General features: G+C 44.2%; 53 protein-coding genes (2 of these 53 cut by a window edge). 37 read left to right on the top strand and 16 right to left on the bottom strand.

The window, feature by feature from the left end; genetic code table 11:
• Both ELS82_RS00505 and ELS82_RS00500 read left to right on the top strand, forming a co-directional pair.
• Nucleotides 1–591, top strand: partial view of a 2OG-Fe dioxygenase family protein gene (locus ELS82_RS00505; RefSeq protein WP_134833725.1) — the 3' portion only. Its footprint begins 66 nt before the window's first position; 591 of the gene's 657 nt are visible here — the last part of the coding sequence; the start codon falls outside the window, past its left edge; it ends in the stop codon at nucleotides 589–591.
• Nucleotides 575–1,810, top strand: coding sequence for a cysteine desulfurase-like protein (locus tag ELS82_RS00500; protein WP_134833724.1), 1,236 nt, complete (start codon nucleotides 575–577; stop codon nucleotides 1,808–1,810). The genes ELS82_RS00505 and ELS82_RS00500 overlap by 17 nt, the downstream gene beginning before the upstream one ends.
• 37 nt (nucleotides 1,811–1,847) lie before the next feature.
• On the opposite strand, the gene ELS82_RS00495 is transcribed toward ELS82_RS00500, so the two are convergent.
• A complete protein-coding gene (locus ELS82_RS00495; protein ID WP_134833723.1) occupies nucleotides 1,848–2,672 on the bottom strand; it encodes a DUF2797 domain-containing protein in 825 nt (274 codons plus the stop codon).
• 305 nt (nucleotides 2,673–2,977) lie between these two features.
• Here ELS82_RS00495 and ELS82_RS00490 point away from each other — a divergent pair, with 305 nt between their 5' ends.
• The gene (locus tag ELS82_RS00490) at nucleotides 2,978–4,249 is read left to right on the top strand and encodes a GGDEF domain-containing protein (protein ID WP_134833914.1); all 1,272 of its coding nucleotides are present in this window, start codon (nucleotides 2,978–2,980) and stop codon (nucleotides 4,247–4,249) included.
• Here ELS82_RS00490 and ELS82_RS00485 read toward each other — a convergent pair.
• Together ELS82_RS00485 and ELS82_RS00480 are read right to left on the bottom strand one after the other, a co-directional pair.
• Nucleotides 4,239–5,027 carry a SanA/YdcF family protein gene (locus tag ELS82_RS00485; RefSeq protein ID WP_208733115.1) on the bottom strand — a complete coding sequence of 263 codons (789 nt, stop codon included), beginning with the start codon at nucleotides 5,025–5,027 and terminating at the stop codon, nucleotides 4,239–4,241. The two genes, ELS82_RS00490 and ELS82_RS00485, sit on opposite strands and share 11 nt — an antisense overlap.
• Nucleotides 5,000–5,320: a DUF3392 domain-containing protein gene (locus tag ELS82_RS00480; protein WP_134833721.1), complete on the bottom strand. Its 321-nt coding sequence runs from the start codon at nucleotides 5,318–5,320 to the stop codon at nucleotides 5,000–5,002. The genes ELS82_RS00485 and ELS82_RS00480 overlap by 28 nt, the downstream gene beginning before the upstream one ends.
• 310 nt (nucleotides 5,321–5,630) lie before the next feature.
• Between ELS82_RS00480 and ELS82_RS00475 the strand changes: the two genes are divergently transcribed.
• Both ELS82_RS00475 and ELS82_RS00470 read left to right on the top strand, forming a co-directional pair.
• Entirely contained in the window at nucleotides 5,631–6,473 is an 843-nt protein-coding gene (locus ELS82_RS00475) for a CIA30 family protein (protein ID WP_134833720.1), read from the top strand.
• A 34-nt stretch (nucleotides 6,474–6,507) separates the two neighbouring features.
• Entirely contained in the window at nucleotides 6,508–6,957 is a 450-nt protein-coding gene (locus ELS82_RS00470) for a GGDEF domain-containing protein (RefSeq protein ID WP_134833719.1), read from the top strand.
• Between the two features lie 76 nt (nucleotides 6,958–7,033).
• On the opposite strand, the gene ELS82_RS00465 is transcribed toward ELS82_RS00470, so the two are convergent.
• On the bottom strand, nucleotides 7,034–8,722 hold the full coding sequence (locus ELS82_RS00465; protein WP_134833718.1) for an NAD-dependent malic enzyme: 1,689 nt from the start codon (nucleotides 8,720–8,722) through the stop codon (nucleotides 7,034–7,036).
• Between the two features lie 157 nt (nucleotides 8,723–8,879).
• Here ELS82_RS00465 and ELS82_RS00460 point away from each other — a divergent pair, with 157 nt between their 5' ends.
• From ELS82_RS00460 to ELS82_RS00450, 3 genes are all read left to right on the top strand, one after another.
• On the top strand, nucleotides 8,880–11,225 hold the full coding sequence (locus ELS82_RS00460) for a helicase-related protein (RefSeq protein ID WP_134833717.1): 2,346 nt from the start codon (nucleotides 8,880–8,882) through the stop codon (nucleotides 11,223–11,225).
• 213 nt (nucleotides 11,226–11,438) lie between these two features.
• Complete coding sequence (locus tag ELS82_RS00455; RefSeq protein WP_004414353.1) at nucleotides 11,439–11,816, top strand: hypothetical protein; 378 nt, start codon at nucleotides 11,439–11,441, stop codon at nucleotides 11,814–11,816.
• Between the two features lie 211 nt (nucleotides 11,817–12,027).
• Nucleotides 12,028–12,681 carry an outer membrane beta-barrel protein gene (locus ELS82_RS00450; protein ID WP_134833716.1) on the top strand — a complete coding sequence of 218 codons (654 nt, stop codon included), beginning with the start codon at nucleotides 12,028–12,030 and terminating at the stop codon, nucleotides 12,679–12,681.
• 70 nt (nucleotides 12,682–12,751) lie between these two features.
• On the opposite strand, the gene ELS82_RS00445 is transcribed toward ELS82_RS00450, so the two are convergent.
• From ELS82_RS00445 to ELS82_RS00435, 3 genes are all read right to left on the bottom strand, one after another.
• Complete coding sequence (locus ELS82_RS00445) at nucleotides 12,752–13,942, bottom strand: amino acid aminotransferase (protein WP_134833715.1); 1,191 nt, start codon at nucleotides 13,940–13,942, stop codon at nucleotides 12,752–12,754.
• 208 nt (nucleotides 13,943–14,150) lie between these two features.
• Complete coding sequence (locus tag ELS82_RS00440) at nucleotides 14,151–15,662, bottom strand: HD-GYP domain-containing protein (protein ID WP_167489187.1); 1,512 nt, start codon at nucleotides 15,660–15,662, stop codon at nucleotides 14,151–14,153.
• Nucleotides 15,663–15,893: 231 nt separating this feature from the next.
• A complete protein-coding gene (locus ELS82_RS00435) occupies nucleotides 15,894–16,193 on the bottom strand; it encodes a hypothetical protein (RefSeq protein WP_134833713.1) in 300 nt (99 codons plus the stop codon).
• Nucleotides 16,194–16,379: 186 nt separating this feature from the next.
• Between ELS82_RS00435 and ELS82_RS00430 the strand changes: the two genes are divergently transcribed.
• Entirely contained in the window at nucleotides 16,380–17,771 is a 1,392-nt protein-coding gene (locus ELS82_RS00430) for an aminotransferase-like domain-containing protein (RefSeq protein WP_134833712.1), read from the top strand.
• An 89-nt stretch (nucleotides 17,772–17,860) separates the two neighbouring features.
• The gene (locus ELS82_RS00425; protein ID WP_134833711.1) at nucleotides 17,861–18,070 is read left to right on the top strand and encodes a hypothetical protein; all 210 of its coding nucleotides are present in this window, start codon (nucleotides 17,861–17,863) and stop codon (nucleotides 18,068–18,070) included.
• 33 nt (nucleotides 18,071–18,103) lie between these two features.
• On the opposite strand, the gene ELS82_RS00420 is transcribed toward ELS82_RS00425, so the two are convergent.
• On the bottom strand, nucleotides 18,104–18,295 hold the full coding sequence (locus tag ELS82_RS00420; RefSeq protein ID WP_134833710.1) for a hypothetical protein: 192 nt from the start codon (nucleotides 18,293–18,295) through the stop codon (nucleotides 18,104–18,106).
• A 289-nt stretch (nucleotides 18,296–18,584) separates the two neighbouring features.
• Between ELS82_RS00420 and ELS82_RS00415 the strand changes: the two genes are divergently transcribed.
• Nucleotides 18,585–19,436, top strand: a complete 852-nt coding sequence (locus ELS82_RS00415) for an SMP-30/gluconolactonase/LRE family protein (RefSeq protein ID WP_134833709.1) — start codon at nucleotides 18,585–18,587, stop codon at nucleotides 19,434–19,436.
• Nucleotides 19,437–19,611: 175 nt separating this feature from the next.
• On the top strand, nucleotides 19,612–21,459 hold the full coding sequence (locus ELS82_RS00410; RefSeq protein WP_134833708.1) for a M3 family metallopeptidase: 1,848 nt from the start codon (nucleotides 19,612–19,614) through the stop codon (nucleotides 21,457–21,459).
• Between the two features lie 92 nt (nucleotides 21,460–21,551).
• Here ELS82_RS00410 and asnS read toward each other — a convergent pair whose 3' ends face one another.
• Together asnS and ELS82_RS00400 are read right to left on the bottom strand one after the other, a co-directional pair.
• Nucleotides 21,552–22,952, bottom strand: coding sequence for an asparagine--tRNA ligase (gene asnS / locus ELS82_RS00405; protein WP_134833913.1), 1,401 nt, complete (start codon nucleotides 22,950–22,952; stop codon nucleotides 21,552–21,554).
• Between the two features lie 178 nt (nucleotides 22,953–23,130).
• Nucleotides 23,131–24,744: a methyl-accepting chemotaxis protein gene (locus ELS82_RS00400; protein ID WP_134833707.1), complete on the bottom strand. Its 1,614-nt coding sequence runs from the start codon at nucleotides 24,742–24,744 to the stop codon at nucleotides 23,131–23,133.
• Nucleotides 24,745–25,034: 290 nt separating this feature from the next.
• On the opposite strand from ELS82_RS00400, the gene queD reads away from it, so the two are divergent.
• The 3 genes from queD to ELS82_RS00385 all read left to right on the top strand — a co-directional run bounded on the left by queD (nucleotide 25,035) and on the right by ELS82_RS00385 (nucleotide 27,943).
• Nucleotides 25,035–25,400 carry a 6-carboxytetrahydropterin synthase QueD gene (queD, locus tag ELS82_RS00395; RefSeq protein ID WP_053438104.1) on the top strand — a complete coding sequence of 122 codons (366 nt, stop codon included), beginning with the start codon at nucleotides 25,035–25,037 and terminating at the stop codon, nucleotides 25,398–25,400.
• A 102-nt stretch (nucleotides 25,401–25,502) separates the two neighbouring features.
• Nucleotides 25,503–26,147, top strand: coding sequence for a hypothetical protein (locus ELS82_RS00390; protein WP_134833706.1), 645 nt, complete (start codon nucleotides 25,503–25,505; stop codon nucleotides 26,145–26,147).
• Nucleotides 26,148–26,788: 641 nt separating this feature from the next.
• The gene (locus ELS82_RS00385; RefSeq protein ID WP_134833705.1) at nucleotides 26,789–27,943 is read left to right on the top strand and encodes an amino acid permease; all 1,155 of its coding nucleotides are present in this window, start codon (nucleotides 26,789–26,791) and stop codon (nucleotides 27,941–27,943) included.
• Between the two features lie 81 nt (nucleotides 27,944–28,024).
• Here ELS82_RS00385 and tpdA read toward each other — a convergent pair whose 3' ends face one another.
• The 4 genes from tpdA to ELS82_RS00365 form a co-directional block, all read right to left on the bottom strand.
• Entirely contained in the window at nucleotides 28,025–29,740 is a 1,716-nt protein-coding gene (gene tpdA / locus ELS82_RS00380; protein WP_134833704.1) for a cyclic di-GMP phosphodiesterase TpdA, read from the bottom strand.
• Between the two features lie 220 nt (nucleotides 29,741–29,960).
• Nucleotides 29,961–31,322 (bottom strand): L-serine ammonia-lyase, encoded by a 1,362-nt coding sequence (locus ELS82_RS00375; protein WP_053438100.1) that lies wholly within the window; start codon nucleotides 31,320–31,322, stop codon nucleotides 29,961–29,963.
• A 97-nt stretch (nucleotides 31,323–31,419) separates the two neighbouring features.
• The gene (locus tag ELS82_RS00370) at nucleotides 31,420–32,673 is read right to left on the bottom strand and encodes an aromatic amino acid transport family protein (RefSeq protein WP_134833703.1); all 1,254 of its coding nucleotides are present in this window, start codon (nucleotides 32,671–32,673) and stop codon (nucleotides 31,420–31,422) included.
• Nucleotides 32,674–32,963: 290 nt separating this feature from the next.
• Complete coding sequence (locus ELS82_RS00365; protein WP_134833702.1) at nucleotides 32,964–33,572, bottom strand: CoA pyrophosphatase; 609 nt, start codon at nucleotides 33,570–33,572, stop codon at nucleotides 32,964–32,966.
• A gap of 84 nt (nucleotides 33,573–33,656) precedes the next feature.
• Here ELS82_RS00365 and ELS82_RS00360 point away from each other — a divergent pair, with 84 nt between their 5' ends.
• Nucleotides 33,657–34,199 carry a heme NO-binding domain-containing protein gene (locus ELS82_RS00360; RefSeq protein ID WP_134833701.1) on the top strand — a complete coding sequence of 181 codons (543 nt, stop codon included), beginning with the start codon at nucleotides 33,657–33,659 and terminating at the stop codon, nucleotides 34,197–34,199.
• Between the two features lie 5 nt (nucleotides 34,200–34,204).
• Entirely contained in the window at nucleotides 34,205–35,902 is a 1,698-nt protein-coding gene (locus ELS82_RS00355) for an ATP-binding protein (RefSeq protein WP_134833700.1), read from the top strand.
• Nucleotides 35,903–35,933: 31 nt separating this feature from the next.
• Here the strand turns inward: ELS82_RS00355 and pabB are convergent, their stop codons facing one another.
• On the bottom strand, nucleotides 35,934–37,301 hold the full coding sequence (pabB, locus tag ELS82_RS00350; RefSeq protein ID WP_134833912.1) for an aminodeoxychorismate synthase component 1: 1,368 nt from the start codon (nucleotides 37,299–37,301) through the stop codon (nucleotides 35,934–35,936).
• 169 nt (nucleotides 37,302–37,470) lie between these two features.
• On the opposite strand from pabB, the gene ELS82_RS00345 reads away from it, so the two are divergent.
• From ELS82_RS00345 to ELS82_RS00265, 18 genes are all read left to right on the top strand, one after another.
• Entirely contained in the window at nucleotides 37,471–38,994 is a 1,524-nt protein-coding gene (locus ELS82_RS00345) for a fumarate hydratase (RefSeq protein WP_134833699.1), read from the top strand.
• A gap of 112 nt (nucleotides 38,995–39,106) precedes the next feature.
• The gene (locus tag ELS82_RS00340; RefSeq protein ID WP_053438093.1) at nucleotides 39,107–39,292 is read left to right on the top strand and encodes a hypothetical protein; all 186 of its coding nucleotides are present in this window, start codon (nucleotides 39,107–39,109) and stop codon (nucleotides 39,290–39,292) included.
• Nucleotides 39,293–39,409: 117 nt separating this feature from the next.
• Nucleotides 39,410–40,786 (top strand): YcjX family GTP-binding protein, encoded by a 1,377-nt coding sequence (locus ELS82_RS00335; protein WP_134833698.1) that lies wholly within the window; start codon nucleotides 39,410–39,412, stop codon nucleotides 40,784–40,786.
• Nucleotides 40,783–41,829, top strand: a complete 1,047-nt coding sequence (locus ELS82_RS00330; RefSeq protein WP_134833697.1) for a YcjF family protein — start codon at nucleotides 40,783–40,785, stop codon at nucleotides 41,827–41,829. The genes ELS82_RS00335 and ELS82_RS00330 overlap by 4 nt, the downstream gene beginning before the upstream one ends.
• 100 nt (nucleotides 41,830–41,929) lie before the next feature.
• Nucleotides 41,930–43,474: a transcriptional regulator TyrR gene (gene tyrR, locus ELS82_RS00325; protein ID WP_134833696.1), complete on the top strand. Its 1,545-nt coding sequence runs from the start codon at nucleotides 41,930–41,932 to the stop codon at nucleotides 43,472–43,474.
• Between the two features lies 1 nt (nucleotide 43,475).
• The gene (rimJ, locus tag ELS82_RS00320; protein WP_134833695.1) at nucleotides 43,476–44,054 is read left to right on the top strand and encodes a ribosomal protein S5-alanine N-acetyltransferase; all 579 of its coding nucleotides are present in this window, start codon (nucleotides 43,476–43,478) and stop codon (nucleotides 44,052–44,054) included.
• Between the two features lies 1 nt (nucleotide 44,055).
• On the top strand, nucleotides 44,056–44,643 hold the full coding sequence (locus ELS82_RS00315) for an HD domain-containing protein (RefSeq protein ID WP_134833694.1): 588 nt from the start codon (nucleotides 44,056–44,058) through the stop codon (nucleotides 44,641–44,643).
• Nucleotides 44,644–44,662: 19 nt separating this feature from the next.
• Nucleotides 44,663–45,136, top strand: a complete 474-nt coding sequence (locus tag ELS82_RS00310) for a DUF2947 domain-containing protein (protein WP_134833693.1) — start codon at nucleotides 44,663–44,665, stop codon at nucleotides 45,134–45,136.
• A gap of 170 nt (nucleotides 45,137–45,306) precedes the next feature.
• Nucleotides 45,307–46,278: a GGDEF domain-containing protein gene (locus ELS82_RS00305; RefSeq protein ID WP_134833692.1), complete on the top strand. Its 972-nt coding sequence runs from the start codon at nucleotides 45,307–45,309 to the stop codon at nucleotides 46,276–46,278.
• Between the two features lie 178 nt (nucleotides 46,279–46,456).
• A complete protein-coding gene (locus tag ELS82_RS26235) occupies nucleotides 46,457–46,630 on the top strand; it encodes a hypothetical protein (protein WP_004414321.1) in 174 nt (57 codons plus the stop codon).
• A 204-nt stretch (nucleotides 46,631–46,834) separates the two neighbouring features.
• Entirely contained in the window at nucleotides 46,835–47,431 is a 597-nt protein-coding gene (locus tag ELS82_RS00300) for a GTP cyclohydrolase II (RefSeq protein WP_134833911.1), read from the top strand.
• Nucleotides 47,432–47,598: 167 nt separating this feature from the next.
• A complete protein-coding gene (locus ELS82_RS00295; protein WP_134833691.1) occupies nucleotides 47,599–48,861 on the top strand; it encodes an imelysin family protein in 1,263 nt (420 codons plus the stop codon).
• A gap of 121 nt (nucleotides 48,862–48,982) precedes the next feature.
• Entirely contained in the window at nucleotides 48,983–50,377 is a 1,395-nt protein-coding gene (locus tag ELS82_RS00290) for a di-heme oxidoreductase family protein (protein WP_134833690.1), read from the top strand.
• 8 nt (nucleotides 50,378–50,385) lie between these two features.
• Nucleotides 50,386–51,417 carry an imelysin family protein gene (locus ELS82_RS00285; RefSeq protein ID WP_134833910.1) on the top strand — a complete coding sequence of 344 codons (1,032 nt, stop codon included), beginning with the start codon at nucleotides 50,386–50,388 and terminating at the stop codon, nucleotides 51,415–51,417.
• On the top strand, nucleotides 51,407–52,483 hold the full coding sequence (locus ELS82_RS00280) for a DUF1513 domain-containing protein (protein ID WP_134833689.1): 1,077 nt from the start codon (nucleotides 51,407–51,409) through the stop codon (nucleotides 52,481–52,483). The genes ELS82_RS00285 and ELS82_RS00280 overlap by 11 nt, the downstream gene beginning before the upstream one ends.
• Before the next feature lie 105 nt (nucleotides 52,484–52,588).
• Nucleotides 52,589–54,142, top strand: a complete 1,554-nt coding sequence (locus tag ELS82_RS00275) for a L,D-transpeptidase family protein (protein WP_134833688.1) — start codon at nucleotides 52,589–52,591, stop codon at nucleotides 54,140–54,142.
• A 215-nt stretch (nucleotides 54,143–54,357) separates the two neighbouring features.
• Nucleotides 54,358–54,900: a peptidoglycan L,D-endopeptidase MepK gene (gene mepK / locus ELS82_RS00270; protein WP_134833687.1), complete on the top strand. Its 543-nt coding sequence runs from the start codon at nucleotides 54,358–54,360 to the stop codon at nucleotides 54,898–54,900.
• A gap of 89 nt (nucleotides 54,901–54,989) precedes the next feature.
• Nucleotides 54,990–55,646 carry an MBL fold metallo-hydrolase gene (locus tag ELS82_RS00265; protein WP_134833686.1) on the top strand — a complete coding sequence of 219 codons (657 nt, stop codon included), beginning with the start codon at nucleotides 54,990–54,992 and terminating at the stop codon, nucleotides 55,644–55,646.
• Between the two features lie 46 nt (nucleotides 55,647–55,692).
• Here ELS82_RS00265 and ELS82_RS00260 read toward each other — a convergent pair whose 3' ends face one another.
• Nucleotides 55,693–56,361: a DUF2982 domain-containing protein gene (locus ELS82_RS00260; protein ID WP_134833685.1), complete on the bottom strand. Its 669-nt coding sequence runs from the start codon at nucleotides 56,359–56,361 to the stop codon at nucleotides 55,693–55,695.
• A 221-nt stretch (nucleotides 56,362–56,582) separates the two neighbouring features.
• Between ELS82_RS00260 and ELS82_RS00255 the strand changes: the two genes are divergently transcribed.
• The gene (locus tag ELS82_RS00255; protein ID WP_053438077.1) at nucleotides 56,583–56,957 is read left to right on the top strand and encodes a hypothetical protein; all 375 of its coding nucleotides are present in this window, start codon (nucleotides 56,583–56,585) and stop codon (nucleotides 56,955–56,957) included.
• Between the two features lie 392 nt (nucleotides 56,958–57,349).
• On the top strand, nucleotides 57,350–57,671 hold the beginning of the coding sequence (locus ELS82_RS00250; protein ID WP_134833684.1) for a TRAP transporter substrate-binding protein. Its footprint extends 767 nt past the window's final position; only the first 322 of its 1,089 coding nucleotides appear in the window; the start codon lies at nucleotides 57,350–57,352; its stop codon lies off the right edge, out of view.

Here is a 57,671-nt window from a genome sequence, read left to right as displayed (position 1 = left end):
GCCCCTTCTTTTATGCACCTGCCGCATACAGAGCACGCAGATGGGAAATTTCGCCTCAGACGTTATTCAGTGGTTGCACTTCAAGATGGTCAGGTCGTCGACTTGAATAAGAACGAGTTTATGCAAACGGACGATATAAACCGCTTCCAAGGAAATGTAGTTCGCCAATTTGAAGGTATTGAAGCATCTATCCTCGAAAGTGACGGAATGCGAGAAATGTGTTCTATGTTCGCTGCATCGAACCAGTTGCAAAATGGCCAAGAAATAGAAATTCACCAAATCCGCATTTCTGCGATTTACGATGAAACGCAAGTGGCGCCAGAAGGTGTTCACCAAGATGGCTTTGAACATATCGCGTTGGTCGGTATGGGGCGCCACAATATCGAAGGAGGAGACATCATGCTGTACAACAGTTTTAATGAAGCTCCATTCTTCCGCAAAGTATTATTAAGCGGTGAAGTCGCGATGCTTGCAGATAATAAGCTTTGGCACAATGCCCAGCCAATTCGTTCCGTAATTGAAGGCAAAGAAGGCCATATGGATGTTTTTGTTTTAACTGCAAAGGGCGCTGTTAATGAGCTTCACTCCTAACCTATCAAGAGCGCAGTTTAGCGCGTTAAGCCAAACGCATAATGATTTGCCGGTTATTTTTCTCGATGGGCCGGGTGGGTCGCAAGTACCTAAATCAGTATTAGAGGCGATGCAGGCGTACTTAGGCTTCTTCAACTCAAACTTAGGTGGTCACTATTTTTCGAGTCGAAACACAACGGATTTAATGCAGCAAGCGCGTGAGCATGCTCAAGCACTGGTCAATGCTGAATCGGCTGACAACATGGTGTTTGGCGCCAACATGACCTCTTTGACCTTCCAATTGAGCCGTGCGATTAGCCGAGGTTGGGAATCTGGAGATGAAGTAATCGTTACAGCGCTCGATCATTACTCGAACGTATCGAGTTGGCAACAAGCGGCGGATGATAAAGGGGCCGTTGTACACCAGGCTCGTGTTAACGAAGCGAATTATGGCCTAGATATTGAACATCTTCTGTCACTGATTAACGATAAGACTAAGTTGGTCGCTTTGACTTTTGCTTCTAATACCACGGGATCAATTGTTGATGTTAAACGTGTGGTAGAAGCAGCGCATGCTGTTGGCGCGATGGTGTATGTAGATGCTGTCCATTATGCACCGCACCACCTTGTTGATGTGCAAGCTTTGGGTTGTGATTTCTTAGCCTGTTCAGCGTATAAGTTTTTTGGTCCTCACGTCGGTATCGCCTATGTCGCGCCGAAATGGCTACACGCTCTTCACCCATACAAAGTTGAACCTGCTACCAATCAAGGGCCGGGTCGATTCGAAACGGGGACACAGAGTTTTGAAGGGCTTGCAGGTGTCATCGCTGCGGTGAAATATTTGTCACAATGGGGCAAGAGTGCTGACTCACTAAGAAAGCGTCTGGTTGAGTCGTACAAACAATTTAATCAGCACGAATCTGCAATCAGTGAACGATTCTTATCGCGTTTATCTGAACTAAGCGGCGTTACCTTATGGGGAGAGCTGCAAGCTGACTGCGAACTGAGAACGCCAACGTTTGCTTTAACGTTTGATAACCATTCACCAATCGAGATTGCCAAAAAGTTAGGCGAGCGAAATATCTGTGTTTGGAATGGGCATTTCTACGCGCTAGGTTTGGTGCGCCAACTTGGCTTAGAAGAAAGTGGTGGTGTTGTTCGCGTAGGGTTTATGCACTACAACACATTAGAAGAAGTGGATATCTTCTTTGATGAATTGAAAATTATCTTGGACCAATAAAGCTAAACAAAAAGACCTCCAATTGGAGGTCTTTTTACTAGGTAGAGACTTCAACCTCGTAGGAAGTAAACTTCCTGATGTTAATCACACCCGTATCAAAAATCATGTACTGACCTTTGATGCCTTGTAAAACGCCCGTGACTTCAGGGTTCTTATCAAAGTTGTGTGAAGTAATCTTAGTTGGGTGTTGATTGACCGGGTAACTGATTGGTGTAATCGCTTCGCTCAGGATTTCAATTGCATCATCACCAAATTGCTGTTTGATTTCAGCAATCTTATCTTCAACAAGAGGAAGTAGTTCTGCAAAACGAGCTTCCAATTCCATTGGCTCGCCATCGCCTTTTAACAGGGTGCGCCAGTTGGTTTTATCAGCGATATGCTTAGCAAGCTCAACTTCGATTAGGCCAGAGATAAAACGGGTTTTAACCTTAAAAATCGGTAGACCTTGGGTTGCGCCTTGATCGATCCAACGAGTTGGAATCTGGGTATGTCGCGTAATACCGACTTTAAGGCTAGAAGTATTTGAGAGATACACAAAGTGATCCACCATACAATTCTCTTCGCCCCATTGCGGCTCGCGGCATGTGCCTTGATCGTAGTGGCAAGTCTCTGGCTTCATGATGCACATATCGCAGCTTGCTAGCTTCTTCATGCAAACAAAACAGTGACCTTGAGAGTAACTTTTCTTCGTTTTTTTGCCACATGCGCTACAAAAAATGTTGCCAGTGTGAGTGAGTGTTAAACGCTGTCCAATGAATGGGGCTAGGTCGACGAGTTCATCACCAACCGGTAATCGATAGTGGACGGTATTTTCGAGAGAGGCGCGCATTTTACTTAGCGTACCTTTTGCTAATAAAGACATGACATTGCTCTTGCAGTATGGGCTTAACCCTATTGTATTTTAGCCAAACAGTGTAGCAGGTTTTGTATCGTTACTCAGGTATTCCGTTAAATCCTCGTACATTGTTCAGAAGCGGTTAATAATTCGACTATTATTGAATATAAGCTACCTCTTTATGAGTGAATTCATGTTTTTATTGATTTCTCAACAATAAAAACAAGGTAAAATTGGAACCAAGGTTGCATAATACGCGCTGAATGAATTCTGTTTAGATATTGGTTTCTTGTGGGTGCTGAGTGAAGTTAATACACAAAATCATCTTTGGTATGGGCCTAGGGACCATCTTGTTAGTGCAGCTGTATTGGATGCACGGAAGTAGTCTTATTTATAAAATCTCACCGAGCAAACTGACTTATTTGTCGACCAACGATCAGTCCCAAGGTGGCATTTCTACATCGAAACTCACGATTGATGGAGAGCAAGCGACACTGGAGTGTGAACTGGCTAAATCGCCAAGTTACAGCTGGCCTTATTGCGGTATTTCAATCAACTTAGGTACATCCGATCATCAAGGTGTCAACTTAGAGAAGTTTCACACTATTCGAATGAATATCGATTTTGAGCAACTCGACAGTGATGCAGATCCAAGCCTGCGCTTTTACCTGCGCAATTACAATGAAGCTTATTCGACCAAGGACAACGAATATACCCAGAAGTACAATGGGGTAGAGTTTAAACCCGGAACTGGCCAAGGTGTTATCGAGATACCGATTGCCAACCTACAGGTGATGACGTGGTGGTTGGCAGACAATAACATTTCAATTGATCATTCAGCTCCAGAATACACCAATACGACTAAATTCGAATTGGCAACGGGCTCAGGCCACCATGATGGGCGCTACCGGATGGTAATCAACAGCATTGAGTTTGTTGGTCATTACATATCTGGTGAAAAGTTAATGCTTGGTCTGCTGGTATTTTGGGTCTCTTTGGCGCTTATCTACAGCATTGTCGAAATTCGTCGCAGCCATCAACTGATTTTACAGGCTCATTTTAGACAAGATCACCTTAAAAAGCTCAATCGTAGCTTGAAAGAACAGAACGTCCACTTTGCCGAGTTAGCCAACCGTGATGCCTTAACTGGAGCAATGAACCGTCACTCAATTCGTGAATGGTTAGATGTGAACTTTGAAAAAGAGGCCAATACAGCCAAGCTTTTGTCAGTGCTCTATCTTGATATCGACCACTTTAAACATGTTAACGATGAGTATGGTCATGGTATGGGTGATGACATCTTACGAGAGTTCACCATGGTCGTGCTGTCTGCTTTGAGCCCGAGCGAACGCCTTGTTCGATGGGGTGGTGAAGAGTTCGTCGTATTCTGTCCTGGAGTCCCGTTATCTGATGCTACTGAGCTGGCAGAGCGAATCCGTCATAAAGTAGAAGCGCACATTTGGGTACATGGAGATGCATTAACCACCAGTATCGGTGTGGCGAGTCTAGGTAATGAAAGAACCAATGAGATGCTTACTCGTGCTGATGAGGCTTTGTATTTAGCGAAGCGCAAAGGCCGAAACCGAGTCACGGTCAGTGAGTAAGCTCAGGCACTTGTTCGGTTTCTTCTAAAGAGAGCTCCAATTCTGTATCTGCGCTATCATTGTCAGCACTGAGAATGGGCTCTTTTGGACCTAAGAATTTTGGCTTAGCGTTTATTACGTAGATATCCAGTACTGCTTTAGCCCTAGCGAATATTTCTCGTACTCGTACTTTCCAACCTGAGTGGCGAGAAGGACCTGGCACGGCAAAGCAACTCGCATTAATGTTGTGTGACTTGGCAATGAATAAGGCGCGTTCACAGTGAAATTTCTGAGAAATGATAAGGAAGTTATCGGTGTCGAAAATTTCCTTTGCGCGTACAACGGAATCTAACGTTCGGAAACCAGCATAATCCAGAAAAATTTTCTCCTCTGGGACTTCTGCTTTCAATAGGTCCCGTTTCATTGTCCAAGGCTCGTTGTATGAGCGATGGGCATTGTCACCACTTAATAAGAAGTGAGCTACTTTTCCTTCCTTGTACAGTTCTACCGCAGCATCCATACGGTGTGAATAGTATTCGTTGAGGATCTTACCTAGGTATTTACTCGTTCCTAGCACGACAGCCACGTCAAACTTATCTATTTGTTCAACATTGGTAAATAGCTGCTCTCGAGCTTGGTACGAAACCCATCGGTCGATGGCAAACAGTGATGCCGCCAGCACGAGTGCAAATACCGGCAGCCAACTCACAAGCTTGATAACTTGCGTCCAACTGAGCCATGTTGATTGTTTTCGGTGGAATAGTCTTCGCACTAGATTTGCCGATTCCTTTGAGCCCATAGGCCTATTACTACAAAAGTGATTACAACGCCGCTAAACATAATACCCGACTCGAAAGAGCGGAGTGTCCGGGATAGGTAAGGTGTTGCTTTTACTATGATTAAGCCGTATCCAAACGCATTAATCAATATGAAAGCGAATGTCCGAATCACAAAGTTATAAGGCCTTAACACTTTTCTCAATAGTGCATTAATTTCGCCACCTGCGACAACGAGCGCGCATGCAATCAGGGCGGTCGAAATTTCATTCAGGTATGGGACAAGGTAATTCCCTAGTAAGTTCAAATATTCCATGAATTTCGTGAAGTGATTCCTCGTGAGGGTAGGATACCACGAACTGATAAGAGCGAGTGAGCTTAGCACTTATTGATATCTTGTATGAATTTTCTGATAAATCCATTAATCACTACTTATTATTAATCGTCTTTTGACGATAAAGTCGACTGTGTGCAACTTGTTTCGAAATGTTATATTGTTCTGACAAAATGTTGCTATTTTTAGGTTTATTTGACATTAAGCTTACAAAACTCACTTACCCCCTTTGAAACTGTGTTACTGATAAATGTAATTAATACTAAAAAAATAAAAAGCAGTGGGAAGTATAATGAGTGGTGACATAAAATTCGTTGGGTGTATGGCTTTATTAACCTGTTTATCTTTATTCATATATTTAGAGATGGATGGCAGAAAAAGATTAGAATTATTTCCAGGTCAATTTCCTATATCGGTGGAAGATGATTCAATATGGGGTGGGGCTTCCTCCTCATCATTGAATATTGTTGATGGTACAGCTTCAATTAATTGTGAAATTAGAAAAAGTGCGTATGAGTGGCCGTACTGTGCCATGGGGATTGACATTGCAAGCATTAAGAGTGCAGGTGTCGATCTTAGTGAGTATGAATACATTCGCTTAAATATCGGTGGTGTTGGTGACACAACCAATTGGTTTGCGCGCTTGTTCATTAAGAGCTTTGGTGAAAGCAATCCTAGTATAAATACTTCATTTTTACACAAGTACAATGGTATTGAGTTTAATGCACGCAATCAGGTTGTCGATATTCCAATTGATAAACTTGAAGTAATGAACTGGTGGCTGATTAATAATCGCATGCCCATTGAGCACTCAGAACCTGAACTCGATGAAGTTTCAGTTCTTCAAGTTGCAACGGCTTCTCAAATAAAAGAAGGCAACTACCATTTTTATATTCGACAGGTTGAATTGGTTGGTCACCATATAAGCAAAGTCACATTTGTCTCTATTTTGTTGTTGGTTTGGCTTATTTACGGGCTATATGCCATTGCCTATGAAATCATCATTAACAGAAGGAAGATCAAACAATACCAAAGTCGACAAGAGTGGTTATTAAATAAAAATGAAGCGCTTAAAGAGCAAAATCAAATATTTGCTGACATGGCACACCGAGATCCACTGACAGGGTTTTTTTAACCGCAAAGGGATACGTTTCTGGTTGCAAACTCAAATGCAATTACTGAAGTGGGAAAGCCGACAACTGAGTGTGTTGTATATCGATATCGATGGTTTTAAGCAGTTTAACGATCAACATGGCCACCAGTTAGGTGATGACCTTCTTCGACAGTTTGCGGTCACTTTACAAGAGTTGATTGAGCCTTGCGATCATGTTGTGAGATGGGGCGGCGAAGAGTTCCTGATATTTTGTCCAGAATTGGATGTCACCCAAGGCTGCGAGTTAGCAGAACTTATTCGACAGCGGACGATGAATTCAGAATGGTTTAATAACGTAAAACTCACCTGCAGTATCGGTGTTGCTAAGATAGGAAGAGACGGGTATCAGAACGCGATAATTAAAGCTGATGAAGCACTCTTCTCAGCGAAATCGAAAGGTGGCAATCGCGTCGAACTGGCTGAAAATAAAGCCATCACAATGACTGAGTTAGAAGTGTTTGTTTAATTCGTCTAACTCAAACTAAACACTGACAAACAAAAAAGCCCAGCATCTCTGCTGGGCTGTTTGATACTTACAGCAATTAGAAAGCGGTACGCTTGTACTTGCGGTAAACCGGCTGCCAGAATGAAGCGTCAATCGCCTCTTCCAATGCTTCGTCGGTGATTTCTAGTGCCACACCTTGCTCAATCGCCTTCTTAGCAACAGCAAATGCAATCTTCTTAGAAACAGAGTGAATCGCTTCGAGAGGTGGAAGTAGTGCACCTTGACCATTGATTGCTAGAGGAGAACACGTTGCAAGAGCTCGGCTTGATTCCATTAGCATTTCGTCAGTAACACGTTTCGCTTGTACAGCAAGTACACCTAAACCAATACCAGGGAAGATGTAGCTGTTGTTACATTGAGCGATAGGGTAAGTCTTACCTTCATGCACCACTGGGTCGAATGGGCTACCTGTCGCAACAAGTGCTTCGCCGTTCGTCCAACGAACAATGTCATTAGGTGTCGCTTCAACACGGCTAGTTGGGTTCGATAGTGGGAAGACAATCGGACGAGCACAATGTGCGTGCATCTCTTTGATGACTTCTTCGCTAAATAGACCTGGTGCGCCAGATACGCCAACCAATACTGTTGGTTTAGCATTGCGCATTACATCCAGTAGTGAGTAACCGTTACCTTCTGATTCCCACTTAGCAGTGTTCTTATGTTTCTGAACAAGGCGCTGTTGGAAATCGAGCAAGTTAGGCATACCTTCTTGCAGTAAGCCCCAACGGTCAACCATGAATACTTGAGAACGAGCTTGTTTGTCACTGATACCTTCCGATACCATTTGCGCGATGATCGCTTCTGCAATACCACAACCAGCAGAACCCGCACCTAAGAAGGTAACGCGTTGGTCAGACAGTTTGCTGCCCGCTGCTTGACATGCTGCAAGTAAAGAACCAACAGTCACTGCGGCTGTACCTTGAATATCATCGTTAAAGCAACAAACGCGATCTTTATAACGCTCAAGTAGAGGCATCGCGTTTTTCTGAGCAAAATCTTCGAACTGAATTAGTGCATCAGGCCAGCGACGCTGAACGGCTTGCATAAACTCTTCAACGAATGCGTCATATTCTGCGCCTGTGATACGCGGATGGCGCCAGCCCATGTACATAGGGTCAGCTAGACGTTGCGGGTTATTAGTACCGACATCTAACACGATCGGAAGTGTGTAAGCTGGACTGATACCACCACAAGCGGTGTAAAGCGCCAGCTTACCAATCGGAATACCCATACCACCGATACCTTGGTCGCCTAGACCTAAGATACGTTCACCGTCAGTGACAACGATTACTTTTACGTTGTGGTTTGAGGCATTGTTAAGAATGTCATCAATGCGGTCTCGGTTAGCGTAAGAGACAAACAGACCACGGCCACGACGGTAGATGTTCGAGAAGTTTTCACATGCCGCACCAACGGTTGGTGTATAGATGATTGGCATCATCTCAGAGATGTGGTTTTGTACCAGACGGTAGAATAGAGTTTCGTTAGTGTCTTGAATGTTGCGTAGGTAGATGTGCTTATCCATATCGCTTTCGAAATTACGATATTGTTGGTAAGCGCGTTCCACTTGTTCCTGAATTGTTTCAGTATTTTCTGGAAGCAGACCTTCTAGGTTAAATGAGCTTCTCTCTTCAGCTGAAAAAGCACTGCCTTTATTAAGGAGTGGGGTGCTGAGAAGCGCAGGGCCTGCATATTGGATATATAGAGGGCGTTTATCGTTATTCATCACATGCCTATAGTAAGGTTTAGGGTCGACAGACCTTTGGGAACAGGAACATAAAAATGATAGGGATTCGTTGTCGTATTGTAAACTGAATATTCCTGCATTCTGGCACAGTTTACGTATATAATTTCGTGCTTTATCCCAACAGGTAGCTTAGTCCATGTCTTGCTTGCCAATCGATAGCCTCAAATCTCAATTCTTAGCGCAAATCTCGTCGCATCACCTGATTGTGGAAGCTGAAACAGGCTCGGGAAAATCGACCCGTTTACCACTGTGGGCAGCAGAGAAAGGGCGGGTGTTGGTGATAGAACCTCGGAGAATTGCCTGTACGTCGTTGGCACAGTTTCTAGCTGAAGAGAGTCAGCAACCACTCGGTAAGCAAGTCGGCTATGCGATCAAGCTTGAAACGCGTTACGACGAAGAGACTCAAGTGGTGTTTGTGACCCCCGGTGTTGCATTGCGTTGGTTCTCTGAAGACAAGCTTGCTAATTTCGATACCATTATTGTTGATGAGTTTCATGAAAGGCGCTGGGATACCGACTTACTGGTGGCACTGCTCAATGATTGGCAGCAGCACCGACTGGTTGTCACCTCTGCAACCATTGAAGGCGATAAGTTGGCGACTTATGTTGGCGCAAAGCGACTGCAAGCGAGCGGACGAAATTATGATGTCGCGATCGGCTATCGCGGTGGTGACTCTAGGCAATTGCCGGACGCGAGAAACCTAGACGAAAAAGTCAAACAAGAGGTACTTGCTCTATCTGATATGGAGGGGGATATTCTCATCTTCCTTCCTGGGCGTAAGGAAATCGCTCAATGTATGAGTAAGCTATCTAATCTTGAGGGTATTGTCGCTGTTCCTTTACATGCATCGGTGACAGATGAGCAGCGACAGCTCGCATTGAATACTCAACCTTACAAAAAAGTGGTTCTTGCAACTAATGTCGCTGAAACGTCTTTGACGATCCCAAATATCGTCGCGGTGATTGATTCCGGTTTAGAGCGCAGAACTGAACAAAGAAATGGTCGTACGGCTTTAAGTTTAAAGCACATTTCTAAAGCGAGCGCGAAGCAGAGAGCAGGGCGCGCGGGTCGCCTAATGGATGGTGTTTGCATCCGTTTGTATGGTGAACACGCGGCTTTGGCTGCGACTACGCCTCCAGAATTACATCGAGAAACGCTCACTGAAGCGATGTTAGCGTCTTCAAGTTGTGGCAAAGCGATGACGAAGTTAACTTTCTTAGAGCCTTTGCCTGAGAAATCCGTCATACAGGCGATAGAGGTGCTGCGTAAGATGGAGGCGATTGACGAAGCTGGCATCGCGACTGAGCATGGCAAACGTCTCTATCCATTACCAATTGATGCGCTATATGCGGATCTCGTCACTCGCATCGATAAAAAGGCGCTTAAGGAAGCCATGGTCGATATGACCGCTGTGCTTGCAACTCCGGCAAGCCTTTATCGTTATTCGAACAGCGAAGAGCAACAAGAGAAGCTTGCTCAAGAAGAGCCCTTCGGTTGTGATGCCCAATTGGCGATTGCTTTGATTCGTGGGGAGTCCTTCTCTGGCATCAATGTCGATAATGATGTGTTAAAAGAAGCGCAGGCATTAGCCAAGCAGATGAGAGAGGCATTCGAACTACCTGAGCTTTGTGTTGCTTCACGTTACAGCCACTGTGAACTGGTCGACGCAATCGCAGTACTCCATCCTGAGTTGGTTTTTGTTAGACGAGTCAAGCGTCGGGAAGCCTTCGCCAATGGTCTTTTGGAAGTCACTCTCGGGCGAGATAGCCGCTTACTTGATAAAGTGGAAGCGGCATTGGTGCTTGATACCCATAGCTTACCAGGCCGAGGAGTTAAACAAACACTCAATCTAGCCACGTTTACCATGCCAATAGCACAAGCCAAACTCGCTGGATTGGGCATAGGTGAGTGGGAGCAAGCAGAGACACAGCTTATTGATGACGTGCCTCATGTTGTGATGCACTTGGTCTACGCGGGTAAAGTTATCGCGACTAAAACAGAGATGGCGAAAGGGGAGCTAGCAATTAAACCCATGATTGAAGCGGTAAAAGCGAACACAATCATGCCGGGATTTGCCAAGTTAAGAACTGAGCAGATTGAACACTGGAAAATCTATACTGCACTTGGATTAAACAGTGAAAGCTCGGAGTCCACTCAGCTTACGTTTGACTCATGGTTTCACGAACAGCTTGCCACGCTAGAGCTGGCTGATATTGAAGAGCTGCAGTTGTTTAACGCCGAGGATTTCGTTTTTGATGGTATACCTTACTGGGAATATGAAGACTTTGCGCAAACTTACCCGTTTGAATTAATGCTGGGCGACTTAAATCTTGACGTTGAGTATCACGTTAACAAGAAACTGGTCTGTGTCGTGTATCGGGATGGGCTGCGTAAAACCTATCCAAAACGTTGGGAGCTCCCAAGGTGGAATGGCTGGCGAGTGCAATACAAAAAGGCCAGTAAAGTCGTCGACATCAAGTAGTGCATTTTGATGTATATTATTCGGTAATAAAAATATTAAACTTCGGAAACTGCATGGCGTTTTGTTGTGTTGATTTTGTTACAAAGTGTGTTTTTATATAGCTTTTCTAGCTCTTTTTTGGGTATAAAAGATGATTGTTTTATATCCTATTGCTATAACAAAGCTTATGAAGGATATTGAATACACTGTGTTGCCGACATTACGGGGGATGATATGGAACATCTAGGCAAGACAAGTGTTGTATTCGACTATACTTCTTTTCTCGGTGCTTCTTGTAGTAAGAAATGGACATTCTTAGAGGCAATGAGTACGTTTGCTCCGATCTTTAGTTTAGCTTGGAAGAATACGATAAAAGAAACTATCTCGGTTGAAGACCGCTTGTGGGATCAGGCAATGAAGTCGTTGTCTGCCAATCGTAGCGATGAGTCAAACATCGTAACCTTACTTCAACTAGCACAAACTGAAGGTATTGAAGAGTTAAAACTCGTGATGCCTTATGAGTTAGAGGCAGAACAACTAGAAAAAGTCCGCTCTAAGATTAACGTAGAAATCTCTTCATTGTCTCAAGACGAGCTCATGATTAAGTTCTAACCAAAAAAGATCTCCCAGTGAGATCTTTTTTAGTTTTCACGGTTCATAAGATAGCGCTCGATCATAAATCTTACTATTACTTCAGTAACTTGCCGGATACTTAGGCTATATTTCTAACTGTTGTTCTAATTCATCTATACACACTTTAACGGTCAAACTCCCAAAGGTATGGGGTTAGCGTGAAGGTAGTTGGAGAGTCACAGGGGTTATAATGGAATTAAAACTAAGCTGGGTATTGGCACCTCTTCTAGTCGCTGCATCGTTTCCATCATTGTCGAGTCCAGAAACAAATGAGGTTAAGTACGACTACGTTTATGCGGATTTAAGTGCGGGTTCATTGAATGAAAACCTTGGGGTAAATAATAACGTGACCGCATTGTCTATAGGCGGCAATTACCTATGGACTGACAACGTTTTGCTTACGCTAGATTATACGGCAAGGTTTATCCACCCGAGTGCGACGACGACAGAATTCTACACGTTGCTTCCCGGTGTCGCTTATCGCTACCCGTTACTCGACAAGCTTGATGTCGTTGCTGGTGCTAAGTTGGGCTATTTATGGGCTTCACAAACTCTAGACGCAACCGATCAGGAGTTGTTTAAAGATAACGAAATGATGTGGGGCGCAAGCCTTGAGTTTAAGTATGCGCTAACCAAAGCATGGGAACTCGCAATGCGAGGTGAGCTGAATAGCAGTGACTTGGCTGACGTTGGTGTGTTCCATATGCGTGCTGACTATCAATTTAGCTCTAACTTAAGTGTTGGTGGCTTTTATACTCACAGAGATGGCGACTATCAGACTGCTGAGATTAACGGAAATGCGACCACTAACGAAGGCGGTATCTCGCTACGCTACCTGTATTAATTCAATTTTCGAAGTCTAGAATCAAAAAGAGCCAGCAAATAGCTGGCTCTTTTAATTTGTCGCAGTGCTATTAAAGAACAGCAGCGATGCCTTTACAAAGTGGCAGCATGTTTGAGCGAGTCATACCAGCAACACTGATTCGGCCAGAACCAACGATGTAGATAGCGAACTCTTCTTTTAGGCGATTAACTTGTTCTTTAGACAGGCCAGAGAATGAGAACATGCCGTTTTGACGTTCGATAAAGCTAAAGTCAGCGTCGACGCCTTGCTCTTTCAACGTAGCCACGAATAGTTCGCGCATAGCTTGGATACGATCGCGCATTTCAGCGACTTCCGCTTCCCATTCCGCACGTAGTTCAGCGTTGTTCAGAATATGAGTTACAACGGCACTACCGTGTGCTGGTGGGTTAGAGTAGATAGAGCGAATAATTGCTTTTACTTGAGAGAATGCAGTCGTAGCAACTTCTTCAGACTCAGCAACTAGTGTGAAGGCACCAACACGCTCATTGTATAGGCCGAAGTTCTTAGAGAATGAACTCGCTACTAAGATTTCTTTGTTGTATTTAGCAAAAATACGTAGACCTTGCGCATCTTCTTCAACGCCCTTTGCGAAACCTTGGTAAGCAAAGTCGAATAGTGGTAGAAGTTTTTTATCAGCAACAAGTTTCGCTAATGTTTCCCATTCTTCAGCTGTTGGGTCAATACCAGTAGGGTTGTGACAGCAGCCGTGCAGTAGAACGATATCGCCTTCTGCCGCTTTCTCTAGGTCAGCGACCATAGATGCAAAGTCTTTGTCTTTCGTTTCAGCGTTGTAGTAGCTGTATTGTGCAGTTTGGATACCCGCAGCAGTGAATACACCGTTGTGGTTTGCCCATGTCGGGTTACTGATCCAGATTTTAGCATCACCTAACTGACGCTTAATGAACTCACCAGCGACGCGAAGCGCACCTGTGCCACCTGGCGCTTGAGCGGTTTTTGCACGTTTGTCTGCAACGATCTCTGCATCAGCACCGAATAGTAGTTTTTGAACCGCTAATGCGTATTCTGCTGTCCCTTCGATTGTTAAGTATGATTTGGTTTTTTCCGTTTCAATAAGCGCAGCTTCGGCCTTTTTTACCGTCGCAAGAACAGGTGTCTCACCTTGTTCATTTTTGTAAATACCAACACCTAGGTTGATCTTTTCTGAGCGAGCGTCTTTTTTAAACTCTTCAGTAAGGCCTAGAATCGGGTCCGCAGGAGCCGCAACTACTTTTTCAAACATAATCGTCATCCGTGTTAATCGAAGGGAAGATATAAATAACTCGTTTATTTATACCTGTCTAAACGATGAGTGACAACAGCGAAAGGAAGAAAATAGTGAAATATAAACGTTTAGCGTTTACTCAGGTCAATTTGAGGGATTTAAAACAACTATCCCTTTCACTTTTATGTGTAAAGGGATAGAAGAACACATGGAATTGATGAGGGAATCAAGCAGGGCTCGAAGTTAACAGTTGGAGCTGTTCACGCTCAAGTTCATTTTCTTGTTTTTCAAGCCCACGATATTTGTCAGCGATCGCAACAAACTCATGCTCTATGGCTAGGAAAGCGTCTACGATTTGCGGGTCAAAGTGCTGGCCATTTCCTTCAAGGATAATCGATTTCGCTTTGTCATGACTGAAGGCTTTTTTGTATACACGTTCGGAAATAAGTGCATCATAAACATCGGCTAATGCCATTAATCGACCTGAAAGGGGAATTTCTTCGCCTTTTAAACCGTTAGGATAGCCTTTACCGTCCCACTTTTCGTGGTGAGTCAGGGAAATTTCCTTAGCGAGCTGTAAGAAGGAGTTGCTACCAAGTTGTTGCTCGGCCATCGATAGGGCTTTAGCACCAATCTCGGGGTGTCCTTTCATTACTTCAAATTCTTCATCAGTTAACTTCCCGGGTTTTAGTAGTATCTGATCAGGAATACCAACTTTGCCCACATCGTGCAGCGGCGCGGATTTGTAGAGGAGTTCGATGTAGCTGTCAGTAAGCAAGGCTTGGTGCTGTTCAAATTGGCTGAGATATTGCGCGAGTGCTCTGACATATTCTTGGGTTCTTAAAATATGTGCGCCGGTTTCATTGTCGCGTGACTCAGCCAGAGCCGATAGGCTAATGATCGCCACATCGCGAGTTGTTTTCACTTCTTCTTGGCTCGACTGTAAGCTGTCCAGCATTTCATTGGTTAATGACGCCATGGAACCTAACTCGTCATGCTCAAAAATAGGCAGTCGGGTATTGATGTTCCCTTTAGTCACCTCCACCAATGAGCATTCTTGAGCCAAGAGGATTTTATGCATAAGTTTTGACCACAACACCATAATGGTGATGGCATAGCCACCTAATACAAATGCAATATAGATAAACTCTTTGATCACACTGATCTTGCCGCTGCCATCCAGTACACGGTCAGGGTTGTGCTCTAGCCAAAAAATGTCTTTAACGGCAACCATTGCGAGCATCGTCGACAGAGTCACTAACAACAAACTCACCATGATGATCATCTGTTTGACCATAGATTGGCGTTCGCCGCTTAGTTCAAAGTTACGACGCTGTTGATTGGAAAGGTTGTCAAATTGAGCAAGCTTAGCGGTCAACTGTAAGATTAACCCAGTAAAGAAACCAAATAGCGTCATGCCGAGCAGCACTTTTAAATTACTATCAAGCGGAAAGTCATAGTGAAAATTGTAAAACAGAGCAAGAGGGATACTGGCTAAGAAAAACAGGGTTGCATCAAGTCTAGCAAGTCGGTTTTCTTTAACCAGAGAGTGGTCTGGTAATAAATAGTGACGGAATAAAAAAACGATCCCATAGGTGACAGAGATATGGAAGAGTATCTGGCTAGCCGTTAATGTTTCGAGCATTGGGCAAACGCGCCCACCATAGATACCAAAAATCAGTGCAGCTACTACGTAAAGTTTGAGTGTAAGAGGTGCGTTATAGTTTGAATTCACCATCATCTAGCCCCTGCGCCTTTAATTTCCGCTATGAATAAGAATAGTATTCATAACTACTAGTGATAAAGACCCGGCATGATATCGCCAAATTTCATCTATGAATACTTTTTTACAACATTAGTTGTAGATTTGGCTTCGTACTAAAGATTAGTACAGCTGAGGGGGGAAAGTATGGTAGTAAAGTTCCATGCCCGGATTGGCATGGAACCGGTGTTAGCGCTTGAAGAGAAGCTACTTCTTGAGATTAATTTCTGACTCGCGAGCTTGAGTTTCAATGTCAGGAGTAGAATTTAGCTTATTTTTAGCCCAATCATTGATATGAGATAGAATCGCTTTGACTGCGTGTTTTTCAGTTGCCACTTCACCATCTGTGACATCTAGGTCTTGCTTTGGATGAGAGCCTGTTGCGTCTTCTGCGATATGTAGCCAATCAGGGTGCCAGTAATAAGGCTGGCCGCTTGGTGTTGTCCAGCTATGAACGCCGTTGCTTTCGCCTTTATACTCGATATGTGATGAATCGTATTTTTTCATTATTCTTATCCCTGTTATTAAGGTTAATTGGATCACTTTAACCTGATAAATGTAACAGAGTTTTAAAGATTTAATGTGATATGGCGCAACAAACAGGATGCGTTAAAAACTAATCTTGCTGACGAGAGATAAGTAACTCTTTGATTTTGTGAACTATGATATGGTTCGGGTAAGAAAGAGGGAATAATGAACCGATATCAACAGCTCGCACAGCAACTTAAAGAACAGATTAAATCGCAAACTTGGAGAGCAGGAGAGAAAATCCCGTCGATCCGAGCGGCAAGCCAAAGCTTCTCTGTAAGTCCTGCTACTGTCCTACAAGCCTATCAACTATTGGAATCTGAAGGGTGGCTTAATGCGCGCCCACAGTCAGGTTACTTTGTTACCGCAATACTTGAGAGAGGTAATGAAGCTGAGTCAGAAGATCCTCCAGCACTGCCTAAGTTCAATGACACGCTGTTTGACTTCCTTCAATCGAATAGTCGAGCGTCTGTGGCACTTGGCTCGGCGTTCCCTGACCCGAGCTTATTTCCGATCGCGACGTTAAATCGTCATCTCGCGAGCGCTGGGCGCAAGATGTCTGCGCAAAGCGTGGTATCGAATATGCCACCTGGCAATGAAGACTTAAGACGACTGATTGCTCAGCGCTATCTCAAACAAGGGGTAGATGTTTCACACCAAGATATTGTCATTACTTCTGGTGCACTTGAAGCGCTTAACCTCAGCTTACAAGTGGTGACGAAGCCGGGAGATTATGTCGCAATTGAAACGCCGACTTTCTATGGTGCATTACAAGCGGTAGAGCGGCTTGGCTTAAAGCCCATCGAGATCCCAGTGGACCCCAAGCAGGGCCTAAATATCCAAGTATTGGAAGAAGCGTTCCAAAAGCACGACATCAAAGCGTTTTGGCTGATGGCCAATTTTCATAATCCAACCGGGTCCACGTTAAGTGATGAAAAGAAACAAGCCGTTGTGCAATTGGCTAGTCAATACAAGGTAAAGCTGATTGAAGATGATGTCTATTCAGAACTGCACTTTGGCAATGATAAGCCGAAACCGCTTAAGGCTTGGGATCATAAAGAAGATGTCTTGCTCTGCGGCTCTCTATCTAAAGCGCTGTGTCCTGGTTATCGAATTGGTTGGGTGGTCAATCGACTGTTTAACGAACCAATTCAAAAGCAGCAATTAATTTCCACTTTATCGGGCAGCGCGCCAATTCAACAAGGCGTTGCGCACTTTTTGACTCACGAAAGCTTTGATAATCACTTAAGGAAGTTACGTAAAGAGTTGGAAGTGAGACAAGAGTACGTTGTCTCTTTGCTTAAGCGATTATTGGCGGAGCGAGTGGCAATCCATGTACCCAGCGGTGGGTATTTTATCTGGATAGAATTACCAAAGCATATCGATACGCAGAGTTTATTTAATGTCACTCTCGAACAAGGCGTTACCTTTGGTTTTGGGGGGCTATTTGGTGACAATAAGCTGCACGGCAACTTTATTCGATTGAACACATCATTTAAACCGAGCTCAGAACTTGATCGGGCGTTGAAACTTATCGCATCGAAGATAATGGAGTAACTGCTTGGTTAATTTTTGCCGTAACTGTACTGCTGGTTAACTCACTGTTTATGCTGAAATAGCGAGAGTTGTTTAAGTGTGGTGACAGTATGGAAAAGCAGAACATTAACAATGAAATTCGTCTGATTGGCGTAGCCATTGTACTCGCGTTGCTCTTAATTGTGGGGCATTTGATTTTAGCCAAATCATTTGAAGGAATCGCTTGGGTAGAATATACGGCGGCAGCGATACCTTTTGTCATGTTTGGTTTATGCATATTTGGAATACATTCAGCGGCGCGTTCTAATCGCTCGGATTAATCGAAGGGCTAACCAGCAAGGTTAGCCCTTGGGTTATTTAGTGACGCTATCTTGGGGGAGGTGAGAAGGGGCTGTATCACTTGGATAGATCCCCATCAAGTCCTCCGCGTTTTGTAGCCAATCAGGGTGCCAGTAGTAGGGTTGGCAACCTGACGGATGATCCCAATCCATAGGGTGTTCATGCCTACCGTTGTATGACAGGTCATCTAATCTGAACACTCTCATAATATACGTCCTCTGCAGTGCTCTAGAACATTATAATTATGAGCCAAGTTTTTCCGTTTGTATAATGTGTGCACAGCCTCAAGCTCCCTCAATAATCAGCTGAAGCCAAACCGAAAAGAACTCATCTTCTGGGTTTTCGACCTTAGGTCAATTTACAACTCTTGAAGCTCATTGGAGTATTGTTGATATGCTGCAACAGTATTTTGAGTAATGATGCATTTATCAATAATGAACATTTCCTTAATATTTATGTCGAATTATTGATCAACGTAAAGCATAAGGAAATACGATGAAAATTCTTGCTCTCATGTTTGCAGCAGCCCTGGGAATTAGTGCTCCTGTTATGGCAGATCTACAACTGATGAAAACCATTCCTAACTTACCAGGAGCGGAATCGATCGTTTACGATCAATCAAAACAAACGTACTTCGTTTCCCTTCAAGCGGGTGATAAAGCCGGAGATGGCTCTATTGTCGCATTGAATAAAGATTTTCACTTTATTGCGACAGTCGCAAGTGGTCTGGAAAACCCTAAGGGTATTGCATTGGCCGGCGATACTTTATTCTTCGGGGATATGCAGTATTTAGTTGAGGTTGACTTGTCGTCTGGCGAAATCATTAAGCACGCCGCGAAAAATGCTCAGTTCTTAAATGATGTGGCAATTGATGACAATGGCGACGTCTATGTTTCAGATATGTTTACCTCAGTCATTTACAAACTGTCTGAGAATCAAGTGACGACTTGGATTGACTCGCCGGAGCTAGAAAACCCGAACGGACTGACCTTTATTGATGGCGATCTCTACGTTGCGGCCTGGGGTTATTTCAATGACGGTAATCCTATTGAAGCCCCTCTTGGACGAGTGCTAAAAATCGACCCTAAAACTAAGAAGATATCAGCCATCACCGAAAAACCACTTGGAAATTTAGATGGTATTCAAGTCGATAATCGCGGCGACTTGCTTATTTCTGACTGGAAACAGGGAACAATCTACTCAGTATCAAAACAAGGTCAATCACGTATGTTGGTAGACTTACCAAGAGGCGCTGGTGATATCTATTATGCGCCGAATACGTATCAACTCTTCGTCCCAATGGCATTGGAAGGTGAAGTGTTAGTTTACCGCAATATCAACCTATAGATTTTTAGCCCCAAGCTTCTGGTCATTGGGGCTTTTTTCGTCTGTAAATTGAAATAGCGTACGTGTAGTAGAATTTACGCGGGTCCGAGAACTCAATATGCTCCTCATTTCCTAAATACTGATAAAGCGTGTCATAATCTCTTCTCTACACAAAGTTAACATTTGAAGGACCCAAATGACTGCTACCGAATTTCTCAACGATCTAAACCGACGTTATCTTGCCATCCACCGCAGCAAAGAAGACTTCTTTTGGGAAACCTATATGGGGATCAGTGATGACCATGATGGCTCAACCAAAGCACAAACGGCATGGACGAGTTTCTTAAGTGATGCAGAGCAAATTGCAACCATCAAACAGCAGCTAGAAGCGGTCGATTCTATTGCCGATACTAGCGAAAGACAGCAAACGCGTATTGGTCTGCAAGGTTGGTTAGCGACGTTTCAATCTCACGCAATTGAAGGAACCGAGGCTCAAGCACTGAAAAATGAACTGATCGCATTTGAAGCTGCCTTGTTTGAGAAAAAGCAAAAACATACGCTCTATTATCAAGATGAAAATGGTCATCAAGTCGAGGGATCATTACCTGTACTGGCTGCAGCTATCCGCACCAATGATAATGAAGACGCTCGTCAATCAGCGCATCAGGCACTCCTTAATTTAGAGCAGTGGCTACTTGAAAATGGCTTCATTGAATTGATAAAACTGCGTAACCAATTTGCTCGCTCTCTCGGTTACGATAGTTTCTTTGATTATTCTGTCGCGAAAAAAGAAATGATGTCATCGCAAGAGCTGTTTGCGATTTTAGATGACTTTGAAGTGCGTACTCGCGACGCGAACCTGTCTAGTTTAGCGAGCCTTGCTCAAGAGAAGGGCCAAAATGCGTTAACGGGTCATAACTTTGTCTACTCATATTCTGGTGACGCAATGCGTGACCTAGACCCGTATGTTCCGTTCTCAAAGTCTTTGCGTCGTTGGGTTGAGTCATTTGGCCGCCTAAATATTGAATATTCTCAAGCAGAGCTCACACTGGATTTACTGGATAGAAAAGGAAAATACCAAAACGGATTCTGCCATGGCCCAGTCCCATCATTCTATGATCAGAATGAGTGGGTTCCTGCTCAAGTCAACTTTACTAGTAACGCTAAACCAGACCAAATTGGCAGTGGCTATTCTGGTATTAACACCTTGTTCCATGAAGGTGGCCATGCTGCACATTTTGCTAACGTTAAAATGAATGCGCCGTGTTTTTCCCAAGAATTCGCTCCAACTTCAATGGCATACGCTGAAACACAATCGATGTTCTGTGATAGCTTGCTAAATGATGCTGATTGGCTAAAACAGTACGCTCTAGATGCAGATGGCAACCCGGTTCCTGATGAGATCATTCAAGCGATGATCAACAGCAGTCAACCTTTTGCCGCTTACCAAGAACGCAGCATACTTGTAGTGCCTTATTTTGAGCGTGCTCTTTATCAATTGAGTGATGAGGAACTGACTCCAGAGCGTATTACAGCGTTAGCACGTGAGTGTGAAAAGCGGATTTTGGGGATCGAATGTAGTCCTCGTCCATTAATGGCTATTCCACACCTAATTTCTGATGAAGCTGCTTGTGCATATCATGGCTACTTGTTGGCACATATGGCCGTTTACCAAACGCGTGCGTACTTCTTAGATAAGTTTGGCTACCTTACTGATAACCCAGAAATTGGCCCTCTGTTAGCAAAACACTATTGGCACGCTGGGAATCAAAGATCTCATAACGAGACAATCATTAGCTTAACTGGGGAAGGGTTTAATGCTAAGTATCTTGCGGATGCGTGTAATCAATCACCACAACAAGCATGGGCACAGCAGCAAGAGAAGATTGTAGGTTTAGTAACTCGCCAGAGAGCAGAGGTCGTTTCACTCAATGCGACAATTAAAGTGGTCGATGGCAGTCAAGAGCTGGCTAATAACCAAGGCTCTGACGAACAAATGTGTGATCAGTTTGAGCGTTATATTAAACAAACTTACGGTTGCTGATGCCTAGTACGATATAGGCTTGGTGTTTTAAACCATAGAACAAAAAAACGGTCCTAATCAGGACCGTTTTTATATGTAAACTTGCTATTTAATTAGAAGTTTGCGGAGCGTGGTGTACGTGGGAATGGGATAACGTCACGAACGTTGCCCATACCAGTTACGTAAGATACTAGACGCTCAAAGCCTAGACCGAAACCAGCGTGTGGCACTGTGCCGTATTTACGTAGGTCGCGGTACCAGTTCATGTGCTCTGGGTCGATACCTACTTCACGCATACGCTCGTCAAGAATCTCTAAACGTTCTTCACGCTGAGAACCACCAATGATCTCACCGATACCAGGTGCTAGAACGTCCATTGCCGCTACAGTCTTACCGTCATCGTTAGCACGCATGTAGAATGCTTTGATGTCTTTCGGGTAGTTCTTCACGATTACAGGCGCTTTGAAGTGCTCTTCTGCAAGGAAACGCTCGTGCTCAGAAGACATGTCGATACCCCATTCAACTGGGAATTCGAACTCACGACCTGAATCTAGAAGGATCTGGATTGCGTCAGTGTAGTCAACTTGTGCAAAGTCTGAAGTAACAAACTGCTCTAGACGAGTGATTGCTTCTTTGTCGATGCGTTGAGCGAAGAACTCAAGGTCATCACGACATTCAGCCAGTACTGCCTTGAATACGAACTTAAGCATATCTTCAGATAGCTTAGCGATGTCTTCTAGGTCCGCGAATGCAACTTCAGGCTCAACCATCCAGAACTCTGCTAGGTGGCGGCTTGTGTTTGAGTTTTCAGCACGGAAAGTAGGACCAAATGTGTAAACTTTGCTTAGTGCACAAGCGTAAGCTTCACCGTTTAGCTGACCTGATACTGTTAGGAACGTCTCTTTACCGAAGAAGTCTTCGTTGTAGTCAACATCGCCTTTTTCTGTGCGAGGTAGGTTTTCCATGTCTAGCGTTGATACGCGGAACATTTCACCAGCACCTTCTGCATCAGAAGCTGTGATCAGTGGCGCAGATACCCAGAAGTAACCTTGCTCGTGGTAGAAGCGGTGAATCGCTTGCGATAGACAGTTACGTACACGTGCTACTGCACCGATTACGTTAGTGCGCGGACGTAGGTGCGCTACTTCACGTAGGTACTCAATAGAGTGACGAGTTTTTGCCATTGGGTATGTTTCTGCATCTTCAACCCAGCCAACAACTTTAACGTCAGTTGCTGCTAGTTCGAAGTCTTGACCTTTTGCAGGAGACTCAACAATCTTACCTGTTACTTCGACAGAACAGCCAGTAGTTAGCTTAAGTACTTCGTCTTCGTAATTATTAAGATTATTAGGGACCACGGCCTGAATCGGGTCGAAACAAGAGCCGTCATAAATGGCAAGGAAAGAGATTCCAGCTTTGGAATCACGACGTGAACGGATCCAGCCACGAACAGTTACTTCACTGTCTACTGCTAGCTGACCTTTCAAAACGTCTGATACAGGCGCGTAAGTCATGTTTGAAATATTCTCCATTGAGGTAAAAATTCAACCCAATGTGATATGGCTCGGTGTAAAATTTGAGCACACATTGGGTTGGATAGAATTCTACTGAATCATTGGAACATATTACCTTTCAAATCTTAGGCTTCAACCTTTATTGTCATTTCCTCGTATAAAAAGCGTGTATAAAGGGCTATTTCTTCACAGAAAGTTTAAATTGGTCGAGCAAAATCTCTAAATGATCAGAGAGTTGCTCAAGATTTATACTGATATCTCGAGTTTGAGCAGCGGACGCGGTAGTTTGATTTGCGTGCTCTGTTATTACCTGAACTTTGCTTTGTACTTGATGGCTCAGGTGCGCAGAACTACTCGATTGCTGCTGAATATTATTAGCATGAGAGAGTGCTTGCTTCATTTCATCAGCGACTTGAGACATCGCGGTAGATAGCTGCTCAATGTCACTAGAGCGCTGGTGCGCAGTGTGGCAAACCGTGTCCACTGAAGAAAGTGACTCACGGCTATCGTGCTGGAATTGGGAAATAATACGTTCAATACTTCCGGTTGCTTCCGCAGTTCTACTCGCAAGTTGGCGAACTTCATCGGCGACGACTGCGAAGCCTCGACCTTGCTCACCTGCGCGGGCCGCTTCAATCGCCGCATTTAACGCAAGTAAATTGGTTTGTTCAGCAACACCTTTAATCACTTCGAGTATCGATGAAACCTCTGCAGTTTGATCGTTAAGCTCGACGATGTTGACTTTGACCTGTTCGATATCGGTGACAAGGCTCTTTATTTCATGACTTGCACCGTGAGCTTGTTGGGCACTTTGCTCCGCGATGTGCGTAGTGTGTTTAATAAGGTTTGATGCTTCTTCTGTCGCTTGCTCAACATCGACTTGCTGTAATTGCATCTGTTCAATGTTGCTTTGTACGTCAGATGTTTCCACTTGCTGATTGCTGGCTGCAGAGTCGGTAACTTGAGCAAGTTGAGTCAGCTCTGTGGCGCTGCTAGATACCTTATGCGAAGTGTGTTGAACCTGTTCTAAACTCTGGTTTACCGTGCCCATAAACGAGTTAATAGCCCCGGACAGTTGGCCGATTTCATCTTTTTGATTGAATGATAGCCTTTGTGACAGGTCTTTAGTTTCACTGAGACTTTGCATAAAGCCAGAGGTTTGTTGAATAGGGCGAACGATGAACTTTCGAATCAGTAAAAGTGTTAATACCAGGCCAATAAAGCCTAGGCTACTCATGATTGCTATGGCGATCATGGTTCGTTGACTGACCATGCTGTTAACATGTGAGAGGTTGTACTCTAAACGAATGGCGCCTAACACTTCACCTTCTGGTGCCATATGACAAGCGACACAGTTGGTACCACGATAGTTTTCACTTGACTTCATCGGGAGGGCAACCACGATACCTTGTCCCCAATCGGCTTTGATTGGCTCAATCACCAATTCGCCCGCGAGAGCTCTGCTATCGATGTCATCAGTAGGCTTTTGATTGTCTTGCCCAGGGCCGTAGAGCTTACTGACGGCTTCGGAGCGTAGGACTTTTACTTGCTCAATGCCATCTTGTGCGAGAGCCTTTTGGCGCAGGGTTTCTTTTTGCGCCATTGTGCCAGTCAGCATCATCATATTGAGGCTATCGAAATAGTTGCTTGCCTTATCGTGTAGCTGTTCACTTAGAACCGAGTTGATAAGATCCCTTTGCTGGAAGTATTGATAGCTTGTTGACGCCAGTAACACGATGCCAAAAACGGCTACTAGCGTAACTAAAAGCTTTGTTGTAATTGTTGAGCGCATTATTGGATAGATTTTTTAATTATTGGAATAGACATCAAAAATGATCGCTTAAATAACCACTTTGGGGAATGGCTTAAAATTTATAATGTGACCGCACTCTATGTGTGGATATTGTAAATGTGATGTAAGGTACGTGTAAGCAAAAGTTTGGCGCTGTGACGGTTTTTCGGCGGAAAGACGTTATTGTGGCTAAACTTAATAGCGTGAAACACTCTCACTACGGACTAGCCTTGTCACGGCGTGAGGAATTACATAGTATTGCCTGTCTTTCTAAAAGCCTGAGAACCAATATGAGAACGGAACTATACAAAGAATTCATGTTTGAAGCGGCACACCACTTACCAAATGTACCGGAAGGTCATAAGTGCGGTCGTCTACATGGCCATTCTTTCTTAGTTCGCCTTTATGTAGAAGGTGAAGTTGATCCACATACAGGGTGGGTCGTCGACTTTTCAGAGATCAAAGCGGCATTTAAGCCAATTTATGATCGTCTTGACCATTACTACCTTAATGATATCGAAGGGCTTGAGAATCCAACCAGTGAAGTACTGGCAAAGTGGATCTGGCAGCAGCTCAAACCAAGCTTACCGTTGTTGAGTAAGGTTGAAATTAAGGAAACTTGCACAGCAGGTTGTATTTACAAAGGCGAAGAGTAACTCATTGCCTCTGTTAGAAAAAGCGAAGGAATCTTCGCTTTTTTTGTACCTAAATTACGCTATCATTGGCTCATTAAGCCGCAACTTTTCGAAGGAAGGAATATGGCTGCTAAGATCGGATCTGCGATTCAATTACTACTCGCTATCTCTATTTTTTATTTGGGTTACGCTATTCATTCGATGACTTCGAAGGTAGGCGAAGTGATAGACTCCTATCCCCAAGTGCTGCAAGACGTCGGCACGTTATCAAAAAACTTACAAATCGACGAGTGGTTGCAAGTCGCTGACACGTTAGAGACGTTGCTGCCTAGTGTCATAAACAGTGTCGACGGCATAACGACTGCGGTAAATGATACCAATAAGACCGCAGCATCAATTGACCAAAAAATTCCAGCTATTGTTGAAGAGGTTAGCTTATACCGACAACAAGTAATTCCTCCTGTGCTTGCTGAAACCAAGCAATATCGAACTGACGTATTGCCCAAGGTGCTTGTTGAAAGCAAAGGTTATCGCCAAGAAATCATCCCTCAGTTAGTCAAAGAATCCGAAGCACTGCGCAATGATATTCCACCAATATTATCTAAAGCGGATGAGCTGGCCCTAAAAACCGACCAGATTATTGATAAGAGCCAAGAGATTGCCAAACAAGCAACACAAGGTGCCGTGAAAGGCGTCATCCTCTCGCCAATTGACCTTATTCGGGAAGCTGGTAATGAGATAAAAGGACGCGTGGTGAGTGAAGAGTAGCAAAACGCAATTTTAAAGGGATTCTATTTAGCAAGAGTCCAAGCAAAAATTAGGGTTACTTCTTGCTATCATCAATGCTGCTTCATAAATACTGACAAGCAAATAAGAAAACCCTTATTCACGCCAGATAGAAAACGAATTAGTATAAACACGTGCAGTATCGAAAGGACTTGGACTGTACGCTTTCATTGAACAAAGACGTTTATTTTCACCGCCATTTCCCCCTCCGTAATGGCGGTTTTTTTACGGCCAACTATTATTCGCTGGTGTTTATTTGACCACTTGAAAAATAGGCCATTGCAATCGGAGTTTGAGTCGATAAGATGGGGTTATCTCATTCGAGATAACGTCACGCAGGATTTGTGGCGAACACTCAAAGGATTGTCTGCGCTATTAGGACATCTTAATGCTTTTCAAAATTACTTCTCCAATCTTGGAGCCAACTGAAGGGTCGCCACATGCGATCATTGCTCAGCTACGTACAAACTCAACTTCTCTTTTTTCCTCCTTTTTTCCAAGCTCGGCGTCTCTTCAGCCTCGTTCATTTTCTCGATTTTATTTTTCGTATTGATTCTATCTAAATCAATCACGTCCGTGCTTTCGCACGTCTAAATTTTTTCAATATTACGGTTTTAAAGAAAATGAACACAAAATTAATGGGTAGCGCCCTTATTATCTCAGGTACCGCTCTAGGTGCCGGCATGCTTGCAATTCCAATGGTATTAGCCCAATTTGGCTTACTGTACGGCACATTACTGATGGTGCTGATTTGGTTTGGAACGACTTATTCCGCATTGCTATTACTCGAAGCAACAATAAAATCTGGCGGCGGTTTAGGGCTCAATTCCATTGCACGTAAAACGCTTGGAAAAGGGGGCCAGTTACTGACCAATGGTTTGCTCTACGCACTGTTAATTTGCTTACTAATGGCCTACATCTTAGGTGCGGCGGATCTGTTAGTACAAGCTGCGAGTGCACTTGGTCTTGAGCTAACCTTCATGCACAGCCAGATCATATTCACATTGACCACGGGTGTGATTGTGGCTTGCGGCACGGGTGTGATTGATAAACTCAACCGTTTGCTGTTCTTTGTTATGTTAGCAAGCTTACTGATGACCTTAGCGGTTCTTCTTCCTGAATTCTCAACTGATAATTTGAGCCAAGTGAGCAACAGTGACCATATTGGTTTGATCAAAACTAGTGCTGTTCTGTTTACCAGTTTCGGCTTTATGGTGGTGATCCCGAGCTTGGTTTCCTACAACTCAGAAGCGAGTGACAAGCAGTTAAGAAATATGGTCATTGTGGGTTCAATCATTCCACTGGTTTGTTACCTGTGTTGGTTGTTTGCGGTTGTTGGTAATTTACCTGCAGGTCAACTTAAAGAGTTTGCTAGTGTGTCCGAGCTGATGGCTGGATTTGAGCATGATGCTCCGTGGGTTGGCGGTTTCTTATCCGTGTTTACAGGCCTCGCATTATTAACTTCTTTCTTTGGCGTCGCGATGTCTCTGTTCCACCAAAATAGTGACACATTTAATCAAAACCGAGTTGTGACTTATGTACTGACGTTCGTGCTTCCACTAGTCGGTGCAATTTTGGCTGCCGATCAGTTCTTATCAGTGCTTGCTTATGCGGGGATCATCTTAGTGTTCCTTGCTGTATTTGTCCCCCTAGCGATGGTGTACAAGTTGCGTTTGGCCAACGCTTTACCTGAACGTTACACAGCAGAAGGTGGTAACGTGATGATGGTATTTGCCTTACTGTTTGGTGGCTTCTTACTGGCTTCGCAAGTCATCTAAGCCTAACCTAACTCTACGATTAAACAGCCTTCATTATTGAAGGCTGTTTTTGTTTATGTATCTACTGAGTAATCGGAAAGCCTAATGGCAAAGAGGGTAATAGAACCCTTGATGGATATGCGCACCAAGCGTAGTAAGCAGGTGGGCACAATCCCCAGTTTCAACCCCTTCGACGATGACTGTGCAGTGATAGGTATGCCCCATTGCGATTAACTGGCGCAAGGTTTCAACTTTTTTATCATCTTGTTTTAGGCCCATGACAAATAGTCTATCTATCTTGAGGTAGTTCGGGGCGATGTGGCCAATGAGTTCGACATTGTTATTACCCGTACCGAAGTCATCAATACTGATCTTGCAGCCTAACTCCTTCAGTCTCTTGGTATTGTGGAAGATTTCTTGGGTGTAGTACATCGATGCGTTTTCGGTGATCTCAATTGTTAGTAGTGAGCAGTCTAACTGTTCCAGTTGGCGATAGAGACGTTTGAAGTTAGCCCCTTCAAGTAGGGAAGGGCACACGTTAACACTCAGTGGAGCCAACAAAGAACGACTGTTACCATAGATGAGCTTAATCACTAAAAGCGTGTGGTTAATGAGTAAGCCGTTACTGATCAGGCTCTCGATAAACCGCTGGGTATTTTTGACTTTGAAACGAGACAGTACTTCATAATGTATGTTCTGGTTATTAGCCGTGTTGTGTATAGGCTCAAGCTTCAAATTAAATTGCCTTATTGCCCATAAGCAAGTGATGAATGCACGTAGCGTTTTACGCCGCGCAATAATCAACAAAAGGAAGCTAAAGCAGATGACACTACTGATTGGGTTAGAGACGTAATAGATTTCCTTATAGTCATTTTGCTGAAAGTTGTGCATTAGAGATTGACCGCCAGTATCGCCGATCTCCAAGGGTGCTCCAGTATTAGTACATACCTTCATACCTGAAAGGAAGAGGCTAGACATATGACTTTCAATACTATTTTCGACGTTGATGTTCTTGACCCTCACTAACACGTCACTGTCTGCATTTGAAAACGAGTGATAGGTGTAGTTTAAGTTCTCTTGCCATTCATTTTGGTCGCGAGGGTTAACTGGCGCGACGGTTTCTGGTGTGACTAAGCAGCGTACATTGTATCGGTCGGTAAAGAGCGCAGACTCGACCAATTGAACGTTATCAAATAGTTCTCTGAGTAGTTTTTCTTGCTCGAAACAGCCGTGCTGAGCAAGCTCCTTAGAAAAGGCCATCGCCCCTTCAAAGTAGTTTTGACGCACAATCGTACTGATGGCGTAAAGACAGATCAAAATATAGAGTACAGTCGTGATAGTGAGGAAAAAAGCCATATTTAGATAGGGCTTACGACTGCGTAGGCATATCCCAATTGCGGATCTTACACTATGTGGGACTTGCACAAAGATTCGTGCTTGCTGTAGTAGGCCATCTTTCTGCGCATGTTGGCTGTCGTAGGGTACGAAGTAGCCTTTACGGTGGACATTTTCAATCAGTGATTTAGACACCTTGAGGTAGCTTTTTACCAGCTTCCTGAACTTTTTCCGGATCGATGCGACGGCATTTTTGAACCCGTTTTCTGGCAATATTATCTGGTGTTGAGCAGATAACTTCTTTTCGATTCGCCTTTGGCTGATCGGTGAGTTGACGCTGCCAAAAGCCGCGATAGTACTCAGGATAAAATACTCAATTTGGTTAATTGAAACTGATGATTGAATGGACTCGTCGAGCTTTAGTAAAAGTTCGTTTTCGGACAAGCAAACGCAGATTTGGCTTCCAAGTTCAAACCTAATCATGTGTTAAGCGCTCCAGGATTGATTTTTTCGATAAGGTAGCAACATTGGTATATCAGGTATGTGACCTTTTACCGGCATATCCTAATCTTGTAGATATATTGTGAAATTTAGATTTTTTTATAGATTTATGTCTAGACAAAGTAAGAGGATATCTGTTGCTACAAGCTAGAAAATAAAAAGCCCGAGCAGGTGCCCGGGCTTTATTATTTCAGAAGGGGAGTTAGCAGATAACTTTAACTGCTAGACCACCTTGAGAGGTTTCGCGGTACTTCGCGTTCATGTCTTTACCTGTCTCAAGCATGGTTTCGATAACCTTATCTAGAGAAACGGTTGGAGCAGAAGAACGACGTAGCGCCATACGAGTCGAGTTGATCGCTTTCACTGCAGCGATACCGTTACGCTCGATACATGGAACCTGTACCTGGCCAGCTACTGGGTCACAAGTAAGACCTAGGTTGTGCTCCATTGCGATTTCAGCCGCCATACATACTTGCTCAGGGCTACCACCCATAAGCTCAGCAAGGCCCGCTGCTGCCATAGAACATGCCACGCCAACTTCACCCTGACAGCCTACTTCAGCGCCAGAGATAGAAGCGTTACGCTTGTATAGACCACCGATTGCACCAGAAGCTGCGAAGTAACGGATGTAATCTTTCTCTGTTACTGTTTGGATGAACTTATCGTAGTAAGCCAGTACTGCAGGGATAATGCCACACGCACCGTTAGTTGGTGCAGTAACTACGCGGCCACCTGCTGCGTTTTCTTCGTTTACTGCGAATGCAAACATGTTTACCCAGTCAACAACAGACATTGGGTCGTTGGTTGTTTTCTCTGAAGTAAGTAGCTGCTGGCGAAGTGCTGCAGCACGACGTGGTACACGTAGTGGCCCAGGAAGAATACCTTCAGTATTCATACCGCGGTCCATACACTCACGCATTGTCTTCCAGATGTTTGCAAAGTAAGTGCGAGACTCTTCGTCAGAGTGCAGCGCCGCTTGGTTTTTCATAACTAGCGTGCTGATAGAAAGACCGTTCTCTTTACATTGGTTCACTAGCTCTTCTGCTGTTGTGAATTCGTAAGGAGATTTAATTGGGTTTTCTTCTTCTTTGCCGAAGTGCTCTTCATCAACGATGAAACCACCGCCGATTGAGTAATAGGTTTTTGAGTACTCTTTCTCGTCGCCGATCCAAGCGTGGATCTGCATACCGTTTTCGTGTAGCTCAAGGTTAGTCGTATGGAAGTTCATACCACCATCTTTCGGGAACGATACTGTGTGACAGTGCATGCCAACAGGAAGGCGCTCAGTTTCTTCTACGCGAGCAATGAAGCCCGGAATAGAATCGATATCCACTTTCTCAGGAGTATTGCCAGCAAGACCCATGATGATTGCGATATCTGTGTGGTGACCTTTCCCTGTCAGTGATAGTGATCCATATACGTCAACGGTGATTTTAGTGATGTCGCGCAATTTTCCCATTGAACGTAAATCATCAATAAATTCTTTACCCGCTTTCATTGGACCTACAGTGTGAGAACTAGAAGGACCAACACCGATTTTATAGATGTCAAAAACACTAATCATATCGATTACCTCAAAAGAAAGCCTCCCAAGGGGAGAAGGGAGGCTCATTATTATCGTTATATTCTTGGATTAATCAGACTTTATAAAAGTGTCTAGATTAAAGAGCGCCGTAGATTACAGAAGTAATTGCCGCAATACCACAAAGAGCTGTGAAAACTTGTACAGGTGCTGAAGTTTTGTACTTAGCCATTGCTGGTACTTTCTGCATCGCGAATACAGGCATTAGGAACAGGATAGCTGCAATCATTGGAGCACCCATTGTTTCAATCATGCCAAGGATGCTTGGGTTAACGATAGCGACAATCCAAGTTGTTACAACGATGAAGATTAGCGATGCTTTTTCAATCTTGCTTACTGGAGTTTCAGAGCGAGACTTGATTAGACCTACTAGACCTTCATGCGCACCTAGGAAGTGACCGAAGTAGCTTGAAGTGATTGCTGCGAAAGCAACTAGTGGACCCATGTAAGAGATTAGTGGAGATTCGTGAACGTTCGCTAGGTAAGAAAGAACAGAGATGTTTTGTTCTTGCGCCATTGCTAGCTGCTCTGGAGACAGAGAAAGTACTACAGAGAATACGAAGAACATTACGAAGCCCATTAGCATCATCGCTGCACCACCAGTGATCGCGTCAGTTTTCTTAACTGCGTCTTCACCGTATACGCGGCGTTGCTCTTTAGAGAACTGAGAGATTACCGGGCTGTGGTTGAAAGAGAACACGATGATTGGAATCGCTAACCAAACAACAGATGGCATTGCTGACCAATCAGGTGCAACTGACATCATTGAGCTGTTCCAGTCAGGGATAAGGTAGAAAGAAAGTGCTAGCAGGATTGCAACTAGTGGGTAAACCAGTGCAGATGTTGCTTTAAGCATTAGTTCTTTACCAAATACAACACCAGCCGTCATAGCAGCGATTAACGCGCCAGATAGTAGCCAGCGTGGGATAGATTCCATACCCATTTGGTTAACAAGGAAAGAGTCAACTGTGTTTGTAATACCAACACCGTAGATCAGTACGATTGGGTAGATAGCGAAGAAGTAAGCAAAAGTAATAAGGTTTGCGCCAGTCTTACCAAAATGTTCTTCAACAGTGTCAGTGATATCAGCTTCAGGGTTTTTCGCAGAAAGAACGAAACGTGCAAGAGATTTGTGTGCGAACCAAGTCATTGGTGCCGCGATTAGAGCAAGGATTACTAATGGCCAGAAACCGCCAGCGCCTGCTTTAATTGGAAGGAAAAGTACACCAGCACCTACTGCAGTACCGAAAAGTGACAGACACCAGGTGAAGTCCTTGTAAGTAAACTTACTAGGAGATTGTGCGGACGAAGCCGCAGAAGTTGTAGTATTCATTTTGTGATACTCATTTTTGGGAACAGGAAATAAGTCAGGTGCAATTTTGCATAAATTTCTTACATCAAAACTAGATCTAAATCATGAATTGATGCGAGTTATAACATGATATGTCAAAAAGGCGTTTTTGGTCACGAAAATGATGTGCTACTAGTGATTTATGCTAATGCTAGGTATTAGTTTTTCTAATCTTGGTCATGAAAACTTTTAAGGGCGTTTTAAGTAAACGTTTGCGTTATTGATAAATAATTTAACTAATGTGAACAAAGTTTGTTCACTATGTGATTTTATTAACATTGATGCATAATATGATTCTGCATCGCTTGGATAATTTGAGCCGTCATTCCCCAAATGAAATGTTGTTTATATGACAAGCCAAACACACGATGTGAAAAATTATTAATCTGAAATTTCTGACTGTGTAATTTTTGCTTATCTAGAACGATGTTTGCGGGAACCTCAAAGATTTCATCCACTTCATTTCTATCGATAACCGTCTTGTAATCTGGTGAAACAAACGCCAAAAAGGGCGTCACGGTAAACTTGCTGACGGTGATGAGTTCCGGCATTTGACCAAATATCGTGATCTGATCTTGGTTGATGCCGACTTCTTCAAATGTTTCACGTAGAGCAGTGTGCGAAAGATCCGCATCGCTTGGCTCAAATTTACCGCCAGGAAAGCTTACCTGACCTGGGTGATGTTTTAGATGAAGAGCGCGTTTGGTGAAAATGATATTGAGGCCGTGTGGTCTTTCGACAAAACCAATAAGGACCGATGCCTTACGGAGATGGCTTTGGTTTAAGTGCGAGACACGCTTAAGAGCTTCTTGATGGTAGTCGACCGTCTGATGTAATTGAAATCGTTGAATGAGATGATTTTTGTTTAACTCTGACAACACGTTAGCTCCTGTTTTTATTTGTAAAAGCCTTAAATATGGCTCATGCTTTCTACTACGTTAGTTAAAGCAAGGATAGCGCCACTGATGAAAGGGATTATCTTTACTGAGTTTATGGACCTCGTAGAGCAAAAGTTTGGTCTAGAGGCTCTCGACAGCTTGCTTGCTGATTCCGGTGATTCTGGAATCTATACCGCGGTCGGGAGTTATGATCACCGCAACCTAGTTAAACTGATAGTTCAGTTAAGTAAGAAGACTGGCATCTCTCCAGAAGAGCTACAGCGTGTTTTCGGACAATCCGTTTTTCATAACCTTTATAACACCTTACCTAATAATAATAGCCTACAAGCGTGTAAGACGTCGTTCCAATTTATTAAATTGGTTGAAGACTACATTCACATCGAGGTCAAGAAGCTCTACCCAGAAGCTAACCCGCCTTCGTTCCGCTTTATCTCTGAATCAGAAACTGAAATGGTGTTTGATTACGTCAGTGCCCGTTGTATGTCTTATGTTTGTCTGGGCTTAATGGAAGGGTGCGCTGAGTTCTTTAACGAGGAGCTATCGATGTCAATGAATAACGTCGAAGATGACGGTAGCCACGTTCGCTTTACGGTTAATTTGGTCGAGTAGTTTTAATGGCAAATGATTCCCCTTTAGAGCGTAAATTAGCGCGTGAAATAGCGGCAAGAAAAGAAGCTGAAACTTTACTCGAACAGAAAAGTTTGGAGCTCTACGAAACTAACCAGCAATTGCAATTAGTGCTTAACCAACTTAAGCGCCAAAATCTACAAGATTTAAATAAACTCGAATTTGAGCAGCAAATTAATGAGGCTTTGATTCATTTTGGCCGCGCTTTTCTAAGCCGTACCCTTGATGACGGTTTAATCCTGAGCTTTCTTGAGTGTCTTGAGTCTTCTTCTGCACTGGAAAAAGTCCACCTTTATATTGAAGCGGATTGTATCGCGAGTTTGAATAGTACCGAGTTTGGTGAAAGCTTAGGGGCTGACGTTACCAATATTAAGCCCTATGCGACGTGGCAAGAGAACATCCTCAGTTTACCCATCGAAGTTGATCATAAGGCAGTAGGGATATTATCTGCGCTTGTGAATGAAGAAGGAATCAGTCGAGATTTCGTTGTCAGTCAAATGCTGTTGGTTGGGGAGCTATTATGCAGCGCGATAAGTCGCCAAATTATCTTATCGAGCCACCAAGAAGCTCGAACTAGAGCGGAAGAATCAGAACGCTCGACCAAAGAGTTTGTCGCCATGATTAACCATGAGTTGCGCACTCCGTTAAACGGCCTGCTCGGTAGCGCTGAGCTATTAGATAGCACTGAGTTAGACGAAGAACAGCGAACCCTGTTAACCAACTTAGCTCACTCAGGGGATCTCCTTCGTCATATTATCAACGATATCCTCGATTTCAGTAAAATGAACGCGGGTATGATGGAGCTCATTCCTTCTACATTCCAATGGTCTGAATTACGCAATATGGTCCACGGAATCTTTGAGCCTAAAGCGAGAGAAAAGGGAATTGAATTCACCACCTCAGAGAGCGGAGAGTTGCCAATCAGCTTTATCGGTGACTTTGAGCGAATAGGGCAAATATTAGTAAACCTGGTTGGCAACGCAGTTAAATTCACATCAGAAGGTAGCGTAACGGTCAGTACGTCCTGGAAATCAGGCCGCTTAACTATATCAGTAAGCGATACAGGTGTTGGTATTGCTGAAGAAGCGATAAAAGAGCTGTATAGCCCGTTTGTTCAAGCAGATAGAACGGCCAAGCGTCATTTTGAAGGAACGGGGCTTGGATTAGCGATCTGTAAGAACCTTGTGGAGTTGATGTCTGGAACGATAGCCCTTGAAAGTGAAGTCGGAAAGGGCAGTTGTTTTGAAGTCACTATCCCGTTGAAAGTGGCAGATAAGTTACCAATCAATGAAGCCAACATTGACACTAGCCAAAGAGACAAACCTTTAGAAGAGATTTCTGTTTTGGTGGTCGACGACATACGCATGAACCAAGTGATCATTAACCAGATGCTGAAAAAGTTGTCGATCACACCGGATATTGCGAACAATGGAATAGAGGCGATTACGGCTCTTGGAGGAAAGCGCTACGATTTGGTCTTTATGGATTGTAGGATGCCGGAAATGGATGGTTTTGAAGCCACGACTTATCTCAGAGAGCAAAAATATCAACTGCCGATTATTGCTTTGACGGCAGGAACGACACTGGAAGAGAGAGAGAAGTGCATTGAGTGTGGTATGGATGACATCCTCACCAAACCATACTCAGCAAAAGACTTGCAGTTAATGCTAGAAAAGTGGGCTTGATATTCGACTACCAAGCCCATCTTCATATCCTTTAGTCACGCAACACTGGTAAAATTCGACTTAGCTTATCGAGAGTCTCTTGATACTCGGCATCACACTGACTGTCTGCGACCAAGCCTCCGCCCGCCCAAACATGCATATTCTCTTGTTCAGCCACCAGTGTTCGAATGGTGATGCTGGTGTCCATTCTGCCGTGGCGACTGATGTAGCCAATACTGCCACAGTACATGTTGCGGCGATGTGGCTCTAACTCTTCAATGATTTCCATGGCTCTAATCTTAGGCGCGCCAGTAATTGAGCCACCAGGGAAAGAAGCGCGCAGTAAATCGGCAGGCGAATAGCCCTTATCAAGTTCTGCCCTAATGGTGCTCACCAGGTGGTGAACGGCAGGGAAGCTTTCAATATCAAACAGCTTGGGTACGTGCACGCTACCGGGTTTGGCTACTCGTCCAACATCGTTACGCAGTAAATCGACGATCATCAGGTTTTCAGCTTGATCTTTTTCGGCATTGGCTAAGTCGCGAGCCGCTTCTTGATCAGTCGCTGGGTCTTCGCTACGAGGGCGTGTTCCCTTAATCGGCTTAGTCTCTATTTGCTTATCCTTCACTTGTAGGAAGCGCTCAGGAGAAACACTCAGCACAGCGCCTTTATCAGTACGGATAAAGGCAGAAAAAGGGCCTTGATTGACCTGTTCAAGTTTCTGATACGCTTGCCATTCACTGCCTTGGTATTGCGCTTTAAAGCGTTGCGCGAGGTTGATTTGATAACAGTCGCCACTACGCAGATATTTTTGAACCTGAGCAAACTTGTCACTGTAACTTTGCTTAGTCATGTTTGACTGCCAGTCACTGGATAGCTTGAATTCACTGACTTGCTCAGATTGTTGACTGGTTAGCCATGTCCATTGTTGTTCAACGCCTTCGCCTACGATGAAGGCAGATTGTTGTTGATGATCGACAACCAACGCCCAGTTGTAGATTCCTACCATCATATCTGGCGTAGTTAAGTCACGTTCTGCCAGTTCAGGCATTCGTTCAACTCGTCGACCTAAATCATAAGAGAAACACCCCAAGGCGCCGCCAATAAACGGTAGTTCTCCGTCGTAATCGAGATGAGGCAAACAATCGCTTTGAACCTGTTTGATAATGTCGAACGGGTTTTCTTGCGAGGTCGTTGTTTGGTCTTGAATCGTGACTAGGCTTATCGCGCCATCAGTTGTAATCGTTGCGATCGGCTTAGCGACTAAGATATCAAATCGACTGTCGATATGACTCTGAGAAGGGGAGCGCAGCAACATCGCCCAAGGTAGGGATTCAATGTTAGCGAAGTGTTGAACCGCAAGGTCCGACTGATAGCTGATCGGTTTGATTTCTAAGCAATTTGGCGTGATGTTATTCATTTGTTTAATTTGTGACAAAGAGATCGTTGATTACGTGGCGTGTTGAGGAAAGCAAGAGTATCATATTGGTATCAAAGGCCGCTACATCAGTGTTTTGCAATTATTACAATCGATAAGCAAACGTTTGTGTACGGCAGCAAAAGGAAGCATAAATATAACGAGGCATGCAATGACCGTAATTCGCCAGCAGGATGTGATCAGCAGTGTTGCTGATGCGCTTCAATACATTTCGTATTATCACCCATTAGACTTTGTTCAAGCCCTAGAAAAAGCCTATCACCGTGAAGAGAGCCAAGCAGCAAAAGATGCGATCGCTCAAATCCTAATTAACTCGCGTATGTCAGCAGAAGGGCATCGTCCGATCTGTCAAGATACGGGGATCGTAACTTGTTTTGTTAACGTCGGCATGGCTGTTAAATGGGACTCGACGGATCTCACTGTTCAGCAGATGGTTGATGAAGGTGTTCGTCAAGCGTACACCAACCCAGATAACCCTCTTCGCGCTTCAGTTCTAATGGATCCTGCTGGTAAACGTATTAATACTAAAGACAACACACCAGCGGTTGTCCACATTAATATGGTACCGGGTGATAAAGTTGAAATTCAAATCGCAGCCAAAGGCGGCGGTAGTGAGAACAAGACTAAAATGGTGATGCTAAACCCATCTGATGACGTCGCTGAGTGGGTAGAGAAAACCTTACCTACGATGGGCGCAGGTTGGTGTCCACCGGGCATGCTAGGTATAGGTATTGGCGGTACAGCAGAAAAAGCAGCGGTACTGGCGAAAGAATCTTTAATGGAACACATCGATATTCAAGAGCTTATCGATCGTGGCCCTGAAAATGCTGAAGAAGAGCTTCGTTTAGATATCTTCAATCGCGTGAACAAATTGGGTATCGGTGCGCAAGGTCTAGGCGGTCTAACAACCGTTGTTGATGTGAAGATCAAAACGGCGCCAACGCATGCGGCTTCTAAACCAGTGTGTTTGATCCCTAACTGTGCGGCAACGCGCCACGTACACTTCACGCTTGATGGCACTGGTCCTGCAGACTTAACGCCACCTAAACTTGAAGAGTGGCCAGATATCACTTGGGAAGCAGGTGCGAACACACGCCGTGTTAATCTTGATGAAGTGACTCAGGCTGATGTTGAACAGTGGAAGACCGGTGAAACGGTTCTGCTATCGGGCAAGATCCTAACGGGTCGTGATGCTGCGCATAAACGTATTCAAACTATGCTGCAAAATGGTGAAGGTCTTCCTAAAGGGGTCGACTTCAAAGGCAAGTTTATCTACTACGTAGGCCCAGTCGATGCAGTAGGCGACGAGGCGGTAGGTCCTGCTGGCCCAACGACGTCGACTCGTATGGATAAGTTTACCGACATGATGCTAGAAGAAACCGGCATCATGGGCATGATTGGTAAAGCGGAGCGCGGCCCTGCAACGGTTGAGTCAATTAAAAAGCACAAAGCGGTTTACTTAATGGCGGTGGGCGGTGCGGCTTACCTAGTTGCTAAAGCAATTAAGAAAGCACGTGTTGTCGCGTTTGAAGATCTAGGCATGGAAGCGATCTACGAGTTTGAAGTAGAAGATATGCCTGTGACAGTCGCGGTAGATTCAGAAGGCGCTAACGCTCACCAGATTGGTCCGGACACTTGGAAAGTGAAAATCCAAGAGATGGAATCTCAAGCATAAGATTGTGAGAAAGTGCTGATTTAGTTAGCAAAAATTTGACAAAGGTGCGGGTAAAACTGCACCTTTTGTCTATATACTCGAATAATTGTAAAACTATACGTCAGGAGCTCAAATGCCTCGTTTTATTCAAATCCTACAGCTGATTATTGCGGTTGTTATTGGTGCCTTCGTCGGTTATGACTTGATTCTTCACGGCATCAGTATCTTTGATGAAAAATACGTAACGATTACGTGTGTGCTGTTTGGTTTGTTAGAAATCGCACTGTTTGTGATTTATAAATTGATAGAAGAAGATTAACTAATAATCTTTATAAGTTCTTACGAAGCCTCTGATTTATCGGAGGCTTTTTTGTTCATATAAGATTAATATTAGATTCGTTAAGCTAGTATCGAACTGAATTTTAAGAGATCGTGAATGAAGCAAATTACTCAAGAAGTGAATGATTTAATCAGCCGTAGTATGGACTCCCACGTACGTATTGCTGTTACTGGCCTTTCTAGAGCCGGTAAGACGGCGTTTATTAGCTCCTTAGTGAATCAATTACTTCATACTTCTACTCATGATAGCTTGCCGCTATTTGCGGCATCGCGAGATAAGCGATTGGTCGGGGCAAAAAGAGAACCGCAAACTAATATGATGGTGCCTTGCTTTGCTTATGATGATGCAATGGAGCATGTGCATTCCAATCCACCTATATGGCCAGAGCCGACAAGAGATGTGAGTGAAATACGTCTTGCGCTCAAATATAAACCGAAGAAAAAGACCAAAAAATTGTTTGGCAGCACCTCGACACTGCATATCGACATCATCGATTATCCCGGCGAGTGGCTGCTGGATTTACCGCTATTGAATATGGACTTTGAGCAATGGTCACAAAGCCAGTTTGATGCGTTAACCGGAAAGCGAAAAGAACTTGCTCAGACATGGTTAGAGAAGCTGGAAGAGCTAGATGTTTCACAGCCATTGAATGAAAAAGTGGTTGCTGACGTAGCGCAAAGCTATACGGAATTTCTTTATGCGTGTAAGCGTGAAGGCTTGCACTGGGTTCAGCCGGGGCGATTTGTCTTGCCGGGCGAATTGGAAGGCGCGCCAGTTCTGCAGTTTTTCCCTTGTCGTGTAGATGACAGCACTAAAGCCAGCAAGGGTTCGAACTTAGCCATGCTAAAAGCTCGCTATCATGAGTATCAGCAGAAGGTGGTGAAAGCCTTCTATAAACACCACTTTTCAACCTTTGATCGTCAGATTGTGCTGGTGGACTGTCTACAACCACTAAATGCAGGTTATGAATCGTTTCAAGATATGCGCCACGCACTAGAGCAAATCATGCATAGCTTTCGTTATGGCCGCAGCAACTTACTCAAGCGCCTATTTGCGCCAAGAATAGACAAAATATTGTTTGCTGCAACGAAAGCGGATCACGTTACGCCAGAGCAGCACCCAAACTTGGTCTCTCTGCTGCAACAAATGGTTCATCCGGCATGGCAAAGTGCTTCGTATGAAAATATTGAAATGAGCTGCATGACAATGGCGTCAATTCAGGCAACCCAAGCGGGCTTTATCAATAAAGGCGAGCAAGCTTACCCGGCATTGCAAGGCACAACCATTGATGAGCAGGTGCTAACCGTATTCCCAGGGGAAGTGCCGAAGAAGCTTCCTGAGCAAGCGTATTGGCAACAGCAGGGATTTGAATTTACCGCATTTAGGCCAAGAAAAGCCTCTTCAGATGAGCCGTTACCGCATATCCGTATGGATAAAGCCTTAGAGTTTTTGATTGGAGACAAGCTGAAATGACCGAACCAGAACAAACGACATTAAAGCAGAAACAGGTGTTTGAAGAGTCATTTGAACAGCCGCGTGATGAGCACAACGTTGAGATCACCGCGCAAATGCAGTTTGAGCAGCAGGATAAGTTCGTCCCTGCGGAGGTGAACTGTGATGAGGACTTGGCAGAGGAGGCGCGCTTAAGCCAAGTGATTCGTCCTCGTTCTGGTTCCAAATGGATGGTGACTGGCCTACTTACCGCATTTTCCGGATTAGTCGGCTGGCAAGCGATTGATAGTGTCGTGACAGCAGTGCAAACCTCCGATTGGCTAGCACTGGGTTGGGCAGGCTTCATCGCGACAATCTCACTACTTGGGATAGGTGCGATAGGTAAAGAACTGTTTAAACTGCGCAGGCTTCGCAACCACTTTAGTGTCCAAGAGCAAAGCGAAGCGTTAATCCAATCCGACAGTGTCGGCAAAGGCAAAACGTTCTGTGAGTCGATTGCGCGTGAGTCTGGGATCAAACCTGAGTCACCAAGTTACGACCGTTGGAAAAACAGCATTAACGCTTCTCATAGTGATGCCGAAGTATTGGATATGTACGATGCAATGGTGGTGTCGGAGCAAGATAAAGCAGCAACAAAAGTCGTATCTCAGCACGCAACTGAGTCGGCAGCCCTTGTGGCGATTAGCCCATTAGCTGTTGCAGATATGCTGCTGGTTGCGTGGCGTAACTTCAAAATGATTGATAGTTTGGCCGAGATCTATGGCGTTGAGTTAGGGTATTGGTCACGACTAAAATTATTTAAAGCAACGCTAATCAACATGGCCGCTGCAGGAGCGAGTGAACTTGCCATTGATGCGAGTATGGATCTGATGTCGATGGACCTTGCTGGCAAAGTGTCAGCTCGTGCAGGGCAGGGGCTAGGTGTCGGCATTCTAACCGCAAGGCTGGGGATTAAAGCGATGGCTCTATTGCGCCCAATTCCTTGGCATAAAGACCGCCAAGTAAAATTGGGGGCAATTAGAAAGCAAATTGTTGAAAAAGTCGCCGCAATAACAATCAAATAGTGCGAATGTGAAGCAGGTAATATCAGTTTGCTTGACGAGGATCTAGGCTTAAGAGAAACTACTGTCAACTTTTCGTGACACCTAAGTTAGGAACTCATCTGTGCGCTTAGAAGTTTTCTGTGAGGACAGACTTGGTCTGACTCGTGAACTACTCGATATTCTTGCTTCCAAGAACCTTGATCTCCGTGGTATCGAAATCGATGTCACCGGGATTATTTACCTCAATTGTCCGGATATCGACTTTGATACCTTTAGCGAGCTTATGGCTGAGATTCGCCGTATTGCAGGTGTTAAGGATGTTCGAAAGATCCAATTCATGCCGATTGAGCGCCACAACAATGAGCTTATATCACTTCTTAATAATCTCCCTGAACCCGTCTTAGCGATTGATCTAAAAGGTCACGTTGATATGGCGAACCATGCTGCGCTTTCACTGTTTGCCAGTGAAGAGAGTGAGATGATTGGCCATCAAATTACCACGCTACTGCCGAGCTTCAACTTTGCGAAATGGGCAGAAGGCAATATTACTCGTCAGCGTGAAGAGATTGTTATTCGTGGTTTAGACTACATGATGGAAATCATGCCGGTTTATATCACCAACGAAGCCAAAGAGTCAGTGCTTGCTAGTACGGTAATGATCATTCGTTCAACGCAAGAAAAACCGCTGTTTGATGATTCGCTTCCATTGCACAACAACTTAGGCTTTGAACACTTTGTTGGTGCCTCGAATCGACATAAAGCGTTAATTAGTCAGGCGAAAAAGCTCTCCATGCTTGATCAACCTTTGTTGATTCAAGGTGAGACAGGGACGGGCAAAGAGATGCTCGCGAGAGCTTGCCACAGCCGTTCTCATCGTGCGGCGAACCCATTTTTAGTTTTAAGCTGCGCATCTATGCCTGATGATGTCGCTGAAACAGAATTATTTGGTCATGCACCTGGTTCGTTTAACCACGAGCAAGGCCACAAAGGTATTTTTGAGCAAGCTAATGGTGGTACGGTCTTCTTAGATGAGATCGGTGAAATGAGCCCGCACTTACAAATTAAGTTGCTGCGTTTGCTTCAAGATGGCCGTTTTCGCCGTGTCGGTGAAGAAGATGAGATACATGTTGACGTACGTGTTATCGCGTCAACGCGTCATCACCTTGCCGACCTCGCTGAATCTGGCACCTTCCGTGAAGACTTATTCTATCGCCTAAATGTACTGACATTACAGATCCCGCCTTTGCGCGAGCGCTCAAATGATATCACCCCATTACTAGAGCTATTTATTGCCAAGTATGTATCTCAGCTTGGTATCTCTAAACCGAGAATTTCAGATAGCCTTGTTGATCAACTGGTGAGTTATCAATGGCCAGGAAATATGCGCCAATTAGAGAATATGGTTCTACGCGCATTAACGGAACTAGAAAGTGATGAGTTGACCGCCGAGTTATTCCACTTGCCGCAGTTGGATACGCAGAGTGCCAATGGCCCTGTACTAAGCCTTGACGGATCTCTAGACGAAATAATGAAAGAGTATGAGTCTCAAGTACTTGGACGCTTATATCAGTCATTCCCATCCAGCCGTAAACTGGCTAAGCGCTTGAACGTTTCACACACTTCTGTGGCGAACAAACTTCGTGAATATGGAATTCGCAAAAACTAATATGAAAAGAGTCAGTACCCCAACTCAAGCTTATGAAGTAGATGAAGACATTGTTATCCGTACCGCTGAACCGACGGATGGTAAGTTAATCTCAGATTACTTTATCGCAAATCGAGCGCATTTGAAGCCTTGGGAACCAAAGCGCGAAGATGCATTTTATTCCGAAGCAGGTTGGACGCAGCGCTTGGTCAAGCTCAATGAGTTACATCGAATGGGGCTTGGGTACTACTTGATCATCTTAGATAAAGAAACCAATGAAATGCTCGGTACGGTATCGTTTAGCAACGTATCTCGTTTTCCGTTTCACGCTTGTAACTTAGGTTACTCGTTAGCCGATAGTGCTCAGGGGCGCGGTGTGATGACTCGCGCGGTGAAAATGGCCGTGAACTACATGTTTAAAATCCAAAATATGCACCGCATTATGGCCAGTTACATGCCTAGGAATAAGCGTAGCGAATCGGTGTTAGAACGTGCGGGTTTCGTTAAAGAAGGCTTTGCTGAAAAGTACCTATTGATTGATGGTCAGTGGGAAGATCATAACTTAACGTCGATAGTGAACCCACATTGGAAGGATGTCTAAGATGGAAAGGTTAGAGAAACAACTGGCTCTATTGATGGAGTTGGATCGTCTTAAGTCTGTGCTGCGACGTACTCGTGTAAAAAGCGCAGACAAACGCCTAGAGAACAGTGCGGAGCACAGCTGGCACGTGGCGTTGATGGCAATTCTAATGGAAGAGCATGCCAATGAGCCGGTAGATATTGCGCGAGTTGTTAAAATGCTGCTTCTGCACGATGTGGTTGAAATTGATGCTGGTGATCTCTTCGTTTATGACACGGCCGCATCAGCCGAGCAAGAAGAAAAAGAACTCAAAGCTGCCCAGCGTCTGTTTGGCATGTTACCGCAAGAGCAGGGCGAAGAACTGTTCGAATTATGGACTGAATTTGAATCGGCGAACAGCGCTGATGCCAAGTTTGCCAAAGCGCTCGACCGTATTATTCCTATGTTGCTCAATTACCATAATCAGGGCCAAAGCTGGCAGGAGCATGGTATTACCAGAGAGCAAGCGTTAACCGTCAACCAAAAGATCCAGTTTGGTTCAGAGGCGCTGTGGGATAAAGCGAAACAAATTATTGAAGAAGCCACCAATAATGGTTGGCTAAAAGCATAGTGCTTTAAGAGGTTATTAAATGTCGTATTTAACTTTGGATGAATACCAAAGAAAATGGATTTTCACGCACCAATCAATGCCGGTTGCTGAGGAACAGCTACAAGCGATTAAACCGATGACTCAGGCTAGGTCATCTCAGCTATGGCAAGAGAATATTAGTGCGCAGAGTCCAGATGCGGATCGTTTGAGCTCTTCTGATTGGCCGATGAACGACTCGAACTGGAAGGAAACAATTGATTGGATGGCCGCGTGGGAGTCTGATGACGAAAGCTTGCCAGAGGCAATACTCGAGTTTATTGATTGGCAAGATGACGTAACTGTCTACTTTTGTTATGAAAAATACAATGTAATTGAGACCAAATGGTCGACATTCAAAAAGTGTTGGAAGAACTTTCTATTCTACGATGATGGTCCTATTCTTATCGGCCGTCGTCGTAACGAGGCGTTATGGTTTGATGGTAACGGTAACGTAAAACTAGGTTCTCGTAAGTAATATCACAACAACAGGAGTCGCTAAGGCGGCTCTTGTTGTATACGCACATTTATCTCCTTCCTATCGACGTCGTTTCCTCATCACTAATTACGCTTATTTTATGTGCAACTAAGTGCATTTTTATAACTCTGGCTATACTATCAGTTAGGATAGAGCTATGAGGAAGAGTGATGGAAGACAAAATACTGCATTCAGTCATCGAAATCACCGAACAACGCAACAGTACCTCTCTAGGCCACTGCCTTATCGCAACACTGACTGAGATGCTGCCCATTCGCCAGGCCAGTTTAACTCATTTTATGGGTAATACTTCGTTGGTCATTGCTCATGTAATGAAGCAAGAACCAGAAGATGACTATCATTGGATCTACGATCAAGTGGGCACGCAAGTTTATAGTCATGACCATCTCAATGAACAAATCAGCATCGTAGAGGAACAAGGCGGAGAGTACGTTTGGAGCTGTCCAATTTCTATCTCAGACTCTAGTTCTGCCTTACTCAAGGTGTCGATGGACAAACCCAATAAACAGTATGAGTTGCTCATCGATGGCTTTGCCCAAATCTACCGCAACTACTTGGTTGTTTTACACGAAAGTGAACGAGATAAGCTAACAGGTCTGTTGAATCGACGTACGCTAGAAGAGCGTCTTTCGCATTGCTTTGGTGAGTCACTCGATGGGGGCGACGCTTTAAATGTGTGGATAGCGATCATCGATCTTGACCATTTTAAGGCGGTGAATGATAAATTTGGCCATATGATTGGTGACGAAGTGTTGCTTATCTTTGCCCAGCAACTGCGTAATTTCTTTTGCGATCAAGAGCAGTTGTTCCGTTTCGGGGGGGAAGAGTTTGTCATCATGTTCCCGCCTCAAGAAAAATATCAGGTACTAAGATCGCTCGAAGCCTTTCGTCAGTTAATCGAACAATACCGTTTCCCGCAGGTTAATCAACTTACCTTTAGCTGTGGTCTGTGTGCTATTTCTCGCAGTCAGTACCTGCCCACAATTCTAGATCATGCAGACAAAGCTCTTTATTTTGCTAAAGAGTCAGGTAGAAACCAAGTTAAGTGTTATGAGGATATGAGCAGTACACTGAGAAACCCAAATGAGGATGATCTATTTGATGATGTTGAACTGTTTTAAATGATCAACATTGATCGTGTAACTTCATGAATTGTAAAGAGTAAAACCACAACAAAAATGTGACTTTTAGCTCATAAATCGACGGCGTTTTTGCGCAAATACTGTAATTTGTTATCATTTATAAGAATTATTAATCCAATGAGCAGTTTTAAGCAATCAATCGTCTTAGGGAAGAGCAGTGAACTTAAATATATCTCAATTACGTACTGACTTTTACGCACACATAAGTGCGTTTCAGGCTTATGCACTGCCTCAGACAAAGCCGACGCTGTCATTCTTGAGCGAAGAAGAGCTAAGAGAGCTTGAAACGTTATGGATTGAACACTCAGTTTGGAAGCACCAGCAAGACTAATCTCCACTCGCTGAACCAGATCTCTAGCCTCGCAATACTATTGTGAGGTTTTTTATTGCCCAAAGCTAAAATTGTTATATTATAACAATTGTCAAACTAACCATTGAATTCTGTGGTAAGAGTCCCCATAGTTAGTTTCAAAGTGAGATCTTTTTGATAAATCCCACACTTAATAAAAACATAGAGATTCAAGTGAGTAAAAATATGGCGGAAGTAAGAGCCAGAGTCGACTTCAAAGTAGGTGTAAACAGTAACATCGATGCGGAGCTACTTTCTTTTCATGGATTGAAAACAGAAAAAGAGCACGTCGCGGTAATATTTAAGCAAGCTGATAAAAACCAAGAAGCGCCACTTGTCCGAATGCACTCAGAGTGCCTTACTGGTGACGTATTCCACTCATCACGCTGTGACTGTGGTGAGCAACTTGATGAAACGATCAATCGTATGGGTGAATCCGGCGGCATTATCTTGTACTTACGACAAGAAGGACGTGGGATTGGCCTGTACAACAAAATAGACGCTTACAAGCTTCAAAGTGAAGGTATGAATACCTACGAAGCGAACAACCACCTTGGTTTTGGTGACGATCTTCGTGACTTCACCGAAGCAGCACAGATGCTGAAAGCATTAGGTGCTGAGCGAATTCGTTTGGTAACCAACAACCCGAAAAAGGTCAATGATCTGAAAGAGTACGGGATTGAGATCGAAGAAGTTGTCAATACATCTGCGCACGTTAAAGATGGCAACGAAGGCTACCTACAAGCAAAAGTCTCTCACGGTAAGCACAATCTAGATATCTAACGTATTGAAAAGCCTATGTTGATAAAAGCCTCACTTTTGTGAGGCTTTTTTCGTTTCTGGGTTGCAAAAAAATTGTAAGTTTGTATTATTCGCATCAGTAGTGCAAATGATAATGATTAGCACTAATAAATCAGAATAATTATTAAGCTCAACAAGGACGCTTATCAATGAATGTTAAAACTCTATTAGCTCAATCTGTCGCAGCTTCACTTTTGATCGCTAGCGGTTCTGTTTTCGCAGCAAGCGTAACGAAAGACCAAGTCGTTGAGCATTATGCAGATGTGGCTCACGCAGTATTTGCTGACTCTGTGACGACCGCTAAAGCGCTAGACGCATCAATCGACACTTTTCTTGCTAATCCAACTGCCGCAAAATTTGAACAAGTAAAGCAAGTATGGCTTGCTTCTCGCGTACCGTACCAACAGTCTGAAGTATTCCGTTTTGGTAACGCGGTTGTTGATGATTGGGAAGGTCAACTTAACGCTTGGCCATTAGATGAAGGCTTGATCGATTACGTTTCTGCTGACTACCAATATGAACTAGGTAATGAAGGTGCTAACGCAAATATTATTGCGAACACAGAGCTAACTATCGGTGCATCAAAATTGGATGTAGCAAAGATCACTCCTGAACTGATTGCTGATCTAAACGAAGTTGGTGGTTCTGAAGCAAACGTAGCATCAGGTTACCACGCAATCGAATTCCTACTATGGGGCCAAGATTTAAACGGCACTAACGCGGGCGCTGGTCAGCGTGCTTACACTGACTTTGTTGTTGGTGCAGAGTGTACAAATGACAACTGTGACCGTCGTGGTGATTTCTTGAAAGCAGCAGCAGAGCTTCTTGTTCAAGATCTAGAGTGGATGGAAAACCAGTGGTCTGCTGACGTGAAAGGTAACTACCGTGAAGAGCTACTAAACGATTCAGCGGAAAACGGCCTTCGCAAAATGCTATTTGGCATGGGTTCACTATCTCTAGGTGAGCTTGCGGGTGAGCGTATGAAAGTTGCTCTAGAAGCAAACTCTACTGAAGATGAGCATGACTGTTTCTCAGACAACACGCACAACTCTCATTACTACAACGAGCAGGGCATCTATAACGTATACACAGGTCTATACAAGCGTGAAGATGGCACTTTGCTATCAGGTCCAAGTATCCACGACCTAGTGGCACAAAAAGATAAGCAAGCAGCACAAGAGATTCAAAAGCAATTTGATGTGACACGTTCACAAGTGGGTCAGCTAGTTACTTCTGCAGAGAAAAACGGCCAGTTCTTTGACCAGCTAATTGCTTCAGGTAATACGCAAGGTAATGCACTAGTTAACGACACAATCATGTCTCTGGTTGCTCAAACAGCACAAATTGAACGTGCAGCGAAAATCGTTGGTATCAGTAGTCTGAACCCAGACACAGCGGATCACGAGTTTTAACTAGCACTCGAACGAATACAAAGGGCTCATTAGAGCCCTTTTGACGTTTTATATAAGTCGTCTATTTGAGAGTTATTCCCATTTAATTTGTGCGGATATGTCCGCTTAGTGAGTCATCGTAATGAAGTTGTACACGAAACCATCCATTCTCAGTCTGTTGCTACTCAGCGTTTCTTCAACAGTTGCTGCTTACGACGTTAAGTCAGGTGGTGATACCTCGGTGAAGAAGGATGGAGCGAATGCCTTTTCTTTGCCAGCAGGTAACCTGCCAATGTCGAAACGTTTAGATTTTAGCGTTGGTAACAGTTTTTTTAGAAATCCTTGGGTCCAAGCACCAGCGTCTACCGATGCACGTGATGGTCTTGGTCCACTGTTTAACACCAATGGATGCCAAAACTGCCATATTAAAGATGGTCGTGGACACCCGCCTGAGGAAAACGATCTGCACGCAGTATCAATGCTCGTTCGATTAAGCATTCCTGCGATGACACCAGAGCAGAAAAAAGCATTTATTAGGGATGGAGTGATCCCTGAGCCTACCTATGGTGGACAACTTCAAGACTTCGCTTTGCAAGATCAAAAGCCGGAAGGCACCATTAATATTACCTACCAAGACGTACCAGTGACGTTTGCTGATGGTGCGGTGGTTAATCTACGTAAACCAAACTTAACCATTACCGACTTAGGCTATGGCGAGATGCACCCTGATACACAAATGTCAGCGCGTGTTGCACCGCCAATGATTGGACTGGGCTTATTAGAAAGCATCCCTGATGAAACGCTAAAAGCGTGGGCCGATGAGAACGATGCAAACGGTGATGGCATTTCAGGAAAGGTCAATGTCGTGTGGGATGTGAGAAAAGCAGACTTCGCCATTGGCCGATTTGGCTGGAAAGCGGGCCAACCGAACCTGATGCAGCAGAATGCGGCAGCGTTTAATGGCGATGTGGGCTTAACCAGTAACCTGTTCCCAAATGAAAACTGCACATCTAAGCAGTCGATTTGTGATGATATGCCGAACGGCGGCAATCCAGAGGTTAGTGACAACATCCTTGATTTTGTAGAGTTTTACTCACAGCACCTTGCGGTTCCAATTCGTCGCAATGTCAATGATCCACAAGTGAAATCCGGCCAAGAACTGTTCGCAAAAGCGGGCTGTGAAAGTTGTCACAAGACCAGTGTGAAAACAGCGAAAAGAGATAACTTACCCGCGCTATCGGAGCAAGTTATTCACCCATACACAGATATGCTCCTTCATGATATGGGGCCAGGACTAGCTGACAATCGTCCGGAATACCTAGCGAATGGTCAAGAATGGCGTACTCAGCCGCTTTGGGGTATTGGGTATACGCAAGAAGTGAACGGTCATACTTATTTCTTACATGATGGACGTGCTCGAAACTTGATGGAAGCTGTATTGTGGCACGGCGGCGAAGCAGAAACTGCCAAGAATAATGTCCTAAAGTTCAACAAGAAAGAAAGAGAAGCGCTAATCGCATTCTTGAATTCGTTATAGGGTGAATGATGAATCTAAAACAATTTACTTTGAGCGCTGCGATGGTGGCACTGATGAGTGGCTGCCAATCTTCCGATAGTGATGTGCTTAAGCCAGAGATGACAAATCATTTCAGCCAAGGTGTTTATCAGGTTGAGTTTGCGTCTGCTCAGCGATTGAAAAACGAAGCTGAGAAGTTGTCTCAAACGATGAAAGGTTATTGCTCGACCAATCAAGGTGTTGATGCCGTTAAGAGTCAGTGGCACCAAACAATGGTGGCGTGGATGGCACTGCAAGGCCAAGAGCGCGGGCCAGAATCAGCACTGGCACAGAGCTGGAACATTCAGTTTTGGCCGGATAAGAAAAACACCACTGGGCGCAAGATGGGCGCGTTAATTAAACAGCCGAAATCATGGAGCGTTGAAGAGATTTCACAGCAAAGTGTCACGGTGCAGGGACTTGGCTCGATTGAGTGGCTGTTGTATGACAAAGCTTCCGATCTAAACACGAATCCAGCGACATGTTCTACCGCTGAGTCGATTGCCGCTAACATTGCGCAGAATACCTCTAGTATCGCGCAGGCGTGGGCAACTAACCCTTGGGTAGAGCTAAACGAAAAACAGTGGGACTCTGAATACATTGCGCTGCTTTCGAATCAACTTGAATACAGCATGAAGAAAATGAGCCGACCTCTGGCTAAGTTTGGACAGCCTCGACCGTACTTTGCGGAATCTTGGCGCTCAGAAACATCAATGATCAACCTCAAAGCCAACCTTGAAGCACTGCAAGCGCTGTACTTTGCTAATGGAAATGGACTTGACGCTATTTTAAGAGCAAAAGATAAATCGACTTTGGCGGATAGCATTACCAATCAATTCTCGATGGCGATAGAAACTTGGCCAACGGATGAGAGTCTGTTTGAGTTGCTGCAAACCAAGCGCGGCTATCAAACCGCCTATTCACAATACAATAAACTAGAACAGCTTAAGTATTTGATTCACGAAGAAGTCGCGATAGAACTTGGCGTAATTATAGGGTTTAACGCAACTGATGGTGACTGATAATACAAGACGCTCATTACTAAAAGCGGCGCTATTTGGCGCTGCGTATCCTTTGGTGGGTTGTGCAGTGACCGCTGAGCAAAGTACAGCTCCAGTGCTGATTGGCTGTTCTATTTCTGAGCGTGACCGTTTTAATGCTGTTGTTGCCGATTCAGTCGGAATGCCTCTACGCCAGATTGCGTTACCAGCCAGAGGCCATGGGGTTGCTTCAAATGCGGCATTACATCATGCCGTCGCTTTTGCGCGCAGACCCGGTACATTCTTTCAAGTGTTTGATTACCAAACCGGAGAGTCGATTAAGCTAAGAGTCGCGGATAAAAACCGCCATTATTATGGGCACGGCGTCTATTCCAATGATGGGTTGTGGTTGTACGCGACAGAAGGTGAGCGCGGCAGCAGTCGTGGCATCATTGGCGTCTATGATGTAGTGGCGGGTTATGAAAAAGTGGCGGAGTTTTCTCAGTTTGGTTTAGGCCCTCATGAAGTGATTGTCATGCCTGATGACACATTAGCGATTGGTGTTGGCGGTGTGCATACCAATGGTCGAGAGCCTCTAAACATCGCTACCATGAAACCAAGCTTGAGTTACCTTGATCGAAACGGTGAATTGATCGAGCAAGTTGGACTGGCAGATAACAAACTTAGCATCAGGCATTTAGCTCATGATGGTTCTAAGACGGTACTATGTGGCCAGCAATATCGTGGCGAACCGGATGAGTACCCAGCATTATTGGCGATGCACACTCACGGCGGAGCACTAACGCCATTAAAAGCAGAACCAGAGCAGTGGGCGAGGTTTAACCATTATATAGCGAGCATTGCCGCGACGGACGAATGGATATTAGCTACGTCTCCAAGAGGTAATTGTTACGGTATTTGGTCGAAGCATACCCAGCAATTAGTGGAACTGTTACCTTTACCGGATGCATCGGGCGTTGTTGTTCAAGGTGACGAGTTTAGAGTGAGTTCTGGCGCCGGGAGCGTAATAAGTCAAATGGCACCTGGTAATAAAACGATAGCTCGAACAGGGATTCAATGGGATAACCATTGGTCAGTGATTGGTTGAGTGTAGGGCGTCTTACACTTTACTAACGTAATTCTCACAAACAAGCCGTTCTGTTTATCTTTAACTCTGCCATACTAAAAGTTCAAGGAGTTAGAGGGATCTCGAATGGCAAAATGGATTTGCAAACTACTGGTGTTGAGTCTGTTCACACCAGCAGTTTACGGCGCACAGTATTTTAACCAAATTGGCTGGCTACCATCTGATAGCCCGCTATATGGCCTATTGCAATACCCGCAAGCGGTAGAAGAAGTTTACCGTGAAAACGACAACCAAATGGTTTGGTTTGATTTACAACAGGGCAGCAAGCTTGAGTTTCAATTAGAAGTCATCGATCATGCTGGCTTTAGCCCACTATTTTCTCGTCAACTAAGTTACCTACAGTTTTATCGTAAAAGTAATCGCTGGCATGAGTATGATGTTTTAGCGACAGACACTTTACTGCTATATCTAAGCTATGCCGAGTCCGCTAAAACCGATGGTAAATATTGGTTCTTTGAACAAAACCTATCAGATCCTTTACCACTCCCTCCTAAAAGTGCTCAAATTGCCCTTAAAAGAGGCATCTCTCAACAGCAATTGGCGGAATTGATTGAGCGTTACACGCCAGACTCCAAAGAGTACCAATACCTAGTTGATACTTATCTGCACATCATAAAGTTTGACAAGCTGAACACGCCACCTTACCGCCAAGTCGGAATCAAACGAGTAGGGGATCGATTAGAAAATAGAGATGTGTTGATTCAGCGTTTATCTATTGTTGATGTTGATCTTATTGATGTTAGGAAAGACATTGGTTGGTTTGACCAAACGCTAGAAGTGGCTGTTAAGCAATTCCAAAACTTACACGGTTTGAAACCTGACGGTGTTATTGGCCCTGATACTATCAAGTGGATTAACCTGCCTATCGAAAAACGACTGAGCACACTGGCGATTAATGCCGAAAGAGTACGCTATTGGCCTTCTCAGCGCGACACGATCATTGTTGTTAACGTACCAAGCTTTGAAATGACTTATTGGTCGTCTGGGGAAGAGGTGTTTGAGTCAAAAGTGGTGGTCGGAAAGATTGAGCGCCCAACGCCGTTAATGCAGATCAGATTGGATTCGTTGATCTTAAATCCAACCTGGAATGTCCCGTGGAAGATCATGGTCGAAGATATTATTCCTAAAATACAGAAGGACCGAGCTTACCTAGCAAAGCAGGATATCAAGATTATTCCGAAATGGGGCTCAAGCGAGATTATCGATCCTGACTCTATCGATTGGGACAACCTTAACCCTAGCTCGTTTCCATATCGAATGACTCAAGAGTCAGGCAATAGCAATGCTCTTGGTTTATACAAATTCAATACACCGAATAGAAGAGCAATCTTCCTTCACGACACACCAAGTAAAGGCCTCTTCAGCCGCCAACAGCGTGCTTTTAGCTCGGGTTGTATTCGAGTTGAAAATGCGGATGTCTTTGCCGAGCGATTGATTGAAGCCCAAGGCGTTTCTCGCAGCGCGAAGCTGAATGAGCCACCGAGCTCGAATCAATCCATTCCACTAAAAAGTCGCGTGCCTGTGCATATCATTTATCAAACGGCATGGTATGAGGAAGGAAGTGTCCACTATAGGGAAGATATTTACCGCCTAGACAAGCCAGTGTACCCACAAGGTTAATGTTTAAATAGATGCCAATCGATGCTTTTCATTGATTGGCATTTTTTTACAATTTTTCCTCAATCACTTTTTTATTAGCCTGTTCAATAAGTAAGCTTCTTATTGTTGGCTTGATGTCATTTTGTGCATAGTTTATGCATTTGAACTTCATGAAAGAGTTATGTAGTGTCGCCGTTTGACACATTTCTAGAACTTATTTGTGAAGGTATTTTATCGTGGCATTATCCCGACGAGAGTTTATAAAGCTGGCCGGAAGTGGTTTGGCAGTTGCAGCTTGTACGCCAAGCATTGCACTTGCGTCGTATCCAGATCAACCGCGCAGCCTCGCCTTAACTAACCTCCATACACGAGAAGCATTAGAAACGCGTTATTTCGATGGTCATGATTATGTAGTCAGAGAGCTAGGACGTTTGAATCACCTTTGTCGCGATTTTCGCCGCAATGAAGTGCATACAATGGACAAGCGCCTGTTTGATCATATTAGCGATATTCAGAAAGAACTGGCTGTTGAAGCCGAAGTACAAATCATCTCTGGTTACCGCTCCCCAGCGACTAACCAAGCGTTACGTAATAAGTCGAGCGGTGTAGCGAAAAAGAGTTACCACATGTTAGGTCAAGCGATCGATTTTCGCTTAGATGGGGTAAATCTAAAGCAAGTACGTGATATCGCTCGAGAGCTAAAGTTTGGTGGTGTTGGCTATTATCCGGGCAGCAACTTTATTCATATTGATACTGGACCTGTTCGCTATTGGGCATAATTGCCAAATTGAGACCCGTAATGAGAGTTGTCAAAGTGGCGAGCAAGTGTCATAGTTCAGCCAGTTTGGATTGTTATCAAGGTTAGTTTATGTCCCTTAAGTATCAAGTTGTCCCTGTGACGTCGTTTTCTCAAAACTGCTCTATTGTTTGGTGTGACGAAACAATGGAAGGTGTTGTTGTCGATCCGGGTGGTGATGTAAAACAACTCGCGGCTCTTATTAAAGAGCTAGGGGTAAAAGTAGTTAACCTTGTACTAACGCATGGACATTTGGATCACGTTGGTGGCACAGAGCCGCTGGCTCGCGAACTGGACGGCCCACGTATTGTTGGTCCGCACAAAGATGATAACTTTTGGCTTCAAGGTCTAGAAGGCCAAAGTCAGATGTTTGGTTTTCCATTGACCGAAGCATTTGAACCAGACCAGTGGCTAAATGAAGGCGACAAGATCACCTTTGGCAATCAGGTAATGGACGTGATCCATACACCGGGTCATACACCGGGTCATGTCGTATTGTTTAGTGATGAAGCGAAACTTGCCTTCGTGGGTGATGTGTTGTTCAACGGCTCAGTGGGTCGTACTGACTTCCCGAAAGGGGATTTCGATACACTGATTAGTTCAATCAAAACTAAGTTATGGCCGTTAGGTAATGATGTTCGCTTTGTACCAGGACATGGGCCTGAGTCGACATTTGGTCGTGAAAGAGCATCAAACCCATTTGTTGCTGATGAAATGCCACTTTACTAAATCGTTGAGAATAGAATAATTAGAGGTCGCTATACGCGGCCTTTTTTTATTCATCTGGTTCGGCGGCAGCGAGATAGCGACGCACCAATCCGACAAACTCTTCAGGTGCTCTATCGAGATCATGCGCAGAGATAAAAATATCGTAATCATAATAGCTTCGCTGGTACTTCATGCGATTCGCTAGCATGGCTTGTAAGCCTTTAAACTCTTCACCTTGCGCATTTTTGTAAATCGTTGAGTCTAAGACAATATCCTCAAAGGTATCTCCTTGCTTGTTTTGCTTTGCCCCAAGATAGAGTAGGGCACGTTGGCTCAATAAAATTTCGGTGGCGATTCTAGGGCAGATACTATTTAGATACGGGGAATAGTGCTTCAGCTTAATCCCTATCCAAGGTAAAGGTTGATGCCAGCCCTCATTTTCGTAGGTGCAGATGCCAACCTTGCTAATGTTATTCCATTTCACGACCCAGCCGCCTTTGAATAGGTGCTGCTGAAAGTGACTGGCGGTGAGGGTGAAACGAACGGTACTCTTGAGGATCAGTAAATAGCCAAAACCGCCCAAAGTGATAATCGCGACAATACTCAATACCGCTTGCTCATATCCAGGCGCATAGAGCAGCAAAATTAGGCAGCCGATAGCCAACAATCCTCCTAACCATTTAAGAGTAATTGCAGAGAAAATGAACGGTTGGTTGGTGAGGTGTACGGTTTCCATTTTGGCTCTACTCTAAACAACAAAACACATCTGTTTATATAATCAGTGGTTTACGTCTTATTGCCAATACTATTGATTAAATTGTAGTCTCATGTCGTCATATCGCGTATTTTTGTGCCATAAAGCCCCTCATACCCTGTAAATGTGAACAAAATTTTGGTATAAATCGCGCTTCAAATTTTCACCACTGCTCCGTATGCAGTGAAATGGAGAAATACTCGATGAGACTTGCTCATAAGCGTAAAGTGCAGCTGAAACTGCAAAAGCGCATTAAGGCGACAGTTGCAACAGTAGAAGCAACAAAGAAAGCTAAGCCAGAAGTTGAGAAAAAAGTAGCTGCAAAACCAGCTGCGGAGAAAGTTGTAGCTGCGGCTAAAACAACTGACGTTGCGCTTACTCCAAAGCAGCAACAAGTACTAGACATCGTTGTTGGCAACGCTGAAGGTATCAACCCTAAAGGTATCGGCCTAGCGGCTGGTCAAGAAGATGCAAAAGCAGCATCTTGGGCAACAGGCGCTCTTAAAAAACTTCTAGAAGAAAACCTAGTAGTGAAAGAGCAGCTAGCTGGCAACAAAGTTATCTACAAAGCCGTTTAATTGCCAATAGCCTATCTCTAGCAATCATTGCAGAGAATACATGCTTGAGAGCCTCGACATTGTCGGGGCTTTTTCATTCCTGATATTTAAAAATTCTATCTTTGTCACACATCTCATTATTTACCCAATTAAACCCAAATTACTTCCACTACGTATTTCATGCATGACAGTACTTGTAGGTTCTAATATTAACTAACTGTTTTAACGTTTAATTTTTATTAATATGATCGTTGTAGTACGTATATGTACGTAGTGCTTTAGTCTAACTTGAAGGAAACCTGTTAAATATTATCCGTGTTCACGCTGATTTTATGTTGCTGATAGATAACTCACTCTATAGGTGAAACAAAAGGTACCTAGAAAGGTATGATCGTTAAACAAAGGACGTGAACATGAGTCTTATTAAACAATCTCTAAAACGAGTATTAAAAGGCACCGCTATGGCAGCAGCACTTGCTGTTATGGCGACATCAGTAAGTGCTGCTGAAAAAGTTTATCGCTTGAAACTGGCTGAAACTTGGGGACCGAACTTCCCAGTATTTGGTGACGCGACTAAGAATATGGCGGCAATGGCTGAAAAAATGTCGAATGGTCGTCTGCAAATCCGTATCGACTCTGCAAACAAGCATAAAGCACCTCTAGGTATTTTCGATATGGTTAAATCTGGTCAGTACGACCTTGGCCACTCTGGCTCGTACTACTGGAAAGGCAAAG

It is taken from the genome of Vibrio ouci, from assembly GCF_004551525.1.
Taxonomy (GTDB): Bacteria; Pseudomonadota; Gammaproteobacteria; order Enterobacterales; family Vibrionaceae; genus Vibrio; species Vibrio ouci.
This window is presented reverse-complemented; position numbering and strand designations above follow the sequence as displayed.

What these genes read in the sequence shown, in the direction of transcription:
- ELS82_RS00420 (WP_134833710.1), bottom strand. Translation starts at nt 18,295, where the DNA reads ATGAGAGTGTTCAGATTAGATGACCTGTCATACAACGGTAGGCATGAA.
- tpdA (WP_134833704.1), bottom strand. Translation starts at nt 29,740, where the DNA reads ATGATTAGGTTTGAACTTGGAAGCCAAATCTGCGTTTGCTTGTCCGAA.
- asnS (WP_134833913.1), bottom strand. Translation starts at nt 22,952, where the DNA reads ATGACTTACGCGCCTGTATCAGACGTTTTGAAAGGTCAGCTAGCAGTA.
- ELS82_RS00290 (WP_134833690.1), top strand. Translation starts at nt 48,983, where the DNA reads ATGAAGTTGTACACGAAACCATCCATTCTCAGTCTGTTGCTACTCAGC.
- ELS82_RS00255 (WP_053438077.1), top strand. Translation starts at nt 56,583, where the DNA reads ATGAGACTTGCTCATAAGCGTAAAGTGCAGCTGAAACTGCAAAAGCGC.
- ELS82_RS00280 (WP_134833689.1), top strand. Translation starts at nt 51,407, where the DNA reads ATGGTGACTGATAATACAAGACGCTCATTACTAAAAGCGGCGCTATTT.
- ELS82_RS00410 (WP_134833708.1), top strand. Translation starts at nt 19,612, where the DNA reads ATGACTGCTACCGAATTTCTCAACGATCTAAACCGACGTTATCTTGCC.
- ELS82_RS00360 (WP_134833701.1), top strand. Translation starts at nt 33,657, where the DNA reads ATGAAAGGGATTATCTTTACTGAGTTTATGGACCTCGTAGAGCAAAAG.
- ELS82_RS00400 (WP_134833707.1), bottom strand. Translation starts at nt 24,744, where the DNA reads ATGCGCTCAACAATTACAACAAAGCTTTTAGTTACGCTAGTAGCCGTT.
- ELS82_RS00355 (WP_134833700.1), top strand. Translation starts at nt 34,205, where the DNA reads ATGGCAAATGATTCCCCTTTAGAGCGTAAATTAGCGCGTGAAATAGCG.
- ELS82_RS00345 (WP_134833699.1), top strand. Translation starts at nt 37,471, where the DNA reads ATGACCGTAATTCGCCAGCAGGATGTGATCAGCAGTGTTGCTGATGCG.
- ELS82_RS00285 (WP_134833910.1), top strand. Translation starts at nt 50,386, where the DNA reads ATGAATCTAAAACAATTTACTTTGAGCGCTGCGATGGTGGCACTGATG.
- ELS82_RS00500 (WP_134833724.1), top strand. Translation starts at nt 575, where the DNA reads ATGAGCTTCACTCCTAACCTATCAAGAGCGCAGTTTAGCGCGTTAAGC.
- ELS82_RS00450 (WP_134833716.1), top strand. Translation starts at nt 12,028, where the DNA reads ATGGAATTAAAACTAAGCTGGGTATTGGCACCTCTTCTAGTCGCTGCA.
- ELS82_RS00455 (WP_004414353.1), top strand. Translation starts at nt 11,439, where the DNA reads ATGGAACATCTAGGCAAGACAAGTGTTGTATTCGACTATACTTCTTTT.
- ELS82_RS00300 (WP_134833911.1), top strand. Translation starts at nt 46,835, where the DNA reads ATGGCGGAAGTAAGAGCCAGAGTCGACTTCAAAGTAGGTGTAAACAGT.
- ELS82_RS00480 (WP_134833721.1), bottom strand. Translation starts at nt 5,320, where the DNA reads ATGGAATATTTGAACTTACTAGGGAATTACCTTGTCCCATACCTGAAT.
- ELS82_RS00315 (WP_134833694.1), top strand. Translation starts at nt 44,056, where the DNA reads ATGGAAAGGTTAGAGAAACAACTGGCTCTATTGATGGAGTTGGATCGT.
- ELS82_RS00425 (WP_134833711.1), top strand. Translation starts at nt 17,861, where the DNA reads ATGGAAAAGCAGAACATTAACAATGAAATTCGTCTGATTGGCGTAGCC.
- queD (WP_053438104.1), top strand. Translation starts at nt 25,035, where the DNA reads ATGAGAACGGAACTATACAAAGAATTCATGTTTGAAGCGGCACACCAC.
- ELS82_RS00330 (WP_134833697.1), top strand. Translation starts at nt 40,783, where the DNA reads ATGACCGAACCAGAACAAACGACATTAAAGCAGAAACAGGTGTTTGAA.
- ELS82_RS00470 (WP_134833719.1), top strand. Translation starts at nt 6,508, where the DNA reads ATGCAATTACTGAAGTGGGAAAGCCGACAACTGAGTGTGTTGTATATC.
- ELS82_RS00415 (WP_134833709.1), top strand. Translation starts at nt 18,585, where the DNA reads ATGAAAATTCTTGCTCTCATGTTTGCAGCAGCCCTGGGAATTAGTGCT.
- ELS82_RS00390 (WP_134833706.1), top strand. Translation starts at nt 25,503, where the DNA reads ATGGCTGCTAAGATCGGATCTGCGATTCAATTACTACTCGCTATCTCT.
- ELS82_RS00275 (WP_134833688.1), top strand. Translation starts at nt 52,589, where the DNA reads ATGGCAAAATGGATTTGCAAACTACTGGTGTTGAGTCTGTTCACACCA.
- ELS82_RS00295 (WP_134833691.1), top strand. Translation starts at nt 47,599, where the DNA reads ATGAATGTTAAAACTCTATTAGCTCAATCTGTCGCAGCTTCACTTTTG.
- ELS82_RS00460 (WP_134833717.1), top strand. Translation starts at nt 8,880, where the DNA reads ATGTCTTGCTTGCCAATCGATAGCCTCAAATCTCAATTCTTAGCGCAA.
- ELS82_RS00495 (WP_134833723.1), bottom strand. Translation starts at nt 2,672, where the DNA reads ATGTCTTTATTAGCAAAAGGTACGCTAAGTAAAATGCGCGCCTCTCTC.
- ELS82_RS00265 (WP_134833686.1), top strand. Translation starts at nt 54,990, where the DNA reads ATGTCCCTTAAGTATCAAGTTGTCCCTGTGACGTCGTTTTCTCAAAAC.
- ELS82_RS00465 (WP_134833718.1), bottom strand. Translation starts at nt 8,722, where the DNA reads ATGAATAACGATAAACGCCCTCTATATATCCAATATGCAGGCCCTGCG.
- ELS82_RS00490 (WP_134833914.1), top strand. Translation starts at nt 2,978, where the DNA reads ATGGGCCTAGGGACCATCTTGTTAGTGCAGCTGTATTGGATGCACGGA.
- ELS82_RS00475 (WP_134833720.1), top strand. Translation starts at nt 5,631, where the DNA reads ATGAGTGGTGACATAAAATTCGTTGGGTGTATGGCTTTATTAACCTGT.
- ELS82_RS00375 (WP_053438100.1), bottom strand. Translation starts at nt 31,322, where the DNA reads ATGATTAGTGTTTTTGACATCTATAAAATCGGTGTTGGTCCTTCTAGT.
- ELS82_RS00260 (WP_134833685.1), bottom strand. Translation starts at nt 56,361, where the DNA reads ATGGAAACCGTACACCTCACCAACCAACCGTTCATTTTCTCTGCAATT.
- ELS82_RS00335 (WP_134833698.1), top strand. Translation starts at nt 39,410, where the DNA reads ATGAAGCAAATTACTCAAGAAGTGAATGATTTAATCAGCCGTAGTATG.
- ELS82_RS00485 (WP_208733115.1), bottom strand. Translation starts at nt 5,027, where the DNA reads ATGGGCTCAAAGGAATCGGCAAATCTAGTGCGAAGACTATTCCACCGA.
- ELS82_RS00445 (WP_134833715.1), bottom strand. Translation starts at nt 13,942, where the DNA reads ATGTTTGAAAAAGTAGTTGCGGCTCCTGCGGACCCGATTCTAGGCCTT.
- rimJ (WP_134833695.1), top strand. Translation starts at nt 43,476, where the DNA reads ATGAAAAGAGTCAGTACCCCAACTCAAGCTTATGAAGTAGATGAAGAC.
- ELS82_RS00385 (WP_134833705.1), top strand. Translation starts at nt 26,789, where the DNA reads ATGAACACAAAATTAATGGGTAGCGCCCTTATTATCTCAGGTACCGCT.
- ELS82_RS00440 (WP_167489187.1), bottom strand. Translation starts at nt 15,662, where the DNA reads ATGGTGAATTCAAACTATAACGCACCTCTTACACTCAAACTTTACGTA.
- ELS82_RS00340 (WP_053438093.1), top strand. Translation starts at nt 39,107, where the DNA reads ATGCCTCGTTTTATTCAAATCCTACAGCTGATTATTGCGGTTGTTATT.
- ELS82_RS00310 (WP_134833693.1), top strand. Translation starts at nt 44,663, where the DNA reads ATGTCGTATTTAACTTTGGATGAATACCAAAGAAAATGGATTTTCACG.
- ELS82_RS00430 (WP_134833712.1), top strand. Translation starts at nt 16,380, where the DNA reads ATGAACCGATATCAACAGCTCGCACAGCAACTTAAAGAACAGATTAAA.
- pabB (WP_134833912.1), bottom strand. Translation starts at nt 37,301, where the DNA reads ATGAATAACATCACGCCAAATTGCTTAGAAATCAAACCGATCAGCTAT.
- ELS82_RS00435 (WP_134833713.1), bottom strand. Translation starts at nt 16,193, where the DNA reads ATGAAAAAATACGATTCATCACATATCGAGTATAAAGGCGAAAGCAAC.
- ELS82_RS00305 (WP_134833692.1), top strand. Translation starts at nt 45,307, where the DNA reads ATGGAAGACAAAATACTGCATTCAGTCATCGAAATCACCGAACAACGC.
- ELS82_RS00370 (WP_134833703.1), bottom strand. Translation starts at nt 32,673, where the DNA reads ATGAATACTACAACTTCTGCGGCTTCGTCCGCACAATCTCCTAGTAAG.